This is a genomic window from Paralcaligenes ureilyticus (assembly GCF_004346225.1).
GTDB classification, from domain to species: Bacteria; Pseudomonadota; Gammaproteobacteria; order Burkholderiales; family Burkholderiaceae_B; genus Paralcaligenes; species Paralcaligenes ureilyticus.
In genome coordinates, this window is record NZ_SMAJ01000002.1 from 230,485 (window position 1) to 288,155 (window position 57,671).

52 protein-coding genes (2 of these 52 only partly in view) are annotated in these 57,671 nt (G+C 55.9%); 23 read left to right on the top strand and 29 right to left on the bottom strand.

The features are described 5' to 3' along the window. Together EDC26_RS03415 and EDC26_RS03420 are read right to left on the bottom strand one after the other, a co-directional pair. On the bottom strand, positions 1-1,045 hold the 5' portion of the coding sequence (locus EDC26_RS03415; protein ID WP_132579851.1) for a YncE family protein. The gene continues 350 nt to the left of window position 1, outside the view; the window shows 1,045 of its 1,395 coding nt (coding positions 1-1,045); its start codon is at positions 1,043-1,045; its stop codon lies beyond the left edge, outside the window. 45 nt (positions 1,046-1,090) lie between these two features. Then, entirely contained in the window at positions 1,091-1,549 is a 459-nt protein-coding gene (locus EDC26_RS03420; RefSeq protein ID WP_425012231.1) for a DUF305 domain-containing protein, read from the bottom strand. 150 nt (positions 1,550-1,699) lie between these two features. On the opposite strand from EDC26_RS03420, the gene EDC26_RS03425 reads away from it, so the two are divergent. Then, positions 1,700-2,371, top strand: coding sequence for a heavy metal response regulator transcription factor (locus EDC26_RS03425; protein WP_132579852.1), 672 nt, complete (start codon positions 1,700-1,702; stop codon positions 2,369-2,371). Then, positions 2,368-3,792 carry a heavy metal sensor histidine kinase gene (locus tag EDC26_RS03430; protein WP_132579853.1) on the top strand — a complete coding sequence of 475 codons (1,425 nt, stop codon included), beginning with the start codon at positions 2,368-2,370 and terminating at the stop codon, positions 3,790-3,792. Before EDC26_RS03425 ends, EDC26_RS03430 begins: the two co-directional genes overlap by 4 nt. Before the next feature lie 43 nt (positions 3,793-3,835). Here the strand turns inward: EDC26_RS03430 and EDC26_RS03435 are convergent, their stop codons facing one another. The 4 genes from EDC26_RS03435 to EDC26_RS03450 form a co-directional block, all read right to left on the bottom strand. Next, complete coding sequence (locus EDC26_RS03435) at positions 3,836-5,257, bottom strand: mercuric reductase (RefSeq protein ID WP_425012282.1); 1,422 nt, start codon at positions 5,255-5,257, stop codon at positions 3,836-3,838. Between the two features lie 52 nt (positions 5,258-5,309). Beyond that, on the bottom strand, positions 5,310-6,647 hold the full coding sequence (locus EDC26_RS03440; protein ID WP_132579854.1) for a glucoamylase family protein: 1,338 nt from the start codon (positions 6,645-6,647) through the stop codon (positions 5,310-5,312). 196 nt (positions 6,648-6,843) lie between these two features. Further along, the gene (locus EDC26_RS03445; protein WP_132579855.1) at positions 6,844-7,209 is read right to left on the bottom strand and encodes a hypothetical protein; all 366 of its coding nucleotides are present in this window, start codon (positions 7,207-7,209) and stop codon (positions 6,844-6,846) included. A gap of 96 nt (positions 7,210-7,305) precedes the next feature. Continuing rightward, positions 7,306-9,381: a copper-transporting P-type ATPase gene (locus EDC26_RS03450; RefSeq protein WP_207915057.1), complete on the bottom strand. Its 2,076-nt coding sequence runs from the start codon at positions 9,379-9,381 to the stop codon at positions 7,306-7,308. 599 nt (positions 9,382-9,980) lie between these two features. Between EDC26_RS03450 and EDC26_RS03455 the strand changes: the two genes are divergently transcribed. The 4 genes from EDC26_RS03455 to EDC26_RS03470 are packed head-to-tail and all read left to right on the top strand — an operon-like array spanning position 9,981 to position 13,868. Beyond that, the gene (locus tag EDC26_RS03455) at positions 9,981-10,808 is read left to right on the top strand and encodes an ABC transporter permease (protein ID WP_132579857.1); all 828 of its coding nucleotides are present in this window, start codon (positions 9,981-9,983) and stop codon (positions 10,806-10,808) included. After that, positions 10,808-11,866, top strand: a complete 1,059-nt coding sequence (locus EDC26_RS03460; RefSeq protein WP_132579858.1) for an ABC transporter ATP-binding protein — start codon at positions 10,808-10,810, stop codon at positions 11,864-11,866. The genes EDC26_RS03455 and EDC26_RS03460 overlap by 1 nt, the downstream gene beginning before the upstream one ends. Positions 11,867-11,915: 49 nt before the next feature. Further along, complete coding sequence (locus EDC26_RS03465) at positions 11,916-12,959, top strand: ABC transporter substrate-binding protein (protein ID WP_132579859.1); 1,044 nt, start codon at positions 11,916-11,918, stop codon at positions 12,957-12,959. Between the two features lie 39 nt (positions 12,960-12,998). Next, a complete protein-coding gene (locus EDC26_RS03470; RefSeq protein ID WP_132579860.1) occupies positions 12,999-13,868 on the top strand; it encodes an ABC transporter permease in 870 nt (289 codons plus the stop codon). A gap of 30 nt (positions 13,869-13,898) precedes the next feature. On the opposite strand, the gene EDC26_RS03475 is transcribed toward EDC26_RS03470, so the two are convergent. The 4 genes from EDC26_RS03475 to EDC26_RS03490 are packed head-to-tail and all read right to left on the bottom strand — an operon-like array spanning position 13,899 to position 18,405. Continuing rightward, positions 13,899-14,549: a GntR family transcriptional regulator gene (locus EDC26_RS03475; protein ID WP_132579861.1), complete on the bottom strand. Its 651-nt coding sequence runs from the start codon at positions 14,547-14,549 to the stop codon at positions 13,899-13,901. 13 nt (positions 14,550-14,562) lie between these two features. Next, positions 14,563-15,537: a CobW family GTP-binding protein gene (locus EDC26_RS03480; protein ID WP_132579862.1), complete on the bottom strand. Its 975-nt coding sequence runs from the start codon at positions 15,535-15,537 to the stop codon at positions 14,563-14,565. 9 nt (positions 15,538-15,546) lie between these two features. Next, positions 15,547-17,136, bottom strand: a complete 1,590-nt coding sequence (locus EDC26_RS03485; RefSeq protein WP_132579863.1) for an amidohydrolase family protein — start codon at positions 17,134-17,136, stop codon at positions 15,547-15,549. Between the two features lie 33 nt (positions 17,137-17,169). Next, complete coding sequence (locus tag EDC26_RS03490; RefSeq protein WP_132579864.1) at positions 17,170-18,405, bottom strand: metal-dependent hydrolase family protein; 1,236 nt, start codon at positions 18,403-18,405, stop codon at positions 17,170-17,172. A 406-nt stretch (positions 18,406-18,811) separates the two neighbouring features. Here EDC26_RS03490 and EDC26_RS03495 point away from each other — a divergent pair, with 406 nt between their 5' ends. Further along, complete coding sequence (locus EDC26_RS03495; RefSeq protein ID WP_132579865.1) at positions 18,812-19,732, top strand: DedA family protein/thiosulfate sulfurtransferase GlpE; 921 nt, start codon at positions 18,812-18,814, stop codon at positions 19,730-19,732. A gap of 39 nt (positions 19,733-19,771) precedes the next feature. On the opposite strand, the gene EDC26_RS03500 is transcribed toward EDC26_RS03495, so the two are convergent. The 5 genes from EDC26_RS03500 to EDC26_RS03520 form a co-directional block, all read right to left on the bottom strand. Further along, positions 19,772-20,413 carry a carbonic anhydrase gene (locus EDC26_RS03500; RefSeq protein ID WP_132579866.1) on the bottom strand — a complete coding sequence of 214 codons (642 nt, stop codon included), beginning with the start codon at positions 20,411-20,413 and terminating at the stop codon, positions 19,772-19,774. 175 nt (positions 20,414-20,588) lie between these two features. Further along, positions 20,589-21,140 (bottom strand): NADPH-dependent FMN reductase, encoded by a 552-nt coding sequence (locus EDC26_RS03505; protein ID WP_132579867.1) that lies wholly within the window; start codon positions 21,138-21,140, stop codon positions 20,589-20,591. Positions 21,141-21,261: 121 nt separating this feature from the next. Beyond that, positions 21,262-21,894 (bottom strand): leucine efflux protein LeuE, encoded by a 633-nt coding sequence (gene leuE / locus EDC26_RS03510; protein WP_132579868.1) that lies wholly within the window; start codon positions 21,892-21,894, stop codon positions 21,262-21,264. 351 nt (positions 21,895-22,245) lie between these two features. After that, positions 22,246-22,575, bottom strand: a complete 330-nt coding sequence (locus EDC26_RS03515; RefSeq protein WP_132579869.1) for a type II toxin-antitoxin system YafQ family toxin — start codon at positions 22,573-22,575, stop codon at positions 22,246-22,248. Beyond that, positions 22,547-22,825 carry a type II toxin-antitoxin system RelB/DinJ family antitoxin gene (locus tag EDC26_RS03520; protein WP_165930898.1) on the bottom strand — a complete coding sequence of 93 codons (279 nt, stop codon included), beginning with the start codon at positions 22,823-22,825 and terminating at the stop codon, positions 22,547-22,549. Before EDC26_RS03520 ends, EDC26_RS03515 begins: the two co-directional genes overlap by 29 nt. A 356-nt stretch (positions 22,826-23,181) precedes the next feature. Between EDC26_RS03520 and EDC26_RS03525 the strand changes: the two genes are divergently transcribed. The 6 genes from EDC26_RS03525 (at position 23,182) to EDC26_RS03550 (ending at position 32,196) form a co-directional block, all read left to right on the top strand. Continuing rightward, positions 23,182-24,729 (top strand): class I SAM-dependent DNA methyltransferase, encoded by a 1,548-nt coding sequence (locus EDC26_RS03525; protein WP_132579870.1) that lies wholly within the window; start codon positions 23,182-23,184, stop codon positions 24,727-24,729. 17 nt (positions 24,730-24,746) lie between these two features. Beyond that, positions 24,747-25,916 (top strand): restriction endonuclease subunit S, encoded by a 1,170-nt coding sequence (locus EDC26_RS03530; RefSeq protein WP_165930899.1) that lies wholly within the window; start codon positions 24,747-24,749, stop codon positions 25,914-25,916. Beyond that, positions 25,917-29,324: a DEAD/DEAH box helicase family protein gene (locus tag EDC26_RS03535; protein ID WP_132579872.1), complete on the top strand. Its 3,408-nt coding sequence runs from the start codon at positions 25,917-25,919 to the stop codon at positions 29,322-29,324. It abuts the gene before it with no gap. Between the two features lie 180 nt (positions 29,325-29,504). After that, the gene (locus EDC26_RS03540; RefSeq protein WP_132579873.1) at positions 29,505-30,101 is read left to right on the top strand and encodes an undecaprenyl-diphosphatase; all 597 of its coding nucleotides are present in this window, start codon (positions 29,505-29,507) and stop codon (positions 30,099-30,101) included. An 83-nt stretch (positions 30,102-30,184) separates the two neighbouring features. Continuing rightward, the gene (locus EDC26_RS03545) at positions 30,185-30,850 is read left to right on the top strand and encodes a response regulator (RefSeq protein WP_132579874.1); all 666 of its coding nucleotides are present in this window, start codon (positions 30,185-30,187) and stop codon (positions 30,848-30,850) included. Beyond that, entirely contained in the window at positions 30,826-32,196 is a 1,371-nt protein-coding gene (locus EDC26_RS03550; protein WP_132579875.1) for an ATP-binding protein, read from the top strand. Before EDC26_RS03545 ends, EDC26_RS03550 begins: the two co-directional genes overlap by 25 nt. Positions 32,197-32,401: 205 nt before the next feature. On the opposite strand, the gene EDC26_RS03555 is transcribed toward EDC26_RS03550, so the two are convergent. After that, a complete protein-coding gene (locus EDC26_RS03555; protein WP_132579876.1) occupies positions 32,402-32,908 on the bottom strand; it encodes an Lrp/AsnC family transcriptional regulator in 507 nt (168 codons plus the stop codon). 104 nt (positions 32,909-33,012) lie between these two features. On the opposite strand from EDC26_RS03555, the gene yedA reads away from it, so the two are divergent. Continuing rightward, positions 33,013-33,909, top strand: coding sequence for a drug/metabolite exporter YedA (gene yedA / locus EDC26_RS03560; protein ID WP_132579877.1), 897 nt, complete (start codon positions 33,013-33,015; stop codon positions 33,907-33,909). Here the strand turns inward: yedA and EDC26_RS03565 are convergent. The 4 genes from EDC26_RS03565 to EDC26_RS03580 all read right to left on the bottom strand — a co-directional run bounded on the left by EDC26_RS03565 (position 33,906) and on the right by EDC26_RS03580 (position 39,116). Next, complete coding sequence (locus EDC26_RS03565; RefSeq protein WP_132579878.1) at positions 33,906-35,594, bottom strand: ABC transporter permease; 1,689 nt, start codon at positions 35,592-35,594, stop codon at positions 33,906-33,908. The genes yedA and EDC26_RS03565 overlap by 4 nt on opposite strands. A 12-nt stretch (positions 35,595-35,606) precedes the next feature. Then, positions 35,607-36,692 carry an ABC transporter ATP-binding protein gene (locus EDC26_RS03570; protein WP_132579879.1) on the bottom strand — a complete coding sequence of 362 codons (1,086 nt, stop codon included), beginning with the start codon at positions 36,690-36,692 and terminating at the stop codon, positions 35,607-35,609. 3 nt (positions 36,693-36,695) lie between these two features. Continuing rightward, positions 36,696-37,730: an ABC transporter substrate-binding protein gene (locus EDC26_RS03575; RefSeq protein WP_132579880.1), complete on the bottom strand. Its 1,035-nt coding sequence runs from the start codon at positions 37,728-37,730 to the stop codon at positions 36,696-36,698. Positions 37,731-37,799: 69 nt separating this feature from the next. Beyond that, positions 37,800-39,116, bottom strand: a complete 1,317-nt coding sequence (locus EDC26_RS03580) for an MFS transporter (protein ID WP_132579881.1) — start codon at positions 39,114-39,116, stop codon at positions 37,800-37,802. 221 nt (positions 39,117-39,337) lie between these two features. Here EDC26_RS03580 and EDC26_RS03585 point away from each other — a divergent pair, with 221 nt between their 5' ends. The 3 genes from EDC26_RS03585 to EDC26_RS03595 are packed head-to-tail and all read left to right on the top strand — an operon-like array spanning position 39,338 to position 42,769. Further along, the gene (locus EDC26_RS03585; protein ID WP_132579882.1) at positions 39,338-40,315 is read left to right on the top strand and encodes a chromate resistance protein ChrB domain-containing protein; all 978 of its coding nucleotides are present in this window, start codon (positions 39,338-39,340) and stop codon (positions 40,313-40,315) included. Positions 40,316-40,324: 9 nt separating this feature from the next. Then, complete coding sequence (locus EDC26_RS03590; protein ID WP_132579883.1) at positions 40,325-41,506, top strand: chromate transporter; 1,182 nt, start codon at positions 40,325-40,327, stop codon at positions 41,504-41,506. 51 nt (positions 41,507-41,557) lie between these two features. Continuing rightward, a complete protein-coding gene (locus tag EDC26_RS03595) occupies positions 41,558-42,769 on the top strand; it encodes an MFS transporter (RefSeq protein ID WP_132579884.1) in 1,212 nt (403 codons plus the stop codon). A gap of 546 nt (positions 42,770-43,315) precedes the next feature. Here the strand turns inward: EDC26_RS03595 and arsB are convergent. Together arsB and EDC26_RS03605 are read right to left on the bottom strand one after the other, a co-directional pair. Next, the gene (gene arsB / locus EDC26_RS03600) at positions 43,316-44,386 is read right to left on the bottom strand and encodes an ACR3 family arsenite efflux transporter (RefSeq protein WP_132579885.1); all 1,071 of its coding nucleotides are present in this window, start codon (positions 44,384-44,386) and stop codon (positions 43,316-43,318) included. A 13-nt stretch (positions 44,387-44,399) separates the two neighbouring features. Further along, complete coding sequence (locus EDC26_RS03605) at positions 44,400-44,747, bottom strand: ArsR/SmtB family transcription factor (RefSeq protein WP_132579886.1); 348 nt, start codon at positions 44,745-44,747, stop codon at positions 44,400-44,402. Positions 44,748-44,963: 216 nt separating this feature from the next. Here EDC26_RS03605 and egtB point away from each other — a divergent pair, with 216 nt between their 5' ends. Together egtB and egtD are read left to right on the top strand one after the other, a co-directional pair. Then, positions 44,964-46,250 carry an ergothioneine biosynthesis protein EgtB gene (egtB, locus tag EDC26_RS03610; RefSeq protein ID WP_425012239.1) on the top strand — a complete coding sequence of 429 codons (1,287 nt, stop codon included), beginning with the start codon at positions 44,964-44,966 and terminating at the stop codon, positions 46,248-46,250. Further along, on the top strand, positions 46,244-47,233 hold the full coding sequence (egtD, locus tag EDC26_RS03615; protein ID WP_132579887.1) for an L-histidine N(alpha)-methyltransferase: 990 nt from the start codon (positions 46,244-46,246) through the stop codon (positions 47,231-47,233). Before egtB ends, egtD begins: the two co-directional genes overlap by 7 nt. A 21-nt stretch (positions 47,234-47,254) precedes the next feature. Here the strand turns inward: egtD and arsC are convergent, their stop codons facing one another. Both arsC and EDC26_RS03625 read right to left on the bottom strand, forming a co-directional pair. Beyond that, the gene (gene arsC, locus EDC26_RS03620; protein WP_132579888.1) at positions 47,255-47,680 is read right to left on the bottom strand and encodes an arsenate reductase (glutaredoxin); all 426 of its coding nucleotides are present in this window, start codon (positions 47,678-47,680) and stop codon (positions 47,255-47,257) included. 104 nt (positions 47,681-47,784) lie between these two features. Continuing rightward, positions 47,785-48,834 (bottom strand): DMT family transporter, encoded by a 1,050-nt coding sequence (locus tag EDC26_RS03625; protein WP_132579889.1) that lies wholly within the window; start codon positions 48,832-48,834, stop codon positions 47,785-47,787. 198 nt (positions 48,835-49,032) lie between these two features. Between EDC26_RS03625 and EDC26_RS03630 the strand changes: the two genes are divergently transcribed. Further along, complete coding sequence (locus EDC26_RS03630; RefSeq protein ID WP_132579890.1) at positions 49,033-49,872, top strand: transporter substrate-binding domain-containing protein; 840 nt, start codon at positions 49,033-49,035, stop codon at positions 49,870-49,872. Here EDC26_RS03630 and EDC26_RS03635 read toward each other — a convergent pair. Together EDC26_RS03635 and EDC26_RS03640 are read right to left on the bottom strand one after the other, a co-directional pair. After that, the gene (locus tag EDC26_RS03635) at positions 49,835-50,563 is read right to left on the bottom strand and encodes an aspartate/glutamate racemase family protein (protein ID WP_132579891.1); all 729 of its coding nucleotides are present in this window, start codon (positions 50,561-50,563) and stop codon (positions 49,835-49,837) included. The two genes, EDC26_RS03630 and EDC26_RS03635, sit on opposite strands and share 38 nt — an antisense overlap. Beyond that, complete coding sequence (locus tag EDC26_RS03640; protein ID WP_132579892.1) at positions 50,564-51,832, bottom strand: D-amino acid dehydrogenase; 1,269 nt, start codon at positions 51,830-51,832, stop codon at positions 50,564-50,566. Between the two features lie 296 nt (positions 51,833-52,128). Here EDC26_RS03640 and EDC26_RS03645 point away from each other — a divergent pair, with 296 nt between their 5' ends. Next, positions 52,129-52,797 carry an amino acid ABC transporter permease gene (locus tag EDC26_RS03645; protein WP_132579893.1) on the top strand — a complete coding sequence of 223 codons (669 nt, stop codon included), beginning with the start codon at positions 52,129-52,131 and terminating at the stop codon, positions 52,795-52,797. Positions 52,798-52,810: 13 nt separating this feature from the next. Continuing rightward, complete coding sequence (locus EDC26_RS03650; protein ID WP_165930900.1) at positions 52,811-53,563, top strand: amino acid ABC transporter ATP-binding protein; 753 nt, start codon at positions 52,811-52,813, stop codon at positions 53,561-53,563. A gap of 44 nt (positions 53,564-53,607) precedes the next feature. On the opposite strand, the gene EDC26_RS03655 is transcribed toward EDC26_RS03650, so the two are convergent. Continuing rightward, the gene (locus tag EDC26_RS03655) at positions 53,608-54,153 is read right to left on the bottom strand and encodes a ferritin-like domain-containing protein (protein ID WP_132579895.1); all 546 of its coding nucleotides are present in this window, start codon (positions 54,151-54,153) and stop codon (positions 53,608-53,610) included. Between the two features lie 135 nt (positions 54,154-54,288). Next, a complete protein-coding gene (locus EDC26_RS03660) occupies positions 54,289-55,260 on the bottom strand; it encodes a cation diffusion facilitator family transporter (protein WP_132579896.1) in 972 nt (323 codons plus the stop codon). A gap of 304 nt (positions 55,261-55,564) precedes the next feature. Between EDC26_RS03660 and EDC26_RS03665 the strand changes: the two genes are divergently transcribed. Next, complete coding sequence (locus EDC26_RS03665) at positions 55,565-56,878, top strand: MFS transporter (protein ID WP_132579897.1); 1,314 nt, start codon at positions 55,565-55,567, stop codon at positions 56,876-56,878. A 144-nt stretch (positions 56,879-57,022) separates the two neighbouring features. Here the strand turns inward: EDC26_RS03665 and EDC26_RS03670 are convergent, their stop codons facing one another. Then, positions 57,023-57,671: the 3' portion of an RraA family protein gene (locus tag EDC26_RS03670; protein WP_132579898.1), read on the bottom strand. 53 nt of this gene lie beyond the right edge of the window; 649 of the gene's 702 nt are visible here — the last part of the coding sequence; the start codon falls outside the window, past its right edge — the gene reads right to left on this strand; the stop codon is at positions 57,023-57,025.

Genomic DNA, 57,671 nt, shown 5'->3' on the forward strand with positions numbered 1-57,671 from the left:
GGTTGGATGCGTCATCGCCCTTTTTCACCACATGCGACACGTAGACCAGCGCCTGGGGCGCCTGGCCAACCGGGACGTGTGCAACGACCTGGTTTTTTGACGGATCGATAACGTCCACGGCATCGCCATTTTCCAGCCCAACATAGATGCGACTGCTGTCATCGGACGTCCATATCCCATGCGGTAAGGGGCCGGTGGAAATGGTTGCGACCAATTTTGTCGGCTTGTCAGTCGTAAATACTTTTACTGCGTTCTCGCCCCCCACGGTGACATACGCATATACTTTGCCCCCTGTCTTGGCAAAGGCAAGGTGATTGGTAATGAAGCCGGCATCAAACACACCGATTACTTCGAGTGTTTTCGTGTCAATGCGGGTGATCTTGCCGACATCTTTATGTGTCATCCAGATCTCGCCGTGGTCTGGAGTGAACTGAAGGAACGGCGAAAAAGGGCTGATAACATCGATTTTTTTGACGATCTTGTGGGATTTCACGTCGATGACATCGACTTTCGGTGTGAAACTGGACACGACAAACGCCAGTTTTCCATTGGGATGGAACAGCACCATGCCGGGGCCTACATCGGTCTGAATACGACGGGTTTCCTTGAACGTATTCGGGTCGATCACCGATATGTAATCCTCGCCGCGCACTACCACCCACACCTCTTTGCCGTCGGCGGTAAAGAAACCTTCATGGGGTGAGCGGCCGATGTAAGTCGTGCCCTTGACTTTATTGGTAGCGGTATCGATAAAACTTACCGAATTCGAACCGTTCGAAATTACAATCAATGTTTTGTGATCAGGCGAAAATCCCAGCCCGTGTACGTTGATTTGCCCTTTGTACAGCGGCGAGAGCAAGTCCGGTCGTTGGTTTCCAAGCCGTATCTGGCCGACCAGTGTGTTGGTTGATGGGTTAATTACCGATACCGTATTGCTGTTCTGATCGGCGGTGTACACGCGGTCCTGCGCCGAGGGTAATGCCCAAGCAGCATTCACATACAGGGCCGTAGCGGCGGCAGCGAAAATGGTGGAAATATTTTTCATATTGAGTTCACCTTGATAGTTGACTAGAGAAAGGAATTTGAAGGGCTACTTTCCCAGCCCGTTGGGGTGATGTTCCAGCCATGCCTGCATGACGTGAATTTCGTTTTGCTGTTCAGTGATGATCCCCAGCGCCAAGTTCCTGATTTCCGGGTCTTTGGTGTAAAGCAACACGGCCCGGGCCATGTCCACCGCACCCTGGTGATGCGGCATCATCATTGTGATGAAGTCATGTTCGCTTTGCCCGTTCATCGGCGCTTGCTGCATGCCATAATCCATGACGGCCATGGCATCACTCATCAACTCGGCGAACGGCTTGGCAGTGCTGGCGATAAAGGGGGGTGGGCTCGCTGGAGCAGTTGCAGGGGTTGACATCGCAGATGCTGTGGGGCCCTGATGATGCGCCCCATGGGCGCTGGCGTATGCACTGGCCAAACATAGGCACAGGCCGACACCGACCTGCCTTGCTGCGTGCATGTGTAGTGCGTTTATCTGCGTAATACGCATAAAAGCATCTTCCTTTAATTGACATGAGCTTGTTTTCTGCCATGGTAGGGGCTTCACCATGTCCGTCGAATGGCATATTGATGACAGTTTTGTCATGAATCGGACGGGGCGAATTGTTAGAATGTTTCAACCACTGTCTTGGAACTCAGTATGGCCATTCTTGTCATTGAAGACGATCCGAAAACCGGCGATTACCTTAAAAAGGGTTTACGCGAATCGGGCTATACAGTAGATGTGGCCCGCAACGGTATTGATGGTCTGCATTTGGCACGGGAGCAGGCTTATGATCTGGTGATACTGGACGTCATGTTGCCTGGGAAAGACGGCTGGCAGGTGATGGATGCCCTGCGCAGCGAACGCGATGTGCCCGTTATATTCCTGACCGCGCGCGATCATGTTGACGATCGCATCCGTGGCCTGCAACTGGGTGCAGACGACTATCTGGTCAAGCCGTTTTCATTTATCGAGCTGGTGCTGCGGGTGCGCACCTTATTGCGTCGCGGGGTGGTGCGAGATTCTGAAATTTTTCAACTTGCAGATCTGCAATTAGATCCCGTACGGCATAAAGTAACCCGTCAAGGGGTCAACATCGTTCTTACCAATAAGGAGTTCATGCTACTGCACTTGCTGGTTAGGCGGCAAGGCGAAGCTTTGTCTCGTACGGTTATTGCGTCGCAAGTCTGGGACATGAATTTCGACAGCGACACGAATGTGGTGGACGTCGCCATCAAGCGCTTGCGAGCAAAGATTGACGCCCCGTTCGAGCGAAAACTGATCCATACCGTGCGCAGCATCGGCTATATGTTTTCGGAGCAGCCTTGAAGCATTGGCAATTGCGTTCGCTGACCTTCCGGGCAACCGTACTGTTCGCCTTTATCGCCTGCGTGGTTGTATCGGGCCTGGGCATGTACCTGTATTCATCGGCCAAACATGCTCTGGAGACCCGCGCAGACTATACGCTCACAGGCCGCGTAGAGCGTTTTCGCAACTTGCTGCACGATCTGTATAACCTCAGGCAAATGGAAGAGCGTCCTGCTCTATTTGAAAGCATGCTGGGCAACGAAAAGGACGTGCGCATTTTCCAGCGCCAGGGTGAAGCCCCTTTTATTTACGTTAATCCCGACAATATGACGCCGCCCCAGATGACGCCTGTTGCCATTGGCGGTCCATTGACAATCGCTTCCTTGCGCAATGGCACCCGTAGTGATGGCGTGCGTGTGCGGTGGGTGTCCGCGCTTGCCCAGGTGGGCAATCATGGCGGCATTGTAGAAATTACAGCCGCCTACGTAATGACACAAGAATCGAAAATGTTATCGGCTTATTTGCTACGCGTGATCAGTGCAATCGCCCTAGCCGCCATTCTGACGACACTGCTGGGTTTTCTCATTTTAAAACGCGGACTAATGCCACTGGCGGCGATGAGTCATAGGGCAGCAGAAATTACGCCGGCCAATTTGAGTGCGCGTTTGCGCGAAGAGGACGCGCCAACGGAGTTGCGCCAGCTTGCCGGCGCAGTCAACGCCATGCTTGACCGGCTTGAGGCGGGCTATGAACACCTGTCGCAATTTTCAGCAGACCTGGCCCACGAAATACGAACTCCGGTCAACATATTGATGGGGCAGACCCAGGTTACTCTGGGCCAGAGCAGGCTTCCTGACGAATACGAACAGGTGCTTGAGTCGAACCTGGAGGAATTGACGCGCTTGTCGCGTATTGTCGAAAACATTCTTTTCCTGGCGCATGCCGATCACGCCGCGCTGACGGTCGAGCGCACGCCATTGGTTCTTGTCGACGAACTCATGAAAATTGCCGATTATTTCGAGGGAATCGCCGAGGAACGCAACATGCGTTTTAACGTCGATGCAAATGGCACAGGCAACGCCAATGTCGTCATGTGGCGACGGGCCGTTAACAATCTGGTGATCAATGCTATCCGTTACGGAGAATTCGGCACAACCATCCGGCTTGGCGCTCACGCGGACCAGCAAGGTTCGACTGTTATTGTCGAAAATTACGCTGAGCCGATGTCGCAGGAACAGATGAACCGTACGTTCAACCGCTTTTACCGCGGCGATAAGTCACGCAGTGAATACACCGAATCCAGCGGCCTGGGCCTGGCTATCGTGAAGGCCATTATGACGCTGCATGGAGGCAGTGCCACGGTTACTGCTTTGCAAGACGGGCTAATCAGATACAGTTTGCATTTTCCCCTGCACCTTGAGAACGATGTTGATGACAAGTAATCAATCTCGGCAACACATCGTCCGAACCTCACTCAAGGCGACGCTATCGCGGCGCAGTGCGTAAGTGCGTGCGTTCGTAAGCTTGTGCAGCCTTCTGGATGGCTTCGGCCTGCGTGTCATACGTGTGAATCACCCTGGCGAGTGTGCGTAGACCGATGTTCGCCACCATCGCCAGCGTGATCTCATTGATCATGTCGCCCGCGTGCCGCGCTACGATGGTCGCACCGAGAATCTGATCAGTGCCCTCGCGGACGTGGATTTTGACAAAGCCCGCCTCCTCGCTATCGGTGATCGCACGGTCGACTTCGTGCATCTGGATGGTGAAAGTCTTCACCGGAATACCCCGTTGATTGGCCTCGCGCACGTACACGCCAACGTGGGCGATCTCCGGATCAGTGAAGGTGCACCAGGGAATGACTAGCTCGCTCAATCGCTCACGACTGTGCAACAGTGCGTTGCGCACCGCCATCTGCGCCGAAACTGCGGCCGTATGGCCGTACTTGTTCTCCAGGCACACATCTCCAGCGGCATAGATACGCCGATTGCTGGTGCGCAGAAAGTCGTCGACACGAACACCCTTGTCAATGTCGTATTCGACACCCGCGGATTCCAGGTTCAGCCCCTCGACGTTCGGCAGACGACCGACACCGGTGAGGATCGCGTCGACCGTGATCGTGTTTTTGTAATCGTCGCTGACCAGATCAACCTGTTTTTCACCAGCCACAATACGCACGCCGAGGACGTTGGTATTAAGCCGTACCTCGACGCCGTCGCGCGCTAGCGCCACTGAGAGAATCTGCGCAGCGTCGCGTTCCTCCTTGGCAAGAAACAGAGGTTTGTTTTGCACAATGGTTGTGTGTGCGCCCAATCGAGCAAAAGCCTGAGCCTGTTCACAACCGATCGGGCCACCGCCAATCACCAGCAGGCGTTTGGGCAATTCAGTCACATCGAAGACGTTTTCATTGGTCAGGTAGCCGGCTGCGGCGAGACCCGGGATCGATGGTACGTCCGGCCGCGCACCGGTCGCAATCAACGCCTTGTCAAAGCCAAGCTTGATCCCGTCGATCGTCAGAGTGTCGACGCCCGAAAAACGTGCGTCGCCGAAGAAGACGTCCACGCCGGCTGCCGCCAACTGCCTCGCTGAACCGCGTTGGCCAAGGTGGGTGCGTATGCGTCGCACGCGTTCCATTACAGCGGCAAAATCCACGCGTACGCCATCCGGAACCTGTGCACCGTAGCGCAAAGCGTCGCGCATCTCCGCGTATAGCCGCGAGGTGCGAATGATCGCTTTTGACGGCACGCAACCCGTATTCAGACATGTACCGCCGAGGAGGCGGCGTTCGATCAAGGCGACCTTGACACCGTGTGCTGCGGCTGTCTCAGCCGCAACAAGACCAGCGGGCCCGGCGCCAAGGATCGCGAGCTGGTAGCGGCCTGCTGGCTCCGGATTGACCCACGCCTCCAGATGCGGACCGGCAATGCGCTCGCGCACATCTTGAGGTGTGTTCGACCGTAGGCTATCCATTTGCGACGTCATCAAGACCCCTCTCGGCGACCGGCCGCTGCAACCAGCCTTCGCGAAACCCGGCAAGGCACAGGCCGTTGCGTATATACGGACAATCGCGCATCAGTCGCCATATCTGTTCGCTGCGATAGTTTTCGATCATGATCAACACGATTCCTTGATCGAGTCCGTAGTGCCCTGCGGAAACCCAGGCGCGTCCGCCGGCGTCGGTCAGCGTCGGATTGACGCCGGTCGAAAGACGGTCCTCGAACAAAACCTCCGGGTAACGCGCAAGCAGATTGCGGGTTGTCGCCAGCGCCATCTCAGGCGCGAACGGCACAGACGCCAGCACAGCCGGCACGGACAAGGTGCCGTCGTCCGGGCCGTACGGCACGCCGCGAGCTGCGTATCCCAACGATGGCTGCGCTGCACCGGGGATACCCAACTGCTGGCCGGTTGGACCATCGCAGGCCGACAGGCCCCAGCCGCTTTCATCGTAGCCGGCGAATTCGTGTGGATTGCGCTTGGCGTATTCGCGTTGAATGTACACCGCCCGCTGGCTGTTTTCGAAATAATCCGAACGTTTCGCACGCATGAAACGGTCGCGGATGCCGCGAAAGTCGATCCACGCGTGCGAGAACTGATGTACGAACAGCGGCCCCGCATAAAGACAGTCGTATCCATACTGATTCTCCCACTGATAGGTGGCGGTCCAGGCGTCGTAGCAATCACCGGCGATCGGGTGTGTCGGTGAACCCATAGCCAGCACGTACAGCAGGATCGCCTCGCAGTAGCCTTCCCAGCCATAGTGCAGGAATCCACACTCGGGCTTCCACCCCTGTTTGATGGTGTCGCCGTCACCCTGGGCCCAGCGCCAGTCGATACGGCGATACAGAAGCTCGGTCAACTCGCGCAATTCGATCTCGTCGGGCGAATCCGCGGTGAAATACATGCGCGCGGTAAGCGCGCCGGCGATCAGCAGCGCCGTGTCGATCATCGACAACTCCGACTGCCACACGCGGGCACCCGTGTCGACGTCGAGGAAGTGATAGTAGAAACCCTTGAAACCGGTCGCCGTGGGACTGCCGCTTTGGTCGCTGTCGCGAAAGAAACGTAGCGCTGCGATGCTGAGTCGGACCGCATTCGTACGCTCCATCCAGCCCCGCTCCACGGCAATCGGATAAGCGGAGAGCGCAAAGCCGACCACGGCAATGCTGACTGGCGAGCGCTCGCGGGAGGTGTCGGCCACCAAGCCGTTGCGCGGATTCACAGTCTGCACAAAGTAACCGAACGCAGCGCACTGCATTCGCTCCAGAAAAGCGTCATCGGTAGGAGCGGATTTCCCGGTCATCTCCGGCCTGCTGCTTCGGGTACCGTAACAAGACTCTTAGGCAGTCCTTTTACCGCCCCAATTTTCTTCCTCGCACACACGTCAAGCATTCCTCTGCCTCCGGAACGGATTATGCACCATGCTAGGCGCAAAATTTCTTCAGCGCCCGTATCTGCATGAATCGCTATTCAGAATCGAATAGCACGAACCAGCGTGGTTATTTGGTCACGGGCGGTGTTTCAAGCTTATCGGCATATTTAATCAAAATGTCGCCCATGGCGCGCATCATTTCACCGTGCATTTGCATGGCGGCTTTTCCGCTAAGAGCGGCCCCCGCTCCCATCATCGGGCAACCGCCCATCATCCCGCCCCCCATCATATGGCCCATCATTCCCCCTCCCATCATCCCCTTTCCCATCATATTGCCCATCATCGAAGCGCCCTGTGCGCCGTGTTCCATGCCAGGTGATTCATGCTGCATCATTGAGGCGTCGTTTCCAGTCGATGCGGCGGCCAGGCTTACGCCGCCCACTCCAAGCATAAGCGCCGAAAGTGATGCAACGAGCAATTGTTTCGTATTCATGTATAACTCCTAAATTCAGTGGATGAGGTCTTCACAAACTAGCACCCATGCCATCGCACGGGGCTTTAGATTGGCATCATTGGTCCTCCATCATATTTATTTCATCGTCCGCAGCCGCAAGGCGTTGGAGATCACCGATACCGAACTCAGACTCATGGCCAACGCTGCAATAAGCGGCGATAACAACCAGCCGGTCCATGGGTACAAGACACCGGCAGCGATGGGGATTCCACACGCGTTGTAGATAAAGGCAAAGCCCAGATTTTGCTTCATGTTCTTGATCGTCAGATCAGACAAAAGCCGGGCTTGTTCAATACCACGCAGATCGCCTTTGACCAGGGTGACGGAGGCGCTATTCATGGCCACGTCAGTGCCCGTCCCCATCGCCACGCCGATATCGGCCTTTGCCAAGGCGGGCGCGTCATTGATGCCGTCGCCCGCCATGGCAACGATCTTGCCTTCATGCTGATATTTTTCCACCAAGGCGTATTTATCGGCCGGAGTCACTTCCCCATGCACAATTTCAATGCCCAGTTTTTTACCGACGGCTCGCGCCGTTGTGAGCGCATCGCCGGTTGCCATAATGGTCTGAATGCCCAGATGACGCAGCGTTTCAAGGGCTTGCGCCGTCGAATCCTTGATAGGATCGGTAACGGATAAAATCCCCGCCAAAGTATGATCGACGGCCAAATACATCACGCTCGCGCCTTCGGCACGCAACGATTCGGCCTGCGGTTTCAGTGCAGAGATATCCACTTTTTCGCGGCTCATCAGCAAGGTGTTGCCCAGCAAGAGCTGTTTTCCTGTCACCCTCCCCTGGGCGCCCATGCCGGTGACCGAATCGAAGTGTTCAACCGGATGCAGCGTCAGCCCTTCACCCTTGGCCTTTTGAACAATGGCTTGCGCCAAGGGGTGTTCGCTGCCCTGATCCAGGCTTGCCGCGAGCAACAGTACATCTTGTTCGGTAATACCTGCGGCTGCCATGACTTGATCAAAGCGCGGGTGTCCTTCAGTCAGGGTGCCGGTTTTATCGACGATCAAGGTAGTGATCTTATGAAAATTCTCGATGGCGGCGGCATCTTTGAATAAAATACCCTGCGTGGCCGCCCTGCCTGTGGCCACCATCACTGTCATGGGGGTCGCCAAACCCAGGGCACAGGGGCACGCTATGATCAAGACCGCCACGGCATTGATCAGGCCATAGAGCCACCCTTGCGTGCCTCCCCCAAACCCCCAGGCAAAGAACGTCGCTACAGCGGCCGCTACAACGGCCATCACAAAATAGCCGGCAATCGAGTCGGCCATACGCTGCATGGGCGCCCTGGACCGTTGGGCTTGCGCGACCATCACCACGATTTGCGATAACACCGTATCGGCGCCGATTTTGTCGGCGCGCATCACCAAGGCGCCGGTGGTATTTTGCGTCGCGCCTATCAATTTGTCTTGTGCGCGTTTGGTGACGGGTACGGGTTCGCCCGTCAGCATCGATTCGTCGATGGCGCTACTGCCTTCCAGTACCAGGCCATCGACCGGCACTTTCTCGCCAGGGCGCACGCGCAGCTTGTCGCCCACATGGACGTGCGTCAGGGGAATATCCTCTTCAGAACCATCAGGGTTGATGCGCCGGGCTGTTTTGGGAGCCAGGCCCATCAAGGATTTAATCGCCTGGGATGTTTGTGAACGTGCTTTGAGCTCAAGCATTTGTCCAAACAGGGTCAAGGAAATAATGGCAGCCGCCGCCTCGAAATAAACGGATACCCGCCCCATTTCAAAGAATGCCGCCGGAAATACGTGCGGCGCCAAGGTCGCGACCACACTGTAAACATAGGCGGCGCCCGTCCCCAAACCGATCAGCGTCCACATATTCGGACTCATGTTGCGAATGGAGTGCACGCCTCGAACAAAAAATGGCCACCCAGCCCAAAGCACGACGGGAGTCGTCAGAATCAATTCGATCCAGCTTTGGGTCCCGCCTTCGAACCAATGAACAAAATGCATCGACATGGCAAGGCCGACGACAATAATCGTCAACGGCAAGGACCACCAGAACCGCCGCCTGAAGTCTTTGAGTTCCGGATTTTCGTCTTCATCAAGAGCCGGGAGCACGGCTTCCAGCGACATCCCGCAAATAGGACAATGGCCGGGATGATCCTGGCGGATTTGCGGATGCATGGGGCAGGTGTAAATCGTTCCTATTTCGCCGGCAAGACTGCTGCCTCCCGAAACCTCTCCGGCCTGCTTGGTGTAATGAGTATCCGCCATGAGCCTTCCTCTACTCCGTCAATTTCTTGAAGCCTGTTTTACCTGATCTTATTTGGACTTTAAACCTTGACAATATAAGAAGGTCAATAGGCTAGTGAACAAATGGACGATAGGAGTCCGATCATCCATTCAGGGCAAACTACGGACACTTTTCAGAACAAACAACTGACAAGCATCATTTTGATGCGAGCATGCCGGGAGGGATTGTCGGATGTTTGGGGCCCCTGCCGATATGCGTCTAGCGCAATCCGCTACACAGTTGTACCCCATCAGATGCAACTGGGGTAAACCCTCTTTTGATCTGCAGCCACATCCAGTACCATTGTCAAACTTAAATATATTAGAAATATACATAAATAATTATCCGGACGAAATCGAGCTGCGCATTCTTTGGTTGTCGTGTTAACAGGGAAAATCCATGTTGCTTCTATCCAGGCCGCTTCTATTCAAAGAAGGTCCATTTCCAACGGGTCGCAGCTCGGCCAGGAACCGGTAAGGTCCGCCCGATCATGATCAGAGGCACGGTTTTCGTACACAGGCTGGTGGCCAGGCTTTTGAAATTATGGGTCTTGGCCGGCTTTGCATTTATATTGCTGCCCATTGTCCTGGTCATCTGGCTCAGCTTTTTCACCGATCCGCTGCTGTCGCTGCCTCCCAGCGGCTACAGCGTCAAGTGGTACTGGCATATTTTTGAGCAGCCGCAGTTTCTCGATGGTTTCGTTTTAAGCCTGAAAGTGGCGATGGTGGCCATGGTGGTGGGGTTGCTCGTGTCGATACCGGCATCATTGATATTGACGCGTACCCGTTTCCGTGGCCAAACCGCCCTCCTCAATTTGCTGACCGCCCCGCTGATTGTTCCTTCCATCGTGATTGGCGCGGGCCTCTACATCGCTTTTATCCAGTTCGAGATCTCATCCGGGCTGTCGCTGGTCGGATCGACCTGGGGTCTGGGGGCCGCCCATGTGCTGATTACCATTCCCTGGTGCGTGCGCTTGATCACAACCAATTTGCTGGGGCTGGACAAGAGCGTTGAAGAAGCTGCGCTGAGCCTGGGCGCCAAGCCGTTGACCACGCTGTTCCGGGTAACTCTGCCGATGATTTGGCCCGGCATCGTTGCTGCGGCGTTGTTCAGTTTTGTGATCAGCTTCGGCAACCTGGAGCTGTCTTTGTTTCTGGTGGCCCCGGGGCAAACCACGCTTCCCATTGCCATTTTGCAATACCTCGAATACAAGGTCGACCCCACCATCGCCGCCGTCTCGGTACTGCAGATACTGGTTATCGGTGGCGGGCTACTGATTACCGACCGGTTTGTTTCGTTGACAAGGGTAATTCGATAATGGCAAGCGTGCAACTTCGTGAAGTCAGAAAAAACTATGGCGATTTTGCCGCGCTGCAGCCGTGCAACCTGGACATCATCGATGGCGAGTTTCTGGTTTTACTGGGCCCGTCCGGCTGCGGCAAGACGACAACGCTGCGACTGATCGCCGGCTTGAACGATGTAAGCCAGGGCCGTATTTTGATCGACGAGCAAGACGTAACGGACCTCCCGGTTTATCAACGCAATATAGGCGTGGTCTTTCAGAATTACGCGTTGTTTCCGCACATGAACGTGTTTGAAAATGTGGCTTTCGGTTTGCGCCGCCGCAAGCAGCCCGAGCAGGTAATCCGGGACAAAGTCAACGAAGTGCTCCGGCTCGTGCAACTGGAACCGCTTGCCAAGCGTTATGCCCGCCAACTGTCGGGCGGCCAGCAACAGCGTGTGGCGATTGCGCGCGCGCTGGCGATCGAGCCCGATGTACTGCTGCTTGACGAGCCCTTGTCCAGCCTGGATGCCAAGTTGCGGGTGGGCGTGCGGCGCCAAATACGTGAACTGCAACGTACGCTGGGCATCACCACGGTCCTGGTGACTCACGATCAGGAAGAGGCCATGAGCGTGGGTGATCGCCTGGTCGTCATGAAGGACGGGGCGATCCAGCAAATCGGCACTCCTCGCGATATTTACCGAAAACCCTCCAATGCGTTTGTGGCCGATTTTATCGGCACGGCCAATTTTTTCGAAGGCACGGCTGCTTCAGGGGGAAACGTGCTGCGTACCGCATCGGGCCTTCAGCTCGAGTGCTGTAATCTGCAAGACGGGCCGCAACACGTGCTTGTCCGGCCGGAAGCCATACAACTGGTGCCCGGGGGCGCGGCACACGCTCACAGCAAAGCAAAACCAGGCAGGGTCGAAGACCTGACTTATCTGGGGCCCACGGTCGACGTACTGGTTCGCTTAAGTACAGATGATTTGCTTACCGTGCGTGTTGACAGCCTATGGATGGATGAGGCCGCCATTGCCCGCGATACAGACGTGCTCGTCACTATCCCCGCCGGGGCGGTAACGATAATCAACTGATGTTTTTTGAATTCACTTGGTAGTTAAACTCGAAAGCAGGAGACTAGTCATGGGAACAAATATTTCACGCAGGCAGTTCAATCTGATGCTTGGGGCCGCGGCGGCAACAAGCATGAGCAAGGCATTTGCCATCGGCAAGCCAAAGGGAAACCTGGTTGTCGGCACATGGGGCGGAGATTACGGGAAGTTTCTGCGCGAGTACATCATAACGCCGTTCGTTGATCCCCAAGGCATCACCACGGCATTGGCCGTCGCCCAGGAACCCCCACGCAAAATCAAATTATTGGCCGAACGCCCCTTGCCTCATGGCACCATGGATGTGGCCGCACTGACCTTCGACGGCATGTCTGAAATGTGGAAAAACGGCGTCCTGCAAAAGCTGGACATCAGCCGGATCCCCAGATACGCCGGTATCGCCGAGTTTTTAAAGAACCCCTACTCCGTGCCGCATATTTACACGGGCCGCGTCATTCTGTATAACCCGGACAAGGTCAAGACCGCGCCGACTTCCTACGAAGATCTCTGGGATCCGAAGTATGCCGGCAAGGTAGGCGTCATCGACATTCAGTATTCAACCACTATCGAGTCGGCCGCGTTAATCAGCGGCGGCTCCCTGAGCAATTTCGAGCCCGGCAAAAAGAAGCTGCTGGAACTGAAAAAAATGGGCGTGCGCGTTTATCCCACCAACGAGTCCATGGCCCAGGCATTAGGCACCGGCGAATGCTGGATGTGTATTATGTGGCTGGCGCGCGCACGGCAATGGCAGGACGCCGGCGCCCCCGTAAAGGTAGCCTACCCCAAAGAAGGCGTAATGGTTTACGGCAACGGCTGGGGTATTCCAAAAAATGCGCGCAACGTCGATGCGGCCTATGCCTACATCAACGCCACGCTGGAGCCGAAGGCCCAGATCGCATTCGCCCAGCACATGGGCTACATACCTCCGATGACGGCCAACGTGCTGCCCGCGAAGCTTGCCGAACGCGTCGCCATCCCAGACAGCGAGATCAAGAACGTGAAAATACGCGATTACGACTATCTGCTGAAAAACGACTCCCAGTTGCAAAATTGGTGGAACAAGGTATTCAAAGGATGACGGTGCGCGGTCCACTTTTCTACATTGACAAACCCGGCCATGCGTAAGCCCTTGACTGCGTCGGCCATGCTGGCGCCTTCGTTGCTGCTGATACTGCTGGTTTTGATCATGCCTCTCGGGTTACTGATGCGTTACAGCTTCAACGCATTTGTACCGGGCAAGTTCATGGTCGAAGCGTTCACGTCGGCAAACTATATACAGGTGTTCACCGACCCGTACTACCGGCGAATCCTTGTGACCACGATCCTGATGGCCGGCGGCGTAACAGTCAGCTGCCTGGTCATCGGTTTCCCCATAGCGCAATTCCTGGCACGCAGCACATCGCGTTTCAAGAGCCTGATGATCCTGGCAATTGTGATGCCGTTATTTGTGGGCAACGCGGTCCGGGCGGCAGGCTGGATGGTCGCAGTCGGCGAGAAAGGCCTGATCAACGCGGGCTTGCAGTGGCTGGGCATTACGCATGCCCCGCTTGAAATCTTGTATACGACTCCGGCTGTATTTATCGGCATCGTGTCGATCAACCTGTCTTTTGTCATTCTTACGTTGCAAAGCGTGCTGGAAGGGTTGAATCCTTCCATCGAAGAGGCCTCGCTCAGTTTGGGTGGAACCCCTTTCGATACCTGGCGCTTGGTCACCCTGCCGCTGGCCTTGCCGGGCATAGCGGCAGCGGCCATTTTGTGCATGATTCTGGCGATGAATGCCTACGCAACCCCGGTGCTGCTGGGCGGCCCGAGTTTCCGGATGATGGCGCCGGCGGTTGCCGACCAGATATTGGCGCAAAACAATTGGCCCGTAGGTGCCGCCTTGTCATTTGTGCTGATCGTGACCACTGTGGCGCTGACTGTCATTATGTATGCCTGCCTGAGAGGCAAGCAGGCTGAAAGCCCCGAAGAAGCGAAAAATACTTAGTGACCGGTAAAATCCCTATTGGAAATGGAATTACTCAATGACCTTGCGGGTGAACGAAACAAGATAGTCCATCAAGACGTCCGCCGCGCGTGACGCCTGTTCGGGGTCGCCCGCGGCAATATTTTCCGCCAGCGAAAGATGGCAGACCGAACCTTGGGTCAGGTCGCCGTCGTACCTGAAGGCATACCAGAACCGGCGGCATTGAACAATCATGGGCTGCACGGCCTGCACCGCAAAAGGGTTGCGGCACGCATCGTGATTGACGTGATCGAACGCCTGGTCCGCATCCATATAGCCTTGCAGGTCTTGCGCCTTCGCGGCGGCGACCATCTTCTGCGCCTGCGCGACCATCGCAGCCCGCTGCGCCGGCGTCGCCCGCCGGGCTGAACCGACTGCAATCAACTGCTCGAGCACGCGCCGCGTGCCGATCAGCACCAGGTGCTCGGCTACGCGAATTTCACCGACCCGCAATCCCCTGCGCGGCTGCTGTTCGATCAATCCGCCTGCTACCAGGCGCATCAACGCTTCGCGTATGGGCGTGCGACCCAAGCCGATCAGTTCAACCAGATCATTTTCGACAATGGCTTGCCCGGGCTGCAACTTCAGTGTCGCGATCAGGCCTTCGATAAGGTCGTAGGCAATTTCCGTTGTTCTTGCCTTGGATACTTGTATCTTGTTCATAATCGACCTGCCTTCAAATTCGCACGGCGTCAATCTGCCGAAACAGGGTTTCAAATTCCTCTTCAGGGACATCGCGGAATATAAACACGAATTGGCTGTCAGCGGACTGGCTCCCTTTCAGAACCATGGGCTGACTGTAAACATGGCCGACGCTTTGCATGACTACCGGATCAGCCTGCCCGGCCAGTTGCAAAATACATTTCGAACGCAACAGGCGTTCGCCGAAATAAAAGCCGAAATCATCCAGCCACCGGGCAACGGCATCCCAGTCCAGGGGCGCCGCCAAGGTACGGGTGTACACCTTGACGTTCGGGTGCGGATTGCGGGCCGTGGGCTTGTCAAAGAAAAAAAACTCATGCAGGTTTTGCCGCGTGACCCCGATCCCGCCGAAAAAAGCCTCTTTGACGGCCGCTGTTTTATCAGGTTCTGAAATGACCCGCGCCATGGGATTGATGGCCGCGGCATACTGGCCGACCTGCCCGATGCGGGCCGCATCGACTCGATCGAGCTTGGTCAATACAATGCGCTGCGCCGCAACCAACTGTGCCGCAACCTCGTCGGAAGCCTGCGCGTTTTTTATACCGTTAACGCAATCGAGCGCGCTGACAATATGGATATTCAGACCCAGCTCGAGCAACTCGCGGTCGGCCAATGAGGCGACAATGGGGCCGGGCAAGGATAAGCCGCTAGTCTCGATAATGATCCGATCCAGTGTTTTCCCCTGGTTTTCGGACTGGGTGCGCAGCAGCGAGAAAATCGTATCGACCAGGCTGTCGCGCAAAGAGCAGCACAGGCATCCGGATGGTAGCTTGGTTACCGGATTCGAATTGTCGGCGCTAAGCACTGTTTCGCCATCGATGTCGATATCGCCCACTTCATTGACAATGACGCCTACATTGCCATCTGAATAATTGCGCAGCCACTCGATCAGCAAGGTGGTTTTCCCACTGCCCAGAAAACCGGAAAGGACGACAATATCCAGGGCCATGTCAGTGCATCACGTTTCTTGATAACTTTCTTTGACCAGGGCACGCACATCGGCCAACAGTTCTTCCGTATCGAAAACCAGCCCCGCCTTGATCGTGTATTTCAGGCAACGCTGAAACTCGACCTGCCCCGTATCGTCGTTCAGGCGCATGGCACCTGTGCCCAGCATAAGCTTGGTATCGAGCAATGGATTCTGCTGATGGACAAGCAAGTCGGCGCGCTTGCCGACATCAATCGAGCCGGTGACATCGCCAAGGCCCAGGAGTTCGGCGCCATCGATGGTGACGGCCTTCCAGACTTCCAGTGGATTGAACCCGGCCTCTTGCAAGAGTTCCATTTCTCGAACCAGGCCAAAGCCGTAAATCTGGTATATAAACCCCGAGTCGCTGCCCGCGCAAACCCGGCCGCCGAGATTTTTATAATCGTTAAGAAATTGCATCCAGCGGATATAGTTTTTTTTCCATTGCACCTCGTTGCCGGTGCTCCAGGAATACCAATAAGAGCCGTGTCCGCCGCGCTGCGCCTGGAAGTATTTCCAGATAGCCTTCCAGGTGTAGTCCTGGTGCCAATCGGCCTGACGCGCGCGCATGACATCGCGGTTCGCGTCGTAAGCCACCATCGTTGGGACGAAAGTATGGCCGGCATCCAGATATTGATGCAGGACATCATTCCATTTCGCGCTGCCCGGTTCAGCAGCCTGGCTGAATGTGTGCCCGGCGCAGGCGAAGCGATGCGATTCATCGTTATAGTTGTAGTCGGCCGGATAATCCTGAATACGGCGATCCTCGAACAGCGCCTCGGCGATTCCATAATAGTGCTCGGTACTCGTCAGCCCCCATTTGGCCGACTGCAGCGAGGTCATGCGGCTGACGGCCATCTGCGCATGATGGCAGCCGCTGCGCAGGCCGGCTTTGGCGGCCTGGTCGAGGGCCGCCTGCATCATCGAGGGCGGAGCGCCAAAGAATTTGATCCCGTCGACTCCGCGTTCTTTAAGCGCATCTACCCACTGGCGTGCCTGATCGGGCGTGAAAATCGTTTTTACACGATCATTGAGAGCGGGAAAATAGGAATACACCACCATGTTTGGCGCCGCGATCCTGTTCTGGGCGGCCAGTTCCTTTTGATCCAGGCTCCAGCCTGTGCCATTGAGCGCGCCCATCTCGCGAATAGTGGTCACACCATGCGCTAGCCAGAGCTTGTAGACATAGTCGGCCGGAGGCACCTCACCGCTCATGTTGTGGTAAGGAGTGCCGATGTGCGCATGCGAATCGACCAGCCCGGGGGTCACAAACATGCCCGAGCAGTCGATTTCGTGGTCACCCATGGGCGGGCGGCGTTCGGGCTTGATAGGCATATGCGGGGTGCCTACGTTATGCACCCCGGTAATCTTGTCGTTTTCAATAACGACATCGGCTGGCCCCCAGGGTGGCGCGCCGGTGCCGTCGATGATGGTAGCGCCACGTAGAACCAGCCGTTTATAAGGGCCGGCCCCGCGATCGCGGGAAACGGCGGCATGCGGCGGACTCCAGCCTTTGGAAGAATTGAGATGCATCATCTCCTCGCCCACCTGGACGCCGGAAAATTCCGTTTTTATCGCCATTGCAACCTCCGCATAAGTTTATGGACGCGCTATTCAGGCATCCAGCTTATTCTTGACCGGCACACCTCCCTTCATGATCAACGGGATATGGGCCCCCTGATCCTGGAACAAATTCAGATCCTGCAAAGGATTGCCGTCCAAGACCAGCAGATCGGCGTGCGCACCGGGAATCAGTTCGCCCAGCATCCCTTCCTGACGCACGATTCGGGCGTTGGTGATAGTGGCCGAACGTATGATTTCGGCGGGGCTCAGCACCTCGCTGCGAATCAGAAATTCACGGCACTGATCATCTTGCAATTGCCCAAGCAGATCGCTTCCAAAGCCAATTTCCACGCCTGCGTCGCGGCTGATTTCAATGGATCGAAGGCCGCCTCCCAGCACTTTCAGATTTTTGGCCAGGCTGTATTCCGACATGCCGAATTCTTTGGCACGACGCTGCATGGTGTCGTAAGCCACAAGCGTAGGGACCAGGAAGGCGCCACGCGCCGCCATCAGTTCGGCCGCCTCTTGATCAATCAGGTTGCCATGCTCGATGGTGCGCACTCCGCCCATAACCGCCCGCTTGACAGCTTGCGCCGAATAGGCGTGCGCCGCCACGTAGCGCCCCCAACGATCAGCCTCTTCGCATGCCGCCTCGATTTCGTCCATGCGAAATTGCAAGCTTTCGAGGGGATCGCTTTGCGACGCCACGCCGCCAGAGCACATGATCTTGATGTGATCGGCGCCTTTGCGCAATTCATCGCGCACCGCCTTGATGACTTCAGGCACACCATCGGCCACGCGGGCGGTGAACGACAAGCCCGAGCAGCATGCGCATTCGAATCGGCTTTGCGTGGCGCGGCGAAAATCCCCGTGCCCTCCGGTCTGGCTGACAGGCGCGCCGGCCACAAACAGCCTGGGGCCCAGCATCAGTCCCTGGGCGACCGCATCGCGAATACCATAATCAGCGCCACCTGTATCGCGCACTGACGTGAAGCCGCGCATCAGCATGTTGCGCATCAGTACGCCCGACCTGGCTGTCAACATGGTCAAGGGCACCCCCTCGAGATTGGCAATATTGACTTCACTAAGAAAAACGTGAATGTGGCAATCAATCAGCCCGGGCATGATGACCTTGCCATTCAAATTGATGACCTGTGCCGTTGACGACGACAATGGGCGATCCGAGACTTCGCGGATCAGCCCCTCTTCCACCAGAATATCGACGTTCTCTACCAATTCCCCTTTACGCGGATCCAACAAATTGCCTGCCTTGAATAAAAACGACATGACTCTTCCTTTTGTAAGAATGAAGCAAAATCTTCTGATTATTGGCAATGCGCTGAGTAAAGTATATTCTTAATATATTTATTGTAAATGGCAAAAAGATTAAAATCGCCTCGAATCGAATGCTTGGTTGGTGTAAACCCTAGCATCGTCGAAAATTAAATATATTTAGAATATACAAATTAATCTACACAACAATACTCATAAACCGCATAAATCAAGACCCTCTTCCTGTAGCTCAGGCTGCCCGCCACAGTCGCGCTGATCGCAGAGCCCTCATGCTGGCAGGAAACTACAAAACTCATAGTGCGCCGGCCAGGTTATATTCTCTTTTGGTCGGAATGGCCTGTTCAGCGCCCGAGAAATTCCGACCCAGGTTTTTCTAATCAACTAGACCTTTAGCGCTGCAATGCACTATCTTTTACACCTGATCGACCAATACGGCCTTACCCTTGTTTTTTTCAATGTACTCATTGAACAATTGGGTACGCCGCTGCCGTCCTATCCTACGTTAGTCATCACAGGCGCATTGCTGGTGCGCAACAGCTATTCAGCGCCTCTGTTGCTGTTCGTCGCCGTGTTTGCAGCATTAATTGCCGATGTCGTGTGGTACCACGCAGGAAAGCGCTACGGCCGCAAAGTCATGTCTGTGCTTTGCCGTATTTCACTCTCGCCCGATTCATGCGTCAGGCAGACCGAGCAGGTTTACTTGCGCTGGGGTGCTCCGTCCTTGATGGTTGCAAAGTTTATTCCTGGCTTCGCATCCATCGCCAGCGCATTGGCCGGCGCGTTGGGAACCCGGCGCCTGAAGTTTGTTTTCTTCGATAGTGTGGGCGCCGCACTTTGGGCCGGATCAGCCATTTATCTGGGCTCGCTGTTTAGCACAACCATCGACGACCTATTGAACGTTCTTGAACATCTGGGTACGTGGGGTCTGCTCTTGATAGGCGCAGCGTTGTTCGCGTTTGTTGCAAAAAAATGGTGGCAGCGCCGTCGGTTCCTGAAGTCCCTGTGCATGGCGCGTATATCCGTGGACGAACTCTACCAATTATTGCAGCAAGGCGCGGCGCCCGCCATCATTGATGTCCGCTCCGCGCTCTCACGGGATGAAAGCCGTATACCGGGCGCCGTTACGATGCAGCTAAAAGGCCCGCTTCCTCCTGACCTGGATATTACGCATGACGCTGAAGTCATTGTGTATTGCGCTTGTCCCAATGAAGCCTCTTCCGCCCAAGTCGCCAAGCACCTTATGAAGCTGGGCTACAGCCGGGTACGGCCACTGGCGGGCGGCATCGACGCCTGGATTGCCGCTGGTTATTCAGTTGAATAACGAAAACGGCATTGCTGCCTTGCGCTTTGACTTCAGGAGCTAACTCGCTTCGCCATAAGGTGTAAACCGCCCTGTGAGTGGATCCCGGATGAAGAGCACGCCGGTAGCGATCCCAAAGTAAGCACCGTGCAGCGTAAGGGTGCCGCCCTCGACCGCCTCGCGAACGGCGGGAAAAGTCATTAAATTCTCGAGGCTGTATTCGATAACGCCCCACTCCAGGCTCCGTATCCAGTTTTGTCGGTCGCCGGTAGGCGGCCCGACACGCTCTGCCACTGGCTTGATTTGCGACATCCACTTGCCGATGAAATCACGCTTTGTCAGTGGGGCGGCATTGTTGGCGAAAGCGGCAACGCCGCCACAGCTTGCGTGGCCCAGCACCACTATGTGTTTAACCTTGAGCGCATTCACACCAAACTCGATTGCAGCGCTTGTGCCGTGGAATGATGTTTCAACGTCAGACTCACTGGGTGGAACTATATTGGCGATATTGCGGACAACAAAAATTTCACCCGGACGCGCGTTGAAGATTGTTTCTGGCGCCACACGCGAATCACCGCAGCCAATGACCATGACCTCAGGGTGCTGCCCATTTTCAGCCAGATCCTGGTAACGTTCCCGTTCTTGAGAGAGACGGCCATTAAGAAACGACGCATAGCCGTCAGTAAGTCTTTCTGGAAACACTTGCACCCCTTTTGTTATTCGACACCCGGATTTTACTCCTGCGGGACAGGATGATTAATGTGCTCCTGCCTATCTTCGGAATTCGCTAGCGCTGAGCCAGTATTGAATTTTGGCACCCACAAGGGGTGCCGCTACACGGTAAATTGAATCGATACGCTTTGACTGGCCAGCGGCATTACGATTTTACGAAGTCGACAAAGTCATGCACGAACTGCTGCAATTGCGCCTTTATTTTCTCATCGACGAGATCGCCCGCGTCGCTGAATACGCTTGCGGCGCGGGGCACCAATAGGCGGCCACCAAACCACGGACGCATGCCCAGGGTCCGCAGCACAGGCAACCAGGCGGCCTGAGATAAGACCGTACCAAATCCGCCCGGCGACGCGCCAATGATCGCAATAGGACGATTGCCAAACACGCGGACAATATCGGTCGACGGTCGAGACAACCAGTCGATGGCATTTTTAAATACGCCAGGCATCGAATTATTGTATTCGGGCGTGGCCAACAGCACTCCATCGCAAGCCATGATCCGATTTTTCAAATCCTGAACCGCCGGGGGGCTACCCTCTTTTTCCTCAACGTCGCCGTCATACAGCGGAATCCCTTTTATGGTTGCTATGTCCAGGGTCGACCCACCCGGCATAACGCCAGCCGCTGCACGCAACAACGCCGCGTTAAACGAACCGGCACGTAAACTGCCTGCAATCCCAACGATTTTTGCCATGATGTCCTCCTGCTACCTTTTGGGGCATGGCAGCCACAAGGGCCGCCACTACCCATACACACCGCGAATCATGTAGCGGCACCCCTTGTGGGTGCCATGTCGCCCAGCAATCGATCCCCCGTTAGTCGTCAAGCGCCAGCTTTACTGCAAACCCCAGGAATACCAGCCCAGTCAGGCCACTCCCGATCCGGGCCAGACGCTGACGTTTACGGAACGCAGCCGCCAGGCGTGCTCCGCCCAGTATCAACACAGACAAGTAGACGATGCTGAAGCCCTGCAGGATCAACGCCAGGATCAGGAATGGCACGGCTGGACGCGCATACGAGGGATCGACGAACTGTACGAAAAAAGACAACAGGAACAGAATCGCCTTAGGATTGAGCAAGCTCAACAGCAAAGCTTTGCGAAAACGGCTGCCAGAGCCCACGGCAACGCGCTGAGGCGCGGGCTGCCGATGCCAGGACGCCTGGATCAATCGCACCCCTAGATAGCAAAGATAGGCTGCCCCCATGATTTTGAGCGACGCGAACAACACGGGCAACACATGCAGCACCGACGCAGCGCCGGCGGCCGTCAGCGTCATGAGGATGGAATCCCCCAGAAAAACGCCGAAGGCAGCGTGATAGCCGACTCGCACGCCGTGGCTGGCGCTGGTGGCCAGCACAAATAATGAGTTCGGCCCGGGCAACAGGATGATGAACACCACCCCGGCAATATAGGTCCAGATATTGATGACACCAAAGTCGGTCAGCATCGAGCGCTCCAATCCGCATTGTCAGCACGAAGTCCAATCTCCCTGCACCCGTTCATCATAGCTGCTGGCGAAACGGAATGGCACCCACAAGGGGTGCCGCCACATGCACAATGGGCACATTTTTGTAGCGGCAGCCCTTGTGGCTGCCATCTGTGCAATAGCCTGCACCTTGTTTATCGAAAATGGCAGCCACAAGGGCTGCCACTACACCCGCTACAGCCACACTTTTTGTAGGGGCACCCCCCTTGCGGGTGCCAAAACCTTGCAATCAACGCAGACAGGGCCAGTTAATTATTCACTTGGCTAGCTATTTACGCTCGAATTCCGTTACGTGCCGATTTCATCAGGTCACTATTCGAATAGCTCGGCGTGTGTGCCGGCACGCACAAACACAACCAAGCCATGTTTCCCGCTATCTTCAAGCTTATACGCAAGCAGGAAGTCGCCACCAATATGGCACTCCCGATGCCCTTGCCACCCACCGTCCAATGAGTGATCTAACCACTCAGGTCCGATTGGGCCATCGTTGGCGATCAACAGTAGCATGACCTGTTTGAGCCGGTTCATGTCATACCGACCAGAGTGGGACAATCGCTCCCAGTCTTTGAGGAACGGTTTTGCATAGTCCGCCGCCCGCGGTAACGAGGCACGCTTACTTGCCGCTGTTCTTTTCGAGGTCATCGAACAATTTAGCAGCGGTATCAAAGCGCGCGCGATGCATGCGTGCAATCTCGTCGGCCTCGGTCATCGCTGCACGAGTTTCAGCGTTTGGCGCCTTGAGCATGAACGGCATTTGTTTATCGGCAACCACGCGCATTAAAAACACGCGTACGGCATCAGAGACGGACAGCCCCATTGAAGCCAATGTTTCGGTTGCCTGAGCCTTGATTTGTTCGTCCACGCGAACGTGAACCATCGTGGTGGTAGTCATAGGAACCTCCTTTTTTAGGATACATTGTATCTCAATAGATCTCAATAATCAAACGATTTGGTAGATTATGAGGCTGCATGGCAGCCACAAGGGGTGCCGCTAGATGTGCAACGAGCATGTTCTTCTTACAGGTCTGAAATGGTTAATAAATGGCCGTCCCCGTTTTTGTAGCAGCCCCCCTTGTGGGTGCCAAAAAAGGTAGCGCCCATAAAAACTGCATACAACAAATTATTGCGGAATCATTCAGCGGAATCCTGGTCGCCAATCTGGACTAACATTGCACGAAAGGTATATAAAGCGAACTACGCCGCGCCGCCCAGCGGCCCTTTTGCATCATCGCAGTACGGGAACCCTACATGCTTACCGGCGAATTACGTCATCAAATCGATTCAATCTGGAACGCCTTTTGGTCTGGCGGCATCTCGAACCCACTGGAAGTCATGGAGCAAATCACGTATTTGCTGTTCCTGCGCCGGCTGGACGACCTGCAAAACCTGGAAGAAACAAAGTCGCTGCGCCTGGGCAAGCCGATAGAACGGAGCATTTTTCCAACTGGCTGCGATACCAAGGGCCGGGACTTCAACGACCTGCGCTGGTCGCATTTCAAGAATTCCGCGCCAGCGGAGATGTATACCGTCGTCGGCGAGCATGTGTTTCCATTCCTGCGCAGTATGGGCGGCGATGGTTCCACCTACGCGCAACACATGAAGGATGCGCGCTTTACCATCCCCACTCCCGCCCTGCTCTCCAAGGTGGTTGACATGCTCGACCAGGTGCCCATGGACGACCGCGACACCAAAGGCGACCTGTACGAATACATGCTGGGAAAAATTGCCAGTGCTGGCCAAAACGGCCAGTTCCGCACCCCGCGCCACATTATCAAACTGATGGTGGAGCTGACGGCGCCAAACGCCCGTGACGTTATTTGCGATCCGGCGAGTGGCACTTGCGGTTTCCTAGTAGCGGCCGGCGAATATCTGCGCGAGAAACATCCGGAAATTTTGCGCAATGCGCAAGCCCGAGAGCATTTCCACCGCGGCATGTTCCACGGCTACGATTTTGATAGCACCATGCTGCGTATCGGCAGCATGAATATGGCGTTGCACGGCGTCGATAACCCCGACATTCGCTATCAGGACTCGTTGGCCGAGGACCATGCCGGCGACGAAGAAAGATACTCGCTTATCCTGGCCAATCCGCCCTTTGCTGGTTCGCTGGACTACGAAAACACTGCCAAAGACCTACTGGCCATCGTCAAGACCAAAAAAACGGAGCTGCTGTTTTTAGCTCTGTTCCTGCGCCTGCTCAAGCCCGGTGGCCGAGCGGCCGTTATCGTGCCAGACGGCGTTTTGTTTGGCTCGTCCAAAGCCCACAAAGAGTTACGCCGCATAATGGTCGAGGACCAGAAGCTGGATGCCGTCATCTCCTTACCTTCGGGCGCCTTCAAGCCCTACGCCGGGGTGTCCACGGCCATTTTGCTTTTCACTAAAACCAATTCGGGTGGCACGGATAAAGTTTGGTTTTACGATATGAAGGCCGATGGCTGGAGCCTGGACGACAAGCGGCAACCGCTGCTGCCTGAAAATAAATTGGGCCTGCAACCCTTCAGAAATGGGCATAGCCAACTATCCGAGGCAGAGCATGCCAAGAATAACCTGCCCGATGTGCTGGCGCGTTGGGGCCTGCGGGACACATCGGAAATGAAGCGCAGCCGCACGGAGCAAAGTTTCTGTGTTCCCAGGAGCGATATTGCCGGCAATGGCTACGACCTCTCCATCAACCGCTATAAGGAAGTGGTGCATGAGGTAAGCGAACATCTGCCGCCGAAAGAAATTTTGGCGAAGCTGGCGGTGCTGGAGGCAGAGATTCAGGCGGGGATGAAAGAGCTTGAGGGGATACTGTAGTGATGGCTCTAAGGACTATGACTCTTGACCAGTGTTGCGCAATTATCTCGGGTGCCACGCCAAAAACTTCAAACAATGAATATTGGAATGGGGACATTTGCTGGACAACTCCAAAAGACCTGAGCAATTTAGAAACGCATTACCTCGACGACACGCCGAGAAAAATCACCAAGCTGGGTTTGGCGAGTTGTGGGGCTTCGATACTACCTCGTGGCTCAGTCCTTTTTAGTTCTCGTGCCCCTATTGGTCACGTTGCCATCAACGCCGTACCGATGGCCACCAATCAGGGATTTAAAAGTTTCATTCCCAAGGCCGGAATCCTCGACGCCAAATTTCTTTTCCACTGGCTCCGCAAAAATAAGGCTTATTTAGAAAGCCTTGGAAATGGTGCGACGTTCAAAGAGGTGTCGAAGGCAACGGTTTCACGCATTGAAATTGCTTTGCCACCCCTTGTATATCAACGCCGCATCGCTGCCATTCTGGACCAAGCCGATGCGCTCCGAGTCAAGCGCCGGGATGCCTTGGCGCAACTAGACAGCCTCACACAGTCGATTTTCATTGAGATGTTTGGGGATCCGGTTAGCAACCCAAAGAGTTGGAAAATTGCTCCATTAAGCCAATGTGCAGAGAGGATTCAAATCGGCCCGTTTGGCACGCAACTGCATGAAGAGGACTATATAGATGGAGGGATACCACTTATCAATCCAACACATCTACGCGACGGAAGAATTAGTCCGGACATATCGCTAACTGTTTCAGAAGAAAAGTACGCCGAGCTTGGAAATTACTATCTTATGGAAGGCGACCTGATTATGGGTAGACGAGGAGAGATGGGGCGATGTGCTGTCATAACTTCTCGAGAGCAAGGCTGGCTTTGCGGCACCGGTAGTCTTTTTGTAAGACCAAAAGCCAGCGTAATAAGCCCAATCTATTTGGGACTTGTTATCTCTTCGCCATCGATGCGGCGTTTCCTGGAAAACGTTGCGCAAGGTGTCACGATGGCAAATCTAAACAAGACCATCGTTGGCGCGATTCCAATACCTGTCCCTCCCATAAAAAAGCAGATAGCGTTTGTATCCCAATTGAAAGCAACGAAAGAAATTAAAAATCAAAATCGTAGTTCGCTCGCCGAACTCAACACCCTCTTCGCTTCCCTCCAACACCGCGCCTTTCGGGGCGAACTCTAAATGAGCAACTTCGCCTTCCTTCAGTCCGAATGGCCTGCTCTCTACGAAGCAGCCAGCAAAACCGAAGGCACGGCGAACACGGATGCGCGAACCTCCTGTTTCTACGCTCGGCGCACGCTGGAGCTTGCGGTGGATTGGCTCTACAAGCATGACAAGTCATTCCGCCTGCCCTATCAGGACCATCTAAGCGCACTTATTCACGAGCCCAGTTTTCGTGACACGGTGGGCGAGGCTATTTTCACCAAGGCCAAGGTGATTAAAGACCTGGGCAATCTGGCTGCCCACAGCACGCGCAAAATATTGCCGCCAGATGCGCTAACTGCCACCCGCGAACTATTTCACGTTTGCTATTGGCTGGCGCGCACCTACGGCCAAAGGGCGCGGCCTGACCCGGGCCTGCGCTTTGTTCCAGCCCTAATTCCTGCGGCGGCCACGGCGCCTGTTGCGCCACTCCAGTCTATTGAACAACTCCAGAAACTGGAAACGCAGCTCCGCACGCGCGACGAAAAGCTTTCCGTACTGCTGTCGGCCAAGGCGGCTTTGGACGGTGAACTCCAAAGCCTGCGTGAGGAAGTAGCCGCCGCAAAGAAAGCCAACACGGCGCAACCCGATACGCATGACTATTCCGAGGCCCAAACCCGCGACTATTTTATCGACTTGTTGCTCAAGGAGGCCGGCTGGCAACTGGGCAAGCATAATGTTGAAGTTGAAGTCAGCGGCATGCCCAATCAGCAGAGCAAAGGTTTTGTGGATTACGTCTTGTGGGGCGACGATGGCAAGCCGCTGGCGCTGGTGGAAGCCAAGCGCACCCGCAGGGATGCCACGGCGGGCCAGCAACAGGCCAAGCTGTATGCGGACTGCCTGCAAGCGCAATATGGTCAACGGCCCATCATCTTTTATTCCAACGGCTATGCGCATTGGATATGGGACGATGCCAGTTACGCGCCCCGCCCTGTTCAAGGTTTTCTCAATAAAGATGAATTGACAGGGCTGATTCAACGCCGCAGTAGTCGCAAGAAGCTGGCTGACGCCGCCATCAACCCCGACATCATCGAACGCTACTATCAGACTCGCGCGGTGCGCCGGATTGGCGAAACCTTCGAGGTGGACAAGCAGCGCAAAGCCTTGCTGGTGATGGCGACTGGTGCAGGCAAGACGCGCACCGCCATCGCTTTGGCTGATGTATTGATGCGCGCCAATTGGGCCAAACGGATTCTGTTTTTAGCCGACCGCCGGGCCTTGGTCAAACAGGCCGTGAATGCCTTCAAGAAATACCTGCCTGACTCATCGCCCGTTAATCTGGTGACCGAAAAGGAAACTGAAGGACGGGTATTCGTCTCCACCTACCCCACCATGATGGGCTTGATTGATGAGGCCTCTGACGGCCAACGCCGCTTTGGGGTCGGACACTTCGACCTGATCATCATCGACGAGGCGCATCGCTCGGTATATCAGAAATACCGGGCCATCTTCGACTACTTTGACTCACTGCTGGTAGGGCTGACCGCGACGCCTAAAGACGAAATTGACCATAACACCTACGGTCTGTTCGACCTTGAATCGGGCGTACCGACCGATGCCTACGCCTTGAACGACGCCGTGGCTGACCATTATCTGGTTCCTCCCAAAGCCGTCTCGGTTCCCTTGGCCTTTCAGCGCGAAGGTATCAAGTACGAGGAACTATCCGAAGATGAAAAGGAGCAGTGGGACGCGCTTGAATGGAATGAGGATGGCACTACGCCCGATGCGGTCGAGGCCAGCGCGCTTAACAAATGGCTGTTCAACACCGACACAGTGGACAAGGTGCTCGCGCACCTGATGACCAGAGGACAGAAAGTAGCTGGCGGCGACCGGCTGGGGAAGACCATTGTTTTTGCGAAAAACAATGCCCATGCCGATTTTATCGCCCAGCGTTTTAACCTTAACTACCCGCACTACAAGGGCCATTTTGCTCGCGTCGTGACATACAAGACCGAGTACGCGCAAAGCCTGATCGATGATTTCTACAATAAAGAGAAGGCGCCGCACATCGCTCTCTCCGTCGATATGCTGGATACGGGCATCGATGTGCCGGAAGTTGTTAATCTGGTGTTTTTCAAGGCAGTGCGCTCTAAAACCAAATTCTGGCAGATGGTGGGACGCGGCACGCGCCTTTGTCCCGATTTGTTGGGCCCCGGCATGGATAAGCAGTTTTTCTACGTCTTTGACTATTGCCAGAACCTTGAGTTTTTTAGCGAAAACCCGGACCACTCCGAAGGTTCCGTTAGCGAATCGTTAAGCAGCCGTCTCTTCAAGACTCGGCTGGACCTGATTGCGGAACTGGATAGACAAGCCGTGGTAGTCGGCCGAATTGCCGAACCGTCGGCGCGTTTTGGTGGTCAGCCTGATGACGCGCAGCTTCGGGCGGAACTGGCATCCTTGCTGCACCAGAACGTGGCCGCCATGAACATCGACAATTTTGTGGTTCGTCCGCAGCGCAAATCTGTAGAAAAATACGCCAGGATCGAGTCATGGAAAAAGCTTCAGACCGATGATTTTTCCGAGCTTGCAAATAACGTGGCGGGACTGCCCACTGAACTGGCCGGCGATGATGAAGACGCCAAGCGCTTCGATATGCTGGTGCTGCGCACGCAACTTGCAATCCTTCAGGCCAAGCCCGATTTCACCCATCTGCGCGAAAACATTCAGGCCATCGCCAGTGCGCTGGAAGATCAGGACGCCATTCCAGCCATCAAGGCCCAGATGCCCCTGCTACAGTCCATTGCCAGCGAAGACTGGTGGGAAAACGTGACCGTTCCCATGCTGGAAAACGTCCGCAAGAAGCTGCGTGCATTGGTGAAGCTGATTGAAAAGGCCAGGAAGAAAGTAGTCTATACGGACTTCGAGGACGAACTTGGCACTGAAACGACGATAGACCTGCCCCAGGTTGGCAGCGCCATGGATCTGACGAAATTCAGGGAGAAAGCGCGGCAGTTCCTGAAAGCCCATGAAAACCACATTTCCTTACAGCGCTTGCGGCGAAACCAGCCATTAACCCCGTCCGATCTTGATGAGTTGGAACGCATGCTGGTCGATGCGGGTGGGTCGCCGGAAATCATTGGTCAGGCCAAGGCGCAAAGTGACGGTCTTGGCGTTTTCATTCGTTCTCTGGTGGGGTTAGACCGAGAGGCTGCGCGCCAGGCGCTGAATGGATTTATTGCGGGGCTGGCCGTTAACGCCAATCAGATTGAGTTCATTGATCTTGTGGTCCAGTATCTGACCGAAAATGGCGTGATGGAGCCGGGCCGACTGTATGAATCGCCCTTTACCGATATAAATCCGCAGGGGCCAGAGGGTGTGTTCCCGTCGGCCAAAGTGGGTCAATTGGTACAGGCGTTGGCGGAGATTCGGCAAATGGCGGTTGCGTGATGATAGTGCCACTGCCGTGAAACGGAATGGCACCCACAAGGGGTGCCGCTACAACAAGAGGTGCTGTTATATCCGCTCAGCGCCAGCTAAGTCTGCCGCTGTAGACTCTGTCATATTTGCGCAAAATCCTGCTGCGTGAGCACCCACGTAGCTTCGTTGCGTAACCACCCACGTAGACCCATGGAAAACTTCAATCACACCCTCTTCCTCATGCTTAATGCTCCGGAGCATCCGGGCGCCCTGCTGCTTGCGACCGCTCTCTTTTTTGCCGAGTACGCTATTTGGGCCGTTCCTGCCGCCATCGGAATCGGGTGGCTATGGGGCAGCGAGCGCAGCCGCAAGATCTTGCTCCAGGCGACGGCATCTGGCCTGGCGGGCTTGCTGATCAACCAGATCATCGGACTGGTCTGGCAGCATCCCCGCCCTTTCATGATCGGCCTCGGGCACACCTTTATCGTTCATGCCCCCGACTCTTCTTTTCCTAGCGATCATCTGACCCTGCTGTGGGCTGTCGCCTTTAGTTTCCTTCTGCACCGCAGCCTACGCTTGGAGGGGCTGGCGCTGGCATTGCTGGGGATTCCCGTCGCATGGGCACGAATTTATCTGGGCGTCCATTTTCCGCTCGATATGATTGGTGCAATTCTGGTTGCAGCGTCATGCGCCTGGCTCGCCTTCCGGGCGACGCGGTGGTATTTGCCAACTGTCTACAATATCGCCACCCGCGTCTATCGCGTGTTCTTTGGGAAGCTGATTGAACTCGGATGGGTGCATCGATAGAAATTTCCCAGTTTCTGTTCTTCAAGCAAAGCGCCGCCGCAACAGTGCATTGAGTTATTGTTAGGGGCCGAAGGGAGTGAAACATGCGGGTATTGTTGGTCGAAGACGATCCCATGATCGGGGAAGCCGTTCAAGAAGCATTGAAGGATGCCTCTTACGCGGTCGACTGGGTAACGAATGGTCAAACCGCCCTCATGACGCTTGGCTGCCAGCACTACGGCCTGGTGTTGCTCGATCTTGGTCTGCCCGGCAAGGATGGGCTGGAAGTGCTCGATACCATCCGGAGCAAGGACGACGCGGTTCCGCTACTCATTATCACGGCTCGGGACGGCCTGGATGACCGGCTGCGCGGCCTGGACGGCGGGGCCGACGACTACGTCCTCAAGCCATTCGAGATGGCTGAACTGCTTGCCCGCATGAGAGCGGTGCTGCGGCGCAAAAGCGGAAACGCTTCGCCTGTACTCGGCAACGGCATGGTGTCTCTGGATCCCGCGACACGGGAGGCCGCGCTCAAGGATGGCGCGCCCATTCAACTCTCCAACCGCGAATTTGCACTGCTGCAGGCTCTGTTGCTGCGGCCGGGCGCCATTCTTTCTCGCAGCGACCTTGAGGACCGTATCTATGGATGGGGAGAAGAAGTCGAAAGCAATGCCGTCGAATTCTTGATTCATGCGCTACGCCGCAAACTGGGCGGCGATACCATCAAAAACGTCAGGGGGGTTGGATGGATGGTTTCAAAAAACGACTGAAAGAATCAGTTCAGCTCAGACTATCCTTTTCGCTGGCGCTGGCAATCCTCATTGTCGCCGTAGTGGCGGGCCTGTTTTCTTTTGTGTCGGCGCTGAACGAAGCTCACGAACTGCAAGATGATGTATTGCGTCAAGTTGCGGCGCTATTCAATCAGCAGCACCATCCGCCGGCCCAGCTGGGGGGTAAAAGCCGCGTCATAGGCCGCGATGAAGAGTCCCGCGTCATCGTCCAGTACTTGACCAACGGCAACAACACGGCGGGTAATATCGACGCGGGTGCGCCTTTGCCGCTCTCGACGGCGCTGCCCGATGGCCTGCACACGCTCGAGGCCGGAGGCGAGCCGTTTCGCGTGTTGATCAAGACAATGGCCGATGGAGAACGGATTGCCGTAGCGCAAGAGACCGGCGCTCGAGACGAAATCGCCCGCGACAGTGCCTTGCGTACGCTGATGCCGTTTCTGATCCTGGTTCCTATCCTGCTCCTGGTCGTCGCAAACCTCGTGCGCAAAATATTCCGGCCCATTGCCTTGCTGTCCGCCGAAATCGATCAACGTGCGGAGCGGGAGTTGCATCCCGTAGAGGGAAGCCACCTGCCTGTCGAGGTCCGCCCGTTTGTCGTTGCCATCAACCGGTTGCTCAACCGAGTCGCACAGTCGATGGCGGCTCAGCACCGTTTTGTGGCGGACGCCGCGCACGAGCTTCGATCCCCACTGACAGCCCTGTCGCTGCAAGCAGAACGGTTGGCAGAGGCGGATATGTCCGATCTGGCGCGTGGGCGGCTGGTGACTTTGCGCCGGGGAATTGAGCGTGGACGGAATCTGCTTGACCAACTCTTGACAATGGCCAAGGCACAAACGGCCGCGAGCCTCCCAAAGTCGCCGATTTCGGTGCAACGCATCTATCGTCGCGTTCTGGAAGACTTGCTCCCCTTGGCCCAGGCCAAGCATATCGATATCGGCGTGGAAGGAGATCGGGATGCCCAGATTCTGGTCAACGAGATCGATCTGACCACCATCATCAAGAATCTGGTCGATAACGCCATTCGCTACACGCCCGATGGCGGCCGGATTGACCTTTCGGCGACCGTCGAAGATCACCGCGCAATGCTGCAGATCAAGGACTCGGGGCCTGGCATTCCAACCGACGAATATGTCCGTGTATTCGACCCTTTCTATCGTGCGCTTGGGAGCGATCAGCTAGGTTCAGGCCTTGGGCTTTCCATCGTTAAAACTATCGCGGACCGGATTGGTGCCCAGGTTCGCTTGGCCGCCAGCGACGAATCGAGCCAATCGGGACTCTGCGTCACCATCCTCATTCCGACGGACTATCCCCTGCAAGATAGCTAATAAGTGGCGAATCGCCATTTTGATGGGCGACGATTATGGCAGCCACAAGGACTGCCGCTACATTAGCGACGCATGCGTAATCAACGGCAGATACGTATTTGTAGTGGCAGCCCTTGTGGCTGCCATTTATGCAAAAACCCGCACCGCGTCTACCGAAAATGGCCCCCCTCGCCGCTGCCATAACTCATGCCTGCAACGATACCGCTCACGCCGTCGTCGTCTTTTTAATAAGAGGCTTAACGTTTTCCTGCCGGGCCGGCAGTATGGGGTAGTTTTCACGGGCGGCGTTCAGGATAATCGCCGTAGATGTCTCCGTGAGAATGCAGAATTTGGTCACGACGGCGTCAAGGTGCGCGACATCGATAACGGCGATCTCAAGCAGCCAACTATCTTCGCCGGTAATATTGTAGGCATTGATCACTTCGGGGGTCTGCCCGATAAGCTTCACGACCCGGGCGTATTCGGCGCGGGACACTCGCATTACGGCTCGTATGCCGTAACCCAGCCGGTTCACATTCACCGTGGCGCGATAGCCGGTAATGACTCCCGAGCTTTCAAGCTTGCGTACCCGTTCGGTTACCGCCGGCTGGCTCAGATGAACCCGGCGGCCCAGTTCAGCCATGGAAATGCGCGCGTCGCTTTGCAGTTCCGCCAGGATGCGGCTGTCGTAATGGTCTAGTTCGGAGTTCAAGGAAAAGACCTCTATATACATTCAAATATAAATGATTCTGGGGGCCCGTTCCGTTAAACCGCTATGTGTTTCAGGCCATCGATTCCGTAATATAACGCTTTGTTTCCTCCTTTTTCCGACTAAAAATGCCTGCTACTACTCTGTCTTCTTTCGCGCGTGCGCCTTTGCCTCCTTTGGTCTTGCTTTGCCTGGCGGCAACATGGCTGGTGTGGGGCTCGACCTATCTGGCCATCAAATTGGCCCTGCCCGAGTTTCCGCCCTTTTATATGATGGGCAGCCGGTTCCTGGTCGCCGGCCTGCTGCTGTTTGCCTGGACATTGATACGACGCCAGCCGCTGCCAACCCCGCGTCAATGGCTCAGCGCCCTGGTTGTAGGCACGCTGATGCTGGGTGCGGGCATGGGCGGGGTCGCGCATGCCGAGCAGACCATCGGTTCAGGTCTGGTCGTTGCGTTCATCGCCGTGGTGCCATTGATGATGGCCGCACTGAATCTGCTGTGGGGAATACGTCCCGGGCGGTTTGAATGGGTCGGCATCGGGTTGGGGCTGATTGGAGTTTTGATGTTGACCCAGGGGGCCGACTTTAAAGCGTCGCCCTCAGGGCTGACCGCGATTATTATTGCAACGTTAAGCTGGTCGCTGGGTAGCGTGCTAAGTCAGCGCAGCTTGACGCTGGCCCCGGCCGCACCGGGCTTTGCGAGCGAAATGCTTTGCGGCGGCATCGTTCTGATGCTGCTGTCCTGGACGCAGGGCGAGACTATGGTCTGGCCCTCGTTGTCGCTGGCCACGGCCGCCTGGGTTTATTTGGTGACATTCGGCTCGCTTATTGCATTCAGTGCTTATATGGTGCTGCTGTCACGCGCCTCAGCCGCTCTCGCCTCCAGTTATACGTTTGTCAATCCGATTATCGCCATGTTGTTGGGCGTAGCGGTGGCCCATGAATACATCAGCCAGTACGAATGGCTGGCTGCCGCCGTGGTACTGCTGGGGGTCGTGCTGATGCTGGCTCAAAAACGCCATTAACCAATTGGCGCGTGTGCCGTCTTGAACCGCGTGCCGGCAAAGGTGGCCAGCAGCACCAGCGCCGTCGAGATGAATATCATGATGATCCCCAAAGCGGAAAGCTTGCCCCACAGCCCGTCATCGGCGAAGCTTAATATCTGGACCGCCAGCACTTCACTGCCCGGCCGGGAAAGGACAACCGATACCGTCAGCTCACGCACGAACATGGCTGCCATCAATATCCAGGCCGAGACAATGCCCGGCATGAGCAACGGCACGATAATGCGGCGCATGGTTGTCAGCGCGCTCGCGCCGCAGACCAGCGAGGACTCTTCCAGATGGCTGTGAACCTGAACGAATGCGCTGGCAAGCGGCCGCACGCCATACGGCAGATAAGTGGCGATGTAGCCCAGAAGCAGCGCAGTCAGCGTTGCGTAGAGCGGGGTCTGTACAAAAAACCACATGAATCCAATGCCGATGACGATGCCAGGGAAGGCGAACGATAGGTAGCTAAGAGTTTCAAGCAGGCCGGAAGCACGCGTACGTATCTTGACGACCACGTAGGCCACAAATACCGAGAGAATGACCCCTAGCGTAGCGCCAACGACAGCCAGGAACAGGCTGTTTTTCAGCGAGAGCAACGAAACAGGGTCTTGCAGCACCTCGATCCAGTGTTTCCAGCTCATCAACGAAAAAGCCCGGGCACTGGGCACCATGGAATAGGGTACAAGCGATGTATAGAAAAGCACCGCCACCGGCAGCACGATCATAATAAAAGACAGCACGGCCACCCCGATGAACAGGGGCTGCTTCGCGCGTTTTAGTTCAATGACGGCCGGACGGTAACCACGGCCGGAAATCGTCACGTATTTTCCGCTCTCCGCGGTCAAATAGCGGTAAAGAACAATAAGCGCAATAGAGGCCGACAGCACACTCATACCCAAAGCGGCTGCCTTGCCGTAGTCCGGCGCATAGCCCGTCGCCACCATCTGATACAGGTAAGTCGCCAGCACGTCGATACGGCCCGGCGTACCCAGAACCCGGGGCACGGCGTACGAGGCCAGGCCACGCACCACGCCCAGAATGAACGCCGCGAGTATGGCGGGCCGCAGCACCGGCAAGGTGATGCGTACCAGCGTGCGCCACGTGCCCGCTCCAAATACTCTTGATGATTCCTCCAGCGACACGTCGAACGACGCCATCGTCGGCGCGATAATGAGATAGGCGATGGGCATGTTCAGCAGCCCTTCGACCAGGATCATGCCCCACAATGAATAGATATTGAACGGCGCGCTTTGCAGGGAGAAAATGTTCTGCAGCATGACGTTGATCAGTCCGTTGGACGGATTGAGCAGCAGCGCCCAGCTTACCGAGAACAACAGGTGCGGGATCATCATGGGAACAATCGACAGCACCTTGAACACCGGTTTGCACGGAATATCGGTTCGAGTATTCAAATAGGCCAGGAAAAGCGCAAGGCCAGTCGCCAGTATTGAAGACCCCAGCACGAAAACAAGGGTATTGATGGTGACGCCCAGCAAAGCCGGATCGGTGTAAGCCGCCACATATTTGCCAAGGGTAAATGTCCCCAGGCCCGTCAACCCTTGAGAAAAGCTGCCTACCAAAAGCATGACGACCGGGCACAAGGTAAGGAGCCCGACGATGATAATAAGCGACCACGTCAGCGTCGATCTGGACTCATTCATACCGTTGCCGCCCTAAGCCGACACGAGCAGGCAGTGGGCAGGAGCTATGCTGAAGCCGACCTGATCGCCCTCCTTCACCTTGACATCCGGGTCGATTCTGGCCAGCAAAAGCTCGGTGCCCACGCGAATTTCGGCTTCATAAACTTCGCCTACAAAAGCCAGCGACTCAATGCGGCCATTCAACGTGTTGATACCGGCATTTATTTCCCCGCTGGTGATACGGATAAATTCCGGTCTTATGCACAATGTTGCCGGGCCCGCGACCGGAAGGTCGCGATGTTGGCACGCAATAACACCCAGGCCCGAATCGACGGTAGTCACACCATCCTCCTGGCTTCGCACGCGGGAATCGATCAGATTGGCGCGCCCAATAAAATCCGCCACGAATCGGTGGTCGGCATCGAAATAGATTTTTTGCGGCGACCCGATCTCAACTATCTTTCCGGCACGCATGACGGCGATCGAGTCCGACAAAGCCAGGGCTTCAACACGATCGTGCGTGACGTAAACAGCAGTGATCTTAAGCTCCCCTAAAAAGGTTCTGAGCTCCTTACGGGTCTCTTCGCGCAACTTGGCATCCAGGTTGCTTAAAGGTTCGTCGAACAGGATAACCTTGGGCTCGGCCACCAGGGCTCGTGCCAGGGCGACCCGCTGCTGCTGGCCCCCTGAAAGCCTGGTCGCAGAGCGGCCTTCCACGCCTTCGAGCTGCACAAAGTGCAAGGTCCTCGCCACTCTTTCGCGGATAAGGTCGCCACGCATGCCGCGAATCTGAAGCGGATAAGCGACATTATCAAAAACGCTCATGTGCGGCCAAATGGCGTAGGTCTGAAACACCATGCCCAGCCCGCGTTTTTCGGGCGGCACGGCGATGCCTTTTTTCTTTGACCACACCACATCGCCGCCGATGCTTATCTCGCCCTCGTCGGGCGTCTCCAGGCCGACAATGCAGCGCAGCAATGTGGTTTTGCCGCAACCGCTGGGGCCCAGCAGCGTAAAGATTTCGTTGGCCGGGATGGTCAGGTCGATATTATCGAGGGCCCTGACCGTTTTACCTTCAGACACATAACTTTTGCTGACGCCCTCGATTCGAATTTCCATTTTTTATTTGGCGGCGAATATTTTGCCGAACTCGTGGCCCCATTTTTGAATTTCATCGTCGGGCAGATCGCGCACCGGCATGACCTTGACCTTGTCTATGCCGTCTATGGGTGGAAAGACCCCCGGGGCCAGCACGTATTCGCCTACATCCTTGGCCAGCAATTCCATTGCTTTGCGCGAGAGCCAGTAGTCGACAAACGCGTGCGCCGCATCCGGGCGCGGTGCCTTGGAGGTAACGGAGATCGCTCGCGCCGTACCAAGCAGGGGTTGCCCGCTACGCGGCCCCCAGGCGAGCGGCGCCGGCGCTTTGGTGACAATGTATTTGGGCATCGAGATGCCGATCAGCTTTTCGCCGCTCTCGATGGGCGCCGGCGTGGGGCCGAATGACGCCACGAACATCGGCTGATTGGCGGCCAGCCCTTTAACAAACTGCATCCAGTCGGCCTCGGACTTGAACACGAGCTCCTTTAACCCGACCAACCATGAAATGGTCGAAGAATGATTGGACGGATTGGCCATAACGATTTTGTTCTTCCATTTTGGGTCGGTCAAATCTTCATAGCGCTTGGGCGCATCGGCTTCCTTTACATGGTCTTTGTTATACAGGTAAGACACGTATTCAATGCCGAAGAGCGTTATGTGTTTGTCTTTTATGGCCCAATCGGGATACCCCGCCGCAGCGGGAGACACATACGGCGCCAGAACCCCGTTTTTTTCAAGCAGCTCCAGCATGGGTCGCGGCGCTTGCACGACATCGGCCTCGAGCTTGCCCGCGTTGAACTCGGTAAGTATCGTCGGCAGGAACTTCGAGCTGGAGGTGCGGGTGTATATGCCCTTGATGCCTGTATCGGCATCGAAGGCTTTCATGATCTTTTCTACCGACGTGATATTGGCGTAGAACACAGCCTTGCCCTGCATCTTGGCTTTGGCCATCGAAGACGCATCCGCGGCGTAGGCCGATGAAAATGCGCCCTGCATGCCGGTCAAGCCTGCAACGCCTGCCAGTTTTAGAAAATTTCGGCGATCGATAGTGCCCATTCCGATGACCCTCCTTTTGGGTTCGACTTAATGCGTTAAGTTCTTACAACTTGTTTGTATCTTTGGATACTAGCCTTTCAACGATATGTTTTCAACGTCCGCGTAATCGTCTGTCGCATCGGCCATATTTTGAATCGTACGTTTGCTTAGCCAAGCCGCCGTCCAGAAACTGATGGCCAAAATGGCCGCAGCGCAGACAATGGCCCACAACACCACGCCGTAGGATCCGGTCATGCCCCAAAGCCAGGCCGCACCGACAGGCGCCAGCGCCCGCAACAGATTTCCTGGAACAGCCAACAGGCCGTTGATGGCGCCGTACGCCCGGCGGCCCAGCATTTCGGGCACGACCAGACCACGCACGATAGTGAAGATCCCGTTTGCCGCACCCAACACAATAAAGACAGCAATAATGAACCCCACATTGGGCGGCAACAGGATCAGGGCGCCAAACGCCAAGGGGAACATGGCGACCACAAACGCGCCTATGCGACGCACCGACAAGCCGGATCCGAAGACGCCAATCAAAATACGCGCTAACACTTGCGCCGGGCCAATGGTAGCGATAGCCGTGACCACGATGCCCGCATCCATGCCGCGTTCCAGCAAAATCGGATACATGTGGAAAGCAAAGGCCGAATACATGGCGGCGTATGCCGTCGTCGCAATCATCAGCGCCCAGAACACCGGCTTGCGCAAGGCTGTGCCGATCTCTTGTTTGTCAGTGCTTGACTGGCCTGCCGAGTCGACAGGCATAACCACAACAACATCTCGCTGGGGGCGAATGAACGACAGGTAAGCAACGGCGCAAACGGAAAGGTTGATAAATGCAAGCACCAGCAAGGCATCGCGCCATCCCCATCTATCCAGCAGGAATTGCACGAACGGAATGAACAGGGTGCTGGCAAAACCGGCCCAGAGGGTCAATGCGGTGATGCCCGATCGCGTATTGGCCGGTCCTACGCGGCGGGCGATGACGGCAAAGGCAGGCTCGTACAAAGTCGCGGCCTGTAGCGCGCCAATACCCGCTATGAGTAGATAAAAACTGACAATGCTATCGACTTGAGACCATAGCGCCATGAGCATGGCCACTGCCACGGAGGCTCCGCCCATCAGTCTGCGCCCATGCCCCCGATCGACCGCAAGGCCAACCGGATAGGCAAGTAAACCGGCCAGTATCAACCCAATTGTAACGGCGCCATAGACATCGGCCTTGGACCAGCCAAGCTCGGGAATCATGGCTTCGACGATCAAGGGAAAGCTATAGTAAAACGACCCCCATGAGCAGATTTGGCCGATGCCCAGCGCCGTAATGAGCACGCGCGGGTTGTCCGGGGTATTTGTGCTATTCGACGGCTCGGAGGCAAGGCTGGTTTGTGTTGGCCACATGCTTGTTTGAGTTCGACCGACGCATCAGCCCGCAACTGGAGGGAAAAAGATCCCGAGACCTCAATTGTTGCGGAAAGGCCAGGCGATATCAAATGCGTTTTTGGCACGCATTGAAGACCAAACGGCAGGACTCTCTGGATTGTATCAAGAGCCTCAAGCATTTTAATATAAATATATCTACAATATTTGTAGTAAATCCTACTTTATCTTAAAATCCGGGCATGGATACTATAAATACGAAGTGGCTGCTTCTTATTATCAGCCTGCCCACCAACAGCGCGACGGCACGAATGCGGATCTGGCGCGCGCTGAAAACGCTAGGTTGCGGAGCCTTACGAGATGGTGCCTATCTTTTGCCCAATAGCGCCTTGCACCAACAACAATTCAGCGATTTATCTGATGAGACCGTACGCGAAGGCGGTAGCGCATGGCTGCTAGCGGTTCATGCGCAAGCTGAAACAGAGATTGATGCCTACCGTGCGCTATTTGACCGCAGCGGCGACTATGCTGAATTGCTGCATGCATTCTCCGACGCACGGAAAACACTTGCCAAGCTGACACCACAGGAAATCAATCGCGTTTTGCGCAAGCTGCGACGAGACTACGAGGCGCTGCGCACCGTCGATTACTTCCCCAATGAGATGAGCGCGCAGGCGGAAGCGGCGTGGATGGATTTCGTCAATGCCGCCGAACTGATATTGTCGCCCGGCGAGCCGCACTCCATCAACGCGGTCATCCCACAACTCGACACGAACAGTTATCAGAAACGCACCTGGGCGACACGTCGCCATCTCTGGGTCGATCGTGTCGCCAGTGCATGGCTAATTCGCCACTTTATCGATCGCAAAGCGCGCTTTCTGTGGCTGGATTCTCCGGACGACTGTCCCGCCAAGGCGCTCGGTTTCGACTTCGACGGTGCCGCCTTCACCCATATCGGCGACCGCGTGACATTCGAGGTACTGCTGGCAAGCTTCGGTCTCGATTCGGATCGTGGTCTGGTGAGGCTCGGCGCAATGGTGCACGCACTTGACGTTGGCAACGGCTATGTACCGGAAGCCAATGGCTTCGAGGCCATGTTGTCCGGTGCGCGCCAACGTGTGACGGACGACGATCAGTTGCTGGCCGAGCTCGAAGTCGTGCTCAATTTGCTGTATGCACATTTTTCCAATGACCCGCAAACCTCGGAAACAAAACGCTAGGCCGAACCCATGGATGCCGCCGAACGCACCGCATCAAAGCCAACCTACACCCTGTGGCAGATCGTTATCTACTTTCTGATGCTTGGCACCTGGGGGTTTGGCGGCCCAGTGGCGCTGGTGGACTACATGCACCGCGACCTGGTCGATGATCGCCAGTGGATTTCCCAAGAGGATTACAAGGAAGGGCTGGCGCTGGCCCAGCTCGCACCGGGCCCGCTGGCGGCACAATTGAGTATTTATCTCGGTTTCGTGCACTTCCGGCTGCTCGGCGCGACGCTGACAGGCATTGCCTTCGTCATGCCCTCTTTTCTGATAGTGGTCGCGCTAGGCTGGGCCTATTTGCGCTTTGGCGGATTACCGTGGATGCAGGCGGTGTTTTACGGCGTCGGCGCCGCAGTGATCGGCATCATTGCGATAAGCGCCAAAAAGCTCACTAAAAAAACCGTAGGCAAGGATAAGCTGCTATGGGCGATCTATCTGTTGCTGGCCGTCGTTACGGTCGCAACCGAATCCGAAATCGCGTGGCTTTTCATCGCCGCAGGTGTATTGGTTTGGTTCGTGCGTGCACCGCCACAGTGGTTGCACAAAGGAGGTTTGAACGCAGCCGCCCTAATGCAGTTGCCGATCGCCAGCAGTATGTTGAGTACCCTGGACATCCCGCTATTGATACAGATCGGAATCTTCTTCGCCGAAGCAGGCGCCTTCGTATTCGGCTCCGGCCTGGCGATTGTGCCTTTCCTGTATGGCGGCGTAGTGGCCCAGCATCACTGGCTGACCGACAAGCAGTTCGTCGACGCGGTGGCGGTAGCGATGATCACGCCGGGGCCTGTCGTCATTACCGTTGGCTTCATCGGCTATCTCGTCGCCGGACTGCCCGGCGCCTTGGTTGCAGCGCTCGCAACCTTTCTGCCGTGCTACCTGTTCACGGTAATCCCTGCGCCATACTTCAAAAAATATGGCAAGGTGCCTGGCGTCATTGCGTTCGTGGATGGCATTACGGCTGCCGCGATCGGTGCCATTGCCGGATCGGTGATCGTGATCGCCAAGCGTTCGATCGTCGATATTCCAACCGCATTGCTCGCCCTTCTCACGATTGCGCTGCTATGGAAAATCAAGAAACTGCAAGAGCCGGCCATCGTCGCAGCGGCGGCGGTCATCGGCTTGATCATTTACCCATTATTGAAGCACTGAACCGCGGCATTATGCCGTCGACACACATCAAATGTAAGGAAAGGAACCGAAATGAACTCGTCAGTCCATTCCCATTTGTTATGGGCCCGAGGGCTGCGGGCATTCGCCGATGGCTATGTCAGCCTGCTGCTGCCACTTTATTTGCTTGCGTTGGGAATGGGGCCATTTCAGGTGGGGATACTCGCCACCGGCACGTTGTTCGGCTCCGGCGTCCTGACGCTCTTGGTCGGCCTCTACGCCCATCGCCTCAAATATCGCGTGTTGCTGTCGATGGCCGGGCTGCTCATGGCGGGAACAGGTTTTGGCTTTGCGGCTGTCACCGATTTCTGGCCTTTGCTGATGATCGCGATCGTCGGGACACTGAATCCGTCCAGTGGCGATGTCAGCGTTTTTCTGCCTCTTGAACACGCGGTCCTTTCAGGGGCGGTGGACGAGCATCGGCGCACCGCGCTCTTCGCTCGCTACAGCCTGATCGGTGCGCTGGCGGGCGCTTTGGGCGCGCTCTTCGCCGGCGCTCCCGATGTGATGGCGGCTACAGCAAATCTGGACACGAAAACCGCGCTGCAAGCGATGTTTGTTCTGTACGGTGTGTTGGGATTGGTCTCGGCGCTGATTTATGCCACCTTGCCCATGGAGGTCGGTGCAAACGAGCAAAATGTGCCGCCTGCCCCATTACACAAATCGAAACGCGTCGTCTACACCCTTGCCGCCTTATTCAGCCTGGATGCGTTCGGAGGCGGTTTTGTGGTGCAGTCCATGGTTGCGTTGTGGCTTTTTGAGAAATTCCAGCTTTCCATTTCGGTTGCCGGGGCGATCTTTTTCTGGACCGGGATTTTATCGGCCTTCTCGTATCTGGCGGCCAGCCGGATTGCCAACCGTTTCGGGCTGGTGAACACAATGGTATTTACGCATTTACCTTCCAGTGTGTTTCTGATTCTTGTCCCCCTCATGCCAACACTGTCTTGGGCAGTACTTTTGCTGCTTGCGCGCAGTGCGCTGTCGCAAATGGACGTGCCTACACGAAGTTCGTATGTCATGGCGATCGTGCCGCCCGAAGAACGTGCCGCTGCAGCCAGCATCACCGCGGTTCCACGAAGCCTGGCATCTGCCGCGAGCCCGCTACTTGCCGGTTATTTGCTGGGTGCATCGACCTTTGGATGGCCGTTGGTCATCGCGGGCGGCTTGAAAATCATCTACGATTTATTGCTGCTTGGTACGTTTCGGAATATACGGCCACCGGAAGAAAGCGACCGGAAACGCTAGAGCATTTTTGGTCAAACGGTATACGGTACGGGATGTTTGGGTATTTGGTAGCTGGACGTGTTGGTATTTGAAGACGCCGTCTATGGGGGCCGGGGCGAGGCCGGCACGGTATTGCCAGGAACTCACCGGCCTGCAGCCTGCCTCTGTCACGTTGCCCGCCGCCCCTACACATCTCCCGGCGCATTTCACCAGCGCAGCCGCAGGGCGAGGGGTGGGTACCGTCCGGTCGTTCGGCCAGCGCCGGGTGCTGACGAAGGGAAGGCGGGGGATGTCGTCGGGCGCTGTCTGAACGGAGCCTCGCGCGCGAGGCGCAGAGAGAGTTCGCCCGACGCCCGCCTGGACGAGGCAGACCCGGGCAGTCGGAGCGCGCAGCGCCCCGACCGCTGGACGGACCGGACGGTACCCACCCCTCGCCCTGCGGCGTCTTAACAGAATGACCTCACCCCAAACGGCTCAAAAAAAGAACGACACAAAACCCGTTCAGTTCCGTAAACACTTCAACCGAAAATGCCCCAATCGGATAACCTTACCTACGCAAATCTACGTTTAAATCGTTGCTTCATACCACTGCTGCGAGCGATTCACGATACCGACCGCGAACAACATTACCGGCACTTCAATCAGAACGCCCACAACCGTGGCCAAGGCAGCCCCGGATTGAAAGCCGAATAGACTAATCGCGGTCGCGACAGCCAATTCAAAAAAATTGGAGGCGCCAATCAGGCTCGATGGGCCCGCTACGCAGTGCGGCACGCCCAACTTGCGATTAAGCAGGTAGGCAAGGCCGGAATTAAAAAACACTTGAATAAGAATCGGCGCCGCCAACAGCACAATAATCAGCGGCTGCGCGACAATTGCCTCGCCTTGGAAAGCAAAGAGCAAGACAAGAGTCAGCAGCAACGCCGCCATCGAATAAGGGCCAATATGTGATACGGCTCGTTCAAACAAGGCTTTACTTTTTGCCAGGAGCGCTTTACGTATCCATTGCGCCATGATGACGGGGACAATGATATACAAACCCACGGAAGTGATAAGCGTAGCCCACGGTACGGTTATTGAAGCCAAGCCCAGCAGCAGCGCTACCAGCGGCGCAAACGCAACAATCATGATGGCGTCATTGAGGGCGACTTGCGACAGCGTGAAATACGGGTCGCCTTTGCAAAGCTGGCTCCACACAAAAACCATAGCCGTGCAAGGCGCTGCCGCCAGTAATATCAAACCGGCAATATAACTATCGATTTGATCGGCCGGGAGCCAGGCCGAGAACAAATGCCGAATGAACAGCCACGCTAAAAACGCCATGGAAAAGGGTTTAACCAGCCAGTTAACACCCAAGGTTACGGCCATGCCGCGCCACTGGCTTTTGATCTGCTTCAACGCGCTGAAATCAATTTTGATCAGCATTGGGATAATCATCACCCAGATCAAAATGCCAACGGGAATATTGACCTGAGCGATTTCAAGATTGGAAATACCCTGGAAGGCAACGGGGAAAGCCTGCCCCAATAGAATGCCGGCCACGATGCAAAGGGTCACCCAAACGGTTAGATAGCGCTCAAAGAAACCGATGGCCGGGGCAACTGGGTCGGCTGGGTTCGCGACAGAAGATGAAGTCATGACCTATTCCACATCAGTAGCGTCCCAACGTTTTTTCCTCGGAGATTGAACTGGTAAGACAAACCGGAGTACAAGGATTTCCCCCGCAACAGTTCTCGGTTAGGAAACCCAACACGCCATTCATTGTTTCAAAATTTACTGAATAGATAAGCGAACGCCCTTCCCTCACTTGCCGTATCAGCTTGGCGTAGGTCAATTCCTTTAAGTGAAAGGACAACGAAGACGGCGCCAGCGCCAAAGCCTCGGCGATTTTGGTTGCCGCCAAGCCTTGCGGCCCAGCTTGAACGAGCAGCCGGAATGCAGCCAGACGGGATTCTTGCGCGAGAGCTGACAAGGCGGAAATGACATTTATAGTTTCCATTATTCAATATTATTGGAATTATAAAATTGATGCAAGAAGAAATTCTTCAAATGTTTATGGATCACCCTTCAGAAAACGAAAAAATAAGGCACGCTACGATTTGTAATTGACACTAGCGCGATCCGAATTGCGAAGGAACGGGTGTAAAGTGTAAGAACTCGGGCCAGCATCGCTGGTTCCTACACAGTTCAAAGCAGATTTAACCGGACGCTAGCGATGCCAGTTACTTCGTTACCTGCTGTTGATCCTGTTTGCGCGATGTCGCCGCGCTCGGCCATAATGCGCCATTATTCGCGGATTCGAGCGCACAGCCTGACGCTGGCGGCCCCGCTGTCCGCCGAGGATCAATGCGTTCAGTCGATGCCCGATGCCAGCCCCACGAAATGGCACTTGGCGCATACCACCTGGTTCTTCGAAGCAATAGTGCTTGGCCCGCATTCGCATCGTTATACGCCGTATGACACGCGTTATTTCTACCTTTTCAACTCGTACTACGAAACGCTGGGCCCGCGCCACCCTCGACCTCAACGAGGGCTTTTGACTCGCCCGACATTGCCGGAAATTCACGCTTATCGCCAGCACGTCGATGCTGCCATGCAACACTTCATCGAGAATTGCGGTAACGACATGTGGGCGAATAGTGGCCCGTTGGTTATGTTGGGCCTGCATCACGAGCAACAGCATCAGGAATTACTGCTGACGGATATTTTGCATGCCTTGTCGTGCAATCCACTGTGGCCCGCTTATCAGCCGATTCCAGGCACTGATTTATTAAGCCGATCGCGTGCAGCGCCCGAACCGGTGCCGGAACTAAAGTGGTTGGAAACGCCGGGCGGCATAGTTCCTATCGGGCATGATGCCGAAAGCGAGCCTGGGTTTGCTTTCGATAACGAGAGCCCGCGCCATGATGTATTGCTGGCGCCGTATCGGCTGGCCAATCGCCTGGTGACCTGCGGCGAGTACGCAAATTTTATTGCCGATGGCGGCTATCGTGAACCTCGCCTATGGCTATCTGAAGGGTGGGCCGCGGTTCAGGCCGGCGGCTGGCAAGCACCGGCATACTGGGTGGATTCGGAGGCAGGCGGCGCAGCGGAACAAGATTGGCACGTGTTCGGCCTGCATGGACTGCTGCCAATGAACAACGCCGACCCGGTTTGCCAGCTAAGCTTTTACGAAGCGGCCGCCTATGCCGAATGGTCAGGGGCGCGCTTGCCGACCGAATTCGAATGGGAAGCGGCCGTGCGCCGGCCCGGAGTGGAACAAGCAATGGGTTACGCCTGGCAGTGGACGCGGTCGTCCTACGATCCTTACCCCGGCTTTCGCGCACAGAAAGGGGCAATAGGCGAATATAACGGGAAATTCATGGTGGGCCAGTTGGTGCTGCGCGGCAGCAGCTGCGCTACGCCGGCGGGTCACGCGCGTGTCACTTATAGAAATTTTTTCCCGCCGCCAGCCCGTTGGCAATTTTCCGGCTTGCGTCTGGCCAAGGACTTGGGATGCTAACCAATCGACAACCTCGCCGCGGCGACGATTATCTTAACGTCGCTGGCGAAGAACCCGCTTTGAGAGATTTTTCCAGCGATATGCTCGCCGCGCTTCAGATGCGGCCGCGCTGCCTGTCGCCGAAATATTTCTACGATGAAACGGGTTCTGCGCTGTTTGACCGTATTTGCGACTTGCCCGAATATTACCCAACGCGTACAGAGCTGACGCTACTGGCCGCCCATGCAACGGAAATCGCCGTACGAATGGGTCCGCGTGCAGAGATCGTTGAATTTGGCGCGGGCTCGTTGCGAAAGATCCGCTTGCTGCTCGATGCCATGGACCAGCCATCGCGCTATGTCCCCATCGACATTTCCGGCGCGTACTTGTCCGCCAATGCCGCTCAATTACAGCATGACTACCCGAGTTTAAGCGTGTTGCCGATTATGGCCGACTACACCGGTGCTTTTCATTTACCTGTAAAGGAGCCCAGCTGCGGCCGCCGTATTGGCTTTTTCCCCGGCTCTACGATAGGCAATTTGCTTCCGGCCGATGCATTGAAGTTTTTGCGGCAGGCAGCACAATCATTACGGGGAGGCGCCCTGCTTTTAGGCGTGGATCTCATTAAGAATCCCTCGGTCTTGCATGCGGCTTATAACGATTCGCAAGGTATTACCGCAGCATTCAATCTGAATCTGCTGACGCGGGCGAATCGCGAATTAGACGCGAATTTCGACGTATCACGGTTCGCTCATAGCGCTTTTTACAACGCGCCGATGCAGCGTGTGGAAATGCATTTGATAAGTCGCGCGGCGCAACACGTTCGAGTGTGCGGCGAACGTTTTGATTTTGCGGAGGGTGAAACCTTACACACCGAAAATTCGTACAAATTCACCGTGGAAGGCTTACGTGCATTAGCCTCTCAAGCCGGTTTTCACCCTGGGCAGGTGTGGGTCGATCCGCAAAAACTGTTTAGCCTGCATTGGCTGCCGGCTCCGCTTTGACATGGCAACTTTTCCGTACGCTTAATTCACCCGGCGGCCATTCTGGTCAATGACGGCTTGTCCGTCTTCCTTGCTAAATGGCCCTCGTTGCGGCTCTGGCAGAATATCCAGAACCAATTCCGAGGGGCGGCACAACGCTACCCCAAGAGGAGTGACCACGAAAGGCCTGTTGATCAAGACAGGATGTTCTTCCATGGCGTCGAGCAATTGATCGTCTGTCAATGTGGCCTTGTCCAGCCCCAATTCTTTATATATAGATTCTTTTTCGCGCAGCGCCTGGCGAACACTCAATCCGGCATGCTTGATCAGGCCCGAAAGAATTTCGCGCGACGGCGGCGTTTGCAAATATTCAATGACGGTGGGGTCGATACCGGCGTTTCGAATCAAGGCCAATGTATTGCGCGACGTGCCGCAACTGGGGTTGTGATAAATGGTGACGGTGCTCATAGGAGTCCTCTAATTTGGGCTAGCTCGCAAGTAAAAAATAATATAGCGCCCATTCGTCGCTAATGTAGCGCCACCCCTTGTGGGTGGCAAACCCCCCATTGGGCCTAATGGCGATGCTGATGATGCGAATCAGGAAAATGGTCATGGGAATGGGTCAGCGGCTCGTGGCGATGCCAGTGACGGTGCTTGGTTCCCGGTGCGACGGGAGCCAAGTGCGAATGCGAGTGATGCTCATCGTGCGTGTGCTCATGCTCGTGTTCGAGCGCCTCGTGCTTGTGCGTGTGCATATGCCGCTCGCTTAGGTGTAGCCAGACACCAACGGCCATCAGCGCAGCGGCGGCCAAGAGTTGCAACGTTACGGGCTCGCCCAGCGTAATGGCCAGTATGGCGCCAAAGAACGGCGCAACCGAGAAGTAGGCTCCCGTTCGAGCGGCACCGAGGTGGCGCAGGCTGACGACAAATAGCGCCAGACTCACCCCATAGGCCAAAAAGCCCACTCCCATGGCGCCGGCCACGCTGGGCCATGGGGGGAACGACGCACCGAGCGCAAAGGCCAACCCCAGGTTAACTAGCCCGGCCGCCAGTCCTTTCACCGAGGCAATCCAGCCCGCGTCGGCTAGCGACACCTTGCGCGTCAGATTATTATCGATACTCCACGCCAAACAAGCGCCCAGTATGGCCAGCGCCGGCCATATCCCGGCAAAACGAGCTTCGCCGGGCCAGCTCAGTACGGCTGCGCCGGCCACGATGGCGGTCATACCCAGCGCGATACGCCGGTCGAAATTCTCTTTAAAGACAAACCACGCCAGCAGCGCCGTAAATACGCTTTCGGCATTAAGCAACAGTGAAGCGCCCGACGCAGGCATGCCGGTAAGCCCCAGCATCAGCAAAACAGGCCCCGCTACGCCGCCCGCCACAATCGCGCCTATTAGCCACGGCGCTTCGCTGCGGGGTAGCCTGACAGCCGGGGCATGGACAAGGCGCCGGTACAGAGCAAGGCCCAGCCCCGAGCCCAGATAAAGCAAACTGGCCAGCAGCCAGGGGCTGACGCTACCCAGCAGAAGCTTTGCCAATGGCGTTCCCGCGCCAAACAGTAGCGCCGCCAGCATAGCGGATAACACCCCGGGCTGGCCGAGGTTCCGTATCAAATTCATGGTCGATCTCATTGCAGGGCGGATGGCTAGTGCATATAGTGCACAGCTCAATGTGACACGTATAATTGGCTATTGCAACATTCACCTGCAACACTACCTGTTGCAAATATCGTGTGGATCATAAAAGACGTAATACCTTTTAATTTTTTGGCAGCCACAAGGGCTGCCGCTATATAAAACCATTTTCGGGAGATAGGGATGTCATCACGCAGGCAATTCGTGGCGGGCCTTGGCGCAGCCGGGCTGGGAGCGGTGTTACCCATGGCGAGATCGTTCGCCGAAAGCAATGAATCCAGCATGGCGCGTATCAAACGCACGAAAACGCTCAGAACGGGTGTTGTCGCGGGCGCCGCACCTTACTTTGCGAAATCAGTCGCGACTGGCCAATGGCAGGGTTTCGGGCCTGATTTTGCGCGGCAACTGGCGCAATCGCTGGGCGTAAAGCTGCAGCTCGTGGAAACGACCTGGGGCAATGCCGTCCTGGATTTGCAGGCCAACAAGATCGACTGCATGTTCGGCATGGCTCCCACAGAGCAGCGCAAGAAAATGGTTGGCTTTACCGCCCCGCTTTTTCAAAATACGTTCACACTGGTTGCACGCAAGGGCTTCGATCCGAAAACATGGGCGGAAGTCGATCAACCGAAGGTTCGGATTTCCGTTGACATCGGCTCGAATCAGGACACTTTCGCCACGCAAACCCTGAAAAAAGCAACCATACAACGTTTCGACACCTCGGGCGATGCAACCCTTGCCTTGCAAACGGGGCGCGCCGATGGACAGCTGCTGGTTGCTTTGCTGGGCGTTACCGTTCTGGCCAAAGCACCAGGTTTGGGACACCTGATAGTGCCCACGCCGGTCGAAGGTGCGCCAACCTCCATCGGAGTGCAAAAAGAAACGGATACGGCCTTCCTGGCGGCCGTAAACGAGTGGCTGGCTAAAATGCGCAGCAGTGGCGAAACCCGAAAAATCATCCTCGAAAACATGGAAAAGCTGGTGGGAATCAAAGCCGCCGATTTCCCGAAAGAGGTGGTGCTGTAATCGATGCGGCGGTGCCCAGATTTTCGCGACACATCCAGAAGTCGGCCAGATCGACCAAATCGAAAACGGGCACACCGCACTGTCGGCGAATGTCGGCGGCGTAAGGGCGCATGTTGGTGCACTCCAGCAGCAGCGCCCTTATCGTTGCATGAGTCGCCATCAATCGCCCGGCAGCTTCCACGACCTCATCACGAATCAGGTCGAAGCGGCCTTCAGGTTGGTCGCCAATAATGACCCGTGCGAATTCACCTCCCTCTTCTACTCCCATGACCGGCGTATCGGGCGATGCGCCAACCGCAATCAGGTGCTCGCTGGACAACGAGTTGGCGGAAGCGGTAAGGACGCCAATTTGTCCGTCAGTCGAGAATAATTTCGTGAGAAGAGGAATCAGCAGCAGCGATGACGTTGCCACGGGGATGCGGACCGAGTTGGCGATGCGCTGCTGGTGAAGCGCCAGGAAACCGCAGCTCGTCACAATCGCCGCGCAGCCGTCCCGCTCCAGTTCGCGCGCCCCATCGCAAAACGCGTCCAGCAAGCCGGCGGCCTGCTCATGGATGACCCTAACCGGGGATGCGTTCGGGATGCATTTGAAGCGGGTCGGGTAGGAAAACGTATCAGGATTGCCTATATCGCCAATAGGCCGGGGAAACTGCGTATCGAGCATCAAAATGCCCAGCGTCTGCATCGTCATTTAATGGCCATACCGATCAAGAGTCAGCCCCGACAAGTCGATTTCCGGTTCGTGCCCGGTAATAAGGTCTGATACAACCTGCGCCGAACCCATGGACATGGCCCAACCGGTAGAACCGTGGCCCAGGTTGATATATAGATTTTGCGTGGGCGTTTTCCCAAGCAAGGGCGGGCCGTCAGGCGTCATCGGACGCAGGCCGACCCAGAACGAGGCTTGGCTCACATTTACCGCATCGGGAAACCAATCCTGCATGACCTTGATCAATGTCCGAGTCGCTTTCTCGCGAACGACTAATTTGCTGTCGCCCAGCTCCGCCGTGCCGGCTACGCGTATATTCGGTCCCATGCGCGTGATGGCTGTCTTTAGCGACTCATCCATGACGGCGGCGCGCGGAGCCCTCTGTGAATCTGTAACGGCAAGCGTCGTGGAGTAGCCCTTGATCGGGTACAGGGGAACAACAATGCCAAATGGCGCGAGCAGATCCCGGCTTTCGACGCCAGCCGCCACCACCACTACATCGGCATCAAGAGTTTGCCTGGTCTGGCGATCATCGCGCACGACAACGCCCGTCACTCGGGCACCGGAACTTTGCAGCGCTCGAACCTCCGTATTGAAGCGGAAATGGACACCGCCTTCTTCGCACAACAGGCGCAGATGTTTCGCAAACACCGCGCAGTCGCCCGCCTCGTCATCGGGCAAATAAAGACCGGAAGCGGGCTGTACCCTGGCCCATTTCAGTCCAGGCTCGACCTCTACGCACTCGTTCGCGGTCAACAGCCGATGGTTGATCCCTGCTTCTGCAAGGATTTGCATGGCCGGCCTGGCCATTTCCTCATCGAACGCCGAACGGAACAACTGCAGGTAGCCCTGGCTGCGCCCGTACTCGAAAGGATGGGTAGCGCGAAATTGCTCAAGACGGGACTTGCTGTAATAGGCAATACGCTGCATGCGCTCTTTATTGATGCGGTACCGTTCAAGATCGCACTCGCGCAACCAGCGCATGACCCACCGCCATTGGCGCGAATTGAATTTGGGCCGATAAATGACCGGCGACTCTGAGCGGAACAGGTATTTCAGGATTTTCGTGGGCATGCCGGGAGCCGCCCACGGTGTGACATAGCCTGGTGCGATGACCCCCGCGTTGCCGCGGCTGGTTGCGCAGGCTACATCGGGTTCACGGTCGATGACAGTGACGCCGACGCCACGCTGGCAGAGTTGATAGGCCGTCGCAACCCCGATGATGCCGCCGCCAATGATAATCGCCTGCATGAAATTTCCGTAAGGTAAAAATTCTGTGCGCTTATTATAAGGAACAGGGTTTTTGTGGATAGCGCCTTAATTGTCGGGGTGCTGGCAGCCACAAGGGCTGCCACTACAAAACGCACCCGTCCGTAATGTAGTGGCAGCCCTTGTGGCTGCCAAAACCCGCCCAATCAAGACGGCAACGCACCAAACCGACCAGAACATCGCTGCAACAACGTTTCTTGTTTTCGCTACACCGGCCTAAAATGCCGTTTTATGCGATTCGGCGGCCAAGCCGTATCGGCATTTGAATTGGAGACGCTGTGTATCATTGGGACTTCGGGGCACTTTGGCCATATCGCGATTTATTGCTGAACGGCCTTCTGTATACCCTCTTCTTTACGGTAGTCTGTGTTGCGCTTGGCCTGGCGATAGGCTTGGCGAGCGGTCTGGGCAGGCTATCGGGCAATATCCTGATTTCAGGCCCGATGCGCGGCTACGTAGAATTGTTTCGCTGCACTCCGGTTCTCGTTCAGCTAATCTGGTTTTATTATGCGTTGCCGGTTCTTTCCGGGATCCAGATATCACCCGCCATGGCCTCGGTATTGGCGCTATCTTTGTACGGCGGAGCCTTCTACTCGGAGATATTTCGCGCCGGCGTTGTATCCATCGACGCCGGTCAATCGGAAGCGGGCATGGCCATTGGTATGACAAAACCCCAGATCATGCGCCGCGTTGTGCTTCCGCAAGCCTTCAAGCGCATGGTTCCTCCCCTGATGAGCCAATCGATTATGCAATTGAAGAATACCTCTCTTCTATCTGTACTGGCCATCCCCGACCTCTTATATCAAGGGCAAACGGCCGCGCACGATTTGTACCGGCCTCTCGAGTGTTATTCCATCGTCGCCATTTGCTATTTTGCCGTGCTTTTTCCAGCGACCATTTTTTCCAAACGGCTGGAAAACCGCCTCGCACAACAGGACAAGGGCTGAGATGGCTGAATTCATGATCGAGATCGACCATCTGAGCAAACGTTTCGGCAACCAGGTTGTCCTTAAGGATATCTCGTTAAAAGTCGCGAAAAGCAATGTGGTAGCCATCATCGGGCCTTCAGGATCGGGCAAGTCCACGCTGCTGCGCTGCATTAATCTCTTGACCTGTCCCGACGGCGGGCAGATCCGGGTGGGCACACAGCACCTCAAATTCGACGGGACGACGTCCTGTATTCCCGCAGATCGAAAACTGGCAGAGTTCCGCTCGAACACCGGCATGGTTTTTCAGCACTTCAACCTTTTCCCGCATATGACGGCGATCCAGAATGTGATGGAAGGAATGGTTACGGTTCGCAAGCAACCCAAGGCGATTGCCAGGGAGAAAGCCCTCGAACTATTGACTCGGGTCGGCCTGGCCGAGCGGGCAAACACCTATCCCGATAAATTGTCCGGCGGCCAGAAACAGCGTGTCGCGATCGCCCGGGCTTTGGCGCTGCAACCGCAAGTCATGCTGTTTGACGAGGCAACGTCGGCGCTTGACCCCGAGTTGGTAGGCGAAGTGCTTTCGGTGATAAAACAATTGGCGGACGAGGGAATGACCATGATGCTAGTGACGCACGAGATCGCCTTTGCCCGGGAGGTTGCGGACGAAGTGATTTTCATGCGCGACGGCGTCGTCGTGGAGTGCGGCCCGCCCGCGCAGGTGATTAGCGCGCCGCAACAGGCGGCGACGCAATCATTCCTGGCTCGTTTTAACGCATCTTGACCAGATACTGCTCAAAACTTTTCGCAACCTCAGCCGGCCCGCGCCTACCCCAGCAAATCGCGCATATCGTCGGCGTGTTCTTCCTCGACGGCCATAATGCCGATCAGCATTTGCCGGGTCGTCGGGTCGGTATCGCCGATTTTTTCAATCATTTGCCGGTACGATTCGATAGCGACCCGTTCGGCGATCAGGTTTGCCTTGATCATGGCTTTGATGTCGGCAGAGTCATCGTATTCGGCGTGACTGCGCTGCGCCAGGCTTGCCGGGTTGAAATCGGGCTCGCCATTCAACTGAACGATGCGCTCGGCGATTTGATCGGCGTGGCCCTGCTCTTCGAGTGCATGCTGCAAGAATTCGTCTTTAATCGGCATATTGACCAGGCCGTTTGCCGTGTAATAGTGCCTTTTGTAGCGCAACACACAGACGAGTTCGGTTGCCAGGGCGCTATTTAGCAAAGCCACGATTTCTTTGCGATTACCCTGATAGCCCGCCGTTACGGCGCCGTCGCTCATGTTTTTCGCGGCTTTTCGTATAGCGGAGGTGTTCAAAGGCGATACATAGGATTGCGAAGATTTAGCTTTCGAGGCCATGGTTTTCCCTTGTTAAAAGCAATCTGCCTAAAAAACTTGCCGTCGCCCAAAGCTGCGGCATGTTCCGACTCGGCCAGTTTAGTACCTTGGCATACGCAGCAGGAGTGCAATATATTTCAAAATGCTTCGAATCCGTTAAAACGCCTTCGTATGCAGGACGCACGCGTGGCGGGTCGTCCCCTGCTCCACCTGCAGCGTGCTATGCCCAATAGAAAATCGCTCTTTCACCGCACACATAATGGTGTCCAGGAAGATGTCGCCGGGGTAGCCCTCAGGCATCACCAGATGAACCGTCATTGCGCTTTCGGTGGTGCTCATGCCCCAGATGTGCAGGTCGTGCACATCTGTAACGCCCGGACATTGGCGCAAGTAGGCTTCGACGTCTGCTAGGTCGATATGTGCCGGGACAGCGCTTAATGCCAGTTGTACAGAATCACGCAAGAGACCCCAGGTGGCCACCACAATCACCGCGACCACTACAAGGCTCACTACCGAATCCAGCCAGTTAAAACCCGTAAACAGCATTACGATGCCGGCCACGGCCACGCCCAGCGATATGGCAGCATCGGCGGCCATATGGAGATAGGCGCCCCGGATGTTGAGATCTTGCTTGCTACCCTTGACGAACAGCCACGCCGAAAAGCCATTGATGATCACTCCAATGCCGGCAACCACCGTTACCGTCAGGCCGGCAACTTCGGGAGTCTGCGCAAGACGCTGTATCGCTTCCCACGCAATAGCACCCGACGCTATCAACAAGAACATGGCATTGGCCAAGGCCGCCAGGATCGAAGAACTGCGCAGGCCATAGGTAAAACGCCGGCTGGGTGCACGGCGAACGAGTATGGCCGCTCCCCAGGCCAGCAACAGACCCAGCACATCCGACAGATTATGTCCGGCATCGGCCATAAGAGCAGTCGAATTGGCGATGAAACCATAGACGAACTCGATTGCGACAAAGCCGGCGTTCAGCGCAATGGCTACAGCAAAGGAGCGGCCATGATTATTGGGATCGATCTGATGATGGTGAGCCCCGCCATGCGCATGTGCGCCATGGCCATGACCGTGATGATCGTGGGCATGATGGGTCGCGTGCGAGGGTGCCATTGATATGCATCCGTATAGGTTCGGTAGCCCATTGTAGTGGCACTGCATTTATCTATGTAGCGGCACCCCTTGTGGGTGCCATCATCCGCAAAAATTATCGACTGCATCGGATTCTTACAATACTATAATCCCGCACGGCGAAATAGTGCCGTGGACGCGGTAAAAGCCCACAATAAAAATGGCGGCTCGCAATCCGATCTCCGCTCCCGGAGGTCTCCAAAGGGGGAAAAGAGGCTACTCATCGCCTTGGCTTTTTTTATAAAACCGAAATTGCGTAGTTTCCTACAATTATCTGGAGCGAGACATGTCGTATAACCCGGGCATCACTGCAGCGCCTGTTGACAGTAATCCGTCCTTCGTAGAAGCGACTTATTCCAAAGTAACCCTGCGTTTGCTTCCCCTGCTGTTTCTTTGCTATGTGGCGTCCTATCTGGACCGCGTCAATGTGGGCTTTGCCAAGCTGGAAATGCTGAACGACCTGAAATTCAGCGAAACGGTTTACGGCTTTGGCGCAGGTATTTTCTTTCTCGGGTATTTTCTCTTCGAAGTGCCCAGCAATGTCATTTTGCACAAGGTCGGCGCACGAATCTGGATTGCCCGCATCATGATTACCTGGGGGCTGATTTCGGGCGCGACAATTTTCGTTACGACGCCGGAAATGTTCTATGTGATGCGTTTTTTACTCGGCGTGGCGGAAGCCGGGTTTTTCCCAGGCGTGATCTTGTATCTGACCTACTGGTATCCATCACATCGCCGCGGCAACATTACCGCCCTGTTTCTGACTGCCGTCGCCTTGTCGGGCGTCATCGGCGGCCTGCTTTCGGGGTGGATATTGCACTCGATGTCGGACGTCTATGGGCTGGCCGGCTGGCAGTGGATATTTATCCTCGAAGCGATTCCATCGCTAGTGCTGGGCCTGTTCATCATTTTCTACCTGAAAGACCGGATTCGCGATGCTCACTGGCTGAACGAGGAAGAAAAGCAGTTGCTTGAAGCCCAAGTGCAATCGGAAGCCGGCCAAAAGCAAAGCGTGTCGATGAGCCAGATGCTGGCCAACCCGAAGGTTTGGTTAAGCGCCGTTATCTATTTCTGTTTTGTGATGGGCTTGTACGGTGTGGGCTTCTGGCTGCCGACCATCATCAAGGCAACGGGCGTGAAGGACCCTCTGAATATCGGCATTTTATCGGCCATACCCTACGCCGCCGCTGCCGTGGCAATGGTTTTGGTCGCGCGCAGTTCGGACAAGCATCTGGAACGTCGCTGGCATGTAGCGATTTCGGCGTTCGTAGGCTGCGCCGGCCTCGTGTTGAGCACGGTATACAGCCACAATACCCTGCTGGCCATGATATGCCTGACCGTGGCGACCATGGGCACCATGGCCACGCTACCGTTGTTCTGGAGCCTGCCCACCTCGTTCCTGGGCGGCACAGCCGCAGCTGCCGGAATTGCACTGATCAACTCATTGGGCAATTTATCCGGGTTCGTCAGTCCGTCGCTAATCGGTTGGCTCAAGGACCTGACCCAAAGCACCAACTCGGGCATGTTTGTGCTGGCGGCCTGTTTGCTGCTGGGCGGGCTGCTTACCTTGACGGTGCCGGCGAGATTGGTCAATAAGTAGAAATGGGTCGATCTGCGGCCATGGAATGGCACCCACAAGGGGTGCCGCTACAGAACCTATCGGTGAATCATGTAGCGGCACCCCTTGTGGGTGCCATACGCCACAGGCACGTTTAGCGGTAGCCCTTGTGACTGCCACCTCCGCCTATTTACCAGAAAACTCAGCCATCAATTGTTCAAGGCTTTTGTCGACCGGCAATGCGCCAATGTCTTTCAAAGAGCCTTCCAGCCAGCTGTATATCAACCGGCCCTCGGAGATATCCAGCAAGCGTTTGCGTTCGACGTCGATCTTTTTTTGCGCATCGGCCAAAACTTGTTCCACGCTTGCCTTGGCAATAACCACCACACCATCCGCATCACCCACGATGATATCCCCCGGCTCTACAGCGACGCCGCCGGCCGATATCGGATACCCAATGCGGCCGCCATTTCGTTTTGTCGGACCGTTTGGATTGGATGCGCACGCAAATACCGGAAATTTACCCGACATTAATTCCGCTACATCGCGCACCGCTCCATCAATGACAACGCCGGCCACGCCCGCCGCCTTGGCGTGCGCGCACATCAATTCACCCATGAGTGCGGAGGTGGTGTTGGCTTTACCATCGACAACAATAACATCGCCGGGTTGTGCCAGAGCCAACGCGGCATGAATCATCAAATTATCGCCAGGCCGCACTTCAACCGTGAATGCCGATCCGCAAACCCGCATCGTCGGCGCCAAAGGTTTGATTCGGCCATCGAGGCCTCCCCGCCGGTTTGCCACATCGGCCAGGATCGAAGAAGCTATTTGC

Excerpts from the sequence above, each read along its gene's own strand:
- EDC26_RS03665 (WP_132579897.1), top strand. The coding sequence starts at position 55,565 with ATGTCGTATAACCCGGGCATCACTGCAGCGCCTGTTGACAGTAATCCG.
- EDC26_RS03655 (WP_132579895.1), bottom strand. The coding sequence starts at position 54,153 with ATGGCCTCGAAAGCTAAATCTTCGCAATCCTATGTATCGCCTTTGAAC.
- EDC26_RS03555 (WP_132579876.1), bottom strand. The coding sequence starts at position 32,908 with ATGTATATAGAGGTCTTTTCCTTGAACTCCGAACTAGACCATTACGAC.
- EDC26_RS03660 (WP_132579896.1), bottom strand. The coding sequence starts at position 55,260 with ATGGCACCCTCGCACGCGACCCATCATGCCCACGATCATCACGGTCAT.
- EDC26_RS03530 (WP_165930899.1), top strand. The coding sequence starts at position 24,747 with ATGACTCTTGACCAGTGTTGCGCAATTATCTCGGGTGCCACGCCAAAA.
- EDC26_RS03550 (WP_132579875.1), top strand. The coding sequence starts at position 30,826 with ATGGATGGTTTCAAAAAACGACTGAAAGAATCAGTTCAGCTCAGACTA.
- EDC26_RS03455 (WP_132579857.1), top strand. The coding sequence starts at position 9,981 with ATGATCAGAGGCACGGTTTTCGTACACAGGCTGGTGGCCAGGCTTTTG.
- EDC26_RS03440 (WP_132579854.1), bottom strand. The coding sequence starts at position 6,647 with ATGACCGGGAAATCCGCTCCTACCGATGACGCTTTTCTGGAGCGAATG.
- EDC26_RS03605 (WP_132579886.1), bottom strand. The coding sequence starts at position 44,747 with ATGGAAACTATAAATGTCATTTCCGCCTTGTCAGCTCTCGCGCAAGAA.
- EDC26_RS03450 (WP_207915057.1), bottom strand. The coding sequence starts at position 9,381 with ATGCATCCGCAAATCCGCCAGGATCATCCCGGCCATTGTCCTATTTGC.
- EDC26_RS03490 (WP_132579864.1), bottom strand. The coding sequence starts at position 18,405 with ATGTCGTTTTTATTCAAGGCAGGCAATTTGTTGGATCCGCGTAAAGGG.
- EDC26_RS03525 (WP_132579870.1), top strand. The coding sequence starts at position 23,182 with ATGCTTACCGGCGAATTACGTCATCAAATCGATTCAATCTGGAACGCC.
- arsC (WP_132579888.1), bottom strand. The coding sequence starts at position 47,680 with ATGAGCACCGTCACCATTTATCACAACCCCAGTTGCGGCACGTCGCGC.
- egtB (WP_425012239.1), top strand. The coding sequence starts at position 44,964 with ATGCCAGTTACTTCGTTACCTGCTGTTGATCCTGTTTGCGCGATGTCG.
- egtD (WP_132579887.1), top strand. The coding sequence starts at position 46,244 with ATGCTAACCAATCGACAACCTCGCCGCGGCGACGATTATCTTAACGTC.
- yedA (WP_132579877.1), top strand. The coding sequence starts at position 33,013 with ATGCCTGCTACTACTCTGTCTTCTTTCGCGCGTGCGCCTTTGCCTCCT.
- EDC26_RS03625 (WP_132579889.1), bottom strand. The coding sequence starts at position 48,834 with ATGAATTTGATACGGAACCTCGGCCAGCCCGGGGTGTTATCCGCTATG.
- EDC26_RS03570 (WP_132579879.1), bottom strand. The coding sequence starts at position 36,692 with ATGGAAATTCGAATCGAGGGCGTCAGCAAAAGTTATGTGTCTGAAGGT.
- EDC26_RS03460 (WP_132579858.1), top strand. The coding sequence starts at position 10,808 with ATGGCAAGCGTGCAACTTCGTGAAGTCAGAAAAAACTATGGCGATTTT.
- EDC26_RS03515 (WP_132579869.1), bottom strand. The coding sequence starts at position 22,575 with ATGACCTCGAAAAGAACAGCGGCAAGTAAGCGTGCCTCGTTACCGCGG.
- EDC26_RS03640 (WP_132579892.1), bottom strand. The coding sequence starts at position 51,832 with ATGCAGGCGATTATCATTGGCGGCGGCATCATCGGGGTTGCGACGGCC.
- EDC26_RS03520 (WP_165930898.1), bottom strand. The coding sequence starts at position 22,825 with ATGACTACCACCACGATGGTTCACGTTCGCGTGGACGAACAAATCAAG.
- EDC26_RS03425 (WP_132579852.1), top strand. The coding sequence starts at position 1,700 with ATGGCCATTCTTGTCATTGAAGACGATCCGAAAACCGGCGATTACCTT.
- EDC26_RS03475 (WP_132579861.1), bottom strand. The coding sequence starts at position 14,549 with ATGAACAAGATACAAGTATCCAAGGCAAGAACAACGGAAATTGCCTAC.
- EDC26_RS03485 (WP_132579863.1), bottom strand. The coding sequence starts at position 17,136 with ATGGCGATAAAAACGGAATTTTCCGGCGTCCAGGTGGGCGAGGAGATG.
- EDC26_RS03420 (WP_425012231.1), bottom strand. The coding sequence starts at position 1,549 with ATGCGTATTACGCAGATAAACGCACTACACATGCACGCAGCAAGGCAG.
- EDC26_RS03445 (WP_132579855.1), bottom strand. The coding sequence starts at position 7,209 with ATGAATACGAAACAATTGCTCGTTGCATCACTTTCGGCGCTTATGCTT.
- EDC26_RS03580 (WP_132579881.1), bottom strand. The coding sequence starts at position 39,116 with ATGTGGCCAACACAAACCAGCCTTGCCTCCGAGCCGTCGAATAGCACA.
- EDC26_RS03495 (WP_132579865.1), top strand. The coding sequence starts at position 18,812 with ATGCACTATCTTTTACACCTGATCGACCAATACGGCCTTACCCTTGTT.
- EDC26_RS03505 (WP_132579867.1), bottom strand. The coding sequence starts at position 21,140 with ATGGCAAAAATCGTTGGGATTGCAGGCAGTTTACGTGCCGGTTCGTTT.
- EDC26_RS03470 (WP_132579860.1), top strand. The coding sequence starts at position 12,999 with ATGCGTAAGCCCTTGACTGCGTCGGCCATGCTGGCGCCTTCGTTGCTG.
- EDC26_RS03540 (WP_132579873.1), top strand. The coding sequence starts at position 29,505 with ATGGAAAACTTCAATCACACCCTCTTCCTCATGCTTAATGCTCCGGAG.
- EDC26_RS03630 (WP_132579890.1), top strand. The coding sequence starts at position 49,033 with ATGTCATCACGCAGGCAATTCGTGGCGGGCCTTGGCGCAGCCGGGCTG.
- leuE (WP_132579868.1), bottom strand. The coding sequence starts at position 21,894 with ATGCTGACCGACTTTGGTGTCATCAATATCTGGACCTATATTGCCGGG.
- EDC26_RS03650 (WP_165930900.1), top strand. The coding sequence starts at position 52,811 with ATGATCGAGATCGACCATCTGAGCAAACGTTTCGGCAACCAGGTTGTC.
- arsB (WP_132579885.1), bottom strand. The coding sequence starts at position 44,386 with ATGACTTCATCTTCTGTCGCGAACCCAGCCGACCCAGTTGCCCCGGCC.
- EDC26_RS03465 (WP_132579859.1), top strand. The coding sequence starts at position 11,916 with ATGGGAACAAATATTTCACGCAGGCAGTTCAATCTGATGCTTGGGGCC.
- EDC26_RS03480 (WP_132579862.1), bottom strand. The coding sequence starts at position 15,537 with ATGGCCCTGGATATTGTCGTCCTTTCCGGTTTTCTGGGCAGTGGGAAA.
- EDC26_RS03595 (WP_132579884.1), top strand. The coding sequence starts at position 41,558 with ATGAACTCGTCAGTCCATTCCCATTTGTTATGGGCCCGAGGGCTGCGG.
- EDC26_RS03535 (WP_132579872.1), top strand. The coding sequence starts at position 25,917 with ATGAGCAACTTCGCCTTCCTTCAGTCCGAATGGCCTGCTCTCTACGAA.
- EDC26_RS03585 (WP_132579882.1), top strand. The coding sequence starts at position 39,338 with ATGGATACTATAAATACGAAGTGGCTGCTTCTTATTATCAGCCTGCCC.
- EDC26_RS03635 (WP_132579891.1), bottom strand. The coding sequence starts at position 50,563 with ATGACGATGCAGACGCTGGGCATTTTGATGCTCGATACGCAGTTTCCC.
- EDC26_RS03590 (WP_132579883.1), top strand. The coding sequence starts at position 40,325 with ATGGATGCCGCCGAACGCACCGCATCAAAGCCAACCTACACCCTGTGG.
- EDC26_RS03575 (WP_132579880.1), bottom strand. The coding sequence starts at position 37,730 with ATGGGCACTATCGATCGCCGAAATTTTCTAAAACTGGCAGGCGTTGCA.
- EDC26_RS03565 (WP_132579878.1), bottom strand. The coding sequence starts at position 35,594 with ATGAATGAGTCCAGATCGACGCTGACGTGGTCGCTTATTATCATCGTC.
- EDC26_RS03545 (WP_132579874.1), top strand. The coding sequence starts at position 30,185 with ATGCGGGTATTGTTGGTCGAAGACGATCCCATGATCGGGGAAGCCGTT.